We start from the raw sequence: 57,671 nt of genomic DNA on the forward strand, positions 1-57,671 counted from the left end.
ATTGGAGAGTTAAAATATAATATTAATAAATATAAATTTTATTAAATATTTCAATTTAAAAATTAAAATAAATAAAGTTTAACATGTTGATAATTTTCTACCTTTTTAGACCAACTCATATTAGAATTCCGCAACCTTACTTGTCTCCCACGTCTCTATGAAAAAGTTTTTAGGCAATTCTATCTTCAAAGCAGTTGGTTGGACCTATGATGTAGATCCTACAATTCTTGAGAAAAAACAAGTTATTATTGGGTTCGAGCATACTTCTAACCTAGATGCGATCTTATCAATCGCTATGTTTCAAATATTAGATTTAAAAATTCATACGCTAATTAAAAAAGAGCTTTTTAAAGGGCCAATGAAGCCCATACTTGAAAAACTAGGTGGCATTCCTGTAGACCGTAAAGCAAGCAAAGATATTGTGTCTCAAATGGTCGAAAAATTTCAAAGTAATGATACTTTCAATCTAGTCATTGCCCCCGAAGCAACTCGTGCAAAAGATGGATCTGAGCGTAAACCTATTCGTACAGGTTTCTGGCATATTGCAAAAGCTGCGAATGTTCCAATTGTACTGATGTATGCAAATGCAAGAACAAAGAAAGGTGGTATTTTAGGTAAGATTTACCCTACTGATTTGCAAAAAGATCTTGAAACCATTAAAGAACTTTACGCGCAATATGATATTGATGTGAAGATTAACTAATTTGTTCTGTAACAACTTTAGGGACTATTTTTTTACTTAAATTTAGGGCCTCTAAGCTTACTTAATTGGTTAACAAAACATAGGACAACAGTTTTCAAGAAAACCATGCCTATGATAATATTCTGGCACTTTTGCATTTTTTAATTTTTGGAGTTCACTTCCATGGCGGGTCATTCTAAATGGGCCAATATTAAGCATCGTAAAGCTAAACAAGATGCAAGTCGCGGTAAAGTTTTTACTAAATATATTCGTGAAATTGTGACTGCTGCCAGACTTGGTGGTGGAGATGCTGCTAGCAACCCTCGCCTTCGTGCTGTTGTCGAAAAAGCACTTTCTGTCAACATGACACGTGACACCATTAACCGTGCAATCCAACGCGGTGTTGGTGGTGAAGACAATGACGATTTAAAAGAAGTAACTTACGAAGGTTATGGTGTTGGTGGTGTTGCTGTCCTTATTGAAACAATGACAGATAATCTTAACCGTACAGTTCCAGATGTACGTCACTGCTTTAGTAAAACCAATGGTAACTTGGGAACTGCGGGTTCTGTATCTTACCTATTTACTAAACGTGGCGAAATTACTTTTGAAGATGTGTCTTTAGAAGACAAAATCATGGAAGTTGCTTTGGAAGCAGGTGCAGAAGATATTGAAGTTTCAGAAGATGAAATTTTAGTTATCACCTCACCAGAAACTTTTGGTGAAGTTCAAGATGCTCTTGCTGCTGCAGGCTTAAAATCTGATAACGCAGAAGTTGTGATGAGCCCATCAACAAAAGCTGAAATTACAGATATTGACCAAGCAAAACAAATTCTTAAAATGATCGATATGTTTGAAGATCTTGATGATGTTCAAAACGTTTATACAAACGTTGAATTCTCAGATGAAGTTTTAGCTCAATTAGATGCTTAAACCAAACATTGAAATTAAAAAACGCACCAATCGGTGCGTTTTTTTATAGTTTATTTAATAAGTTATAACAGTTAAACACATTGTACTCTTTAATGACAAAACTCGAATGTAGAGCAACCACATTGTCAATTTTACCAATACGTCTTAATAAAATTTCGCTGTAGTCATCCATATTACGTGCCACTAATTCAAGAATAAAATCGGCACTTTGACCAGTAACCAAAAATGCATTTGTAACTTCAGGAATCGCTTCAATTTCAGAAAGAAATTTATCGAAGGTCTCACTATCATGTTTACTTAAAGAGACTTGTAGCAAAATATGCAAGGTAAAACCCAATTTGCTAAAGTTAATTTCTCTTTTAAGCTGCCCCATGACATTGGCTTCAATCAAATGCTTAATACGGCGATGAACAGAGCTAACTGAAAGATTAATCCGTTCTGAGAGCTCATTCAAATTCAGGTCTTCATGAGACAAAATTTCCAGAATTTGTTTATCAAAACGGTCTAACTCCATTCTTTTCTCCAATCGGCTCTTTTTAGGTTAACAGTATATCCTAAAGCTAAGTCTACTTTAAAAAATCAAACTCAATTAAAAAAAGAATTAAGCTTTACTTCAATATCTTGAGTCAACACTGTGCCTGTTAACTGTGCAGTGGTATGACGTTTATAGCGCATTTGCAATCGTTTATCGCCTTATATCTCTTCAACATTTCTCTTAAGGCATCAACGAAAGACTATCTCATTTCCCATATTCCAGATTTTCCTTAATAAAATCAACAACTTTTTATAATTTTAAAAAGTTGGCACTGTTTTTGTTATGCACATACGGGAAAACTTTATCCGATGTGGGGAATGCTTGTGAAAAAAATCAAAACTTTAGTTCTTGCAATGAGTACTGTCAGCCTAACAGGTATAGTTATGCCTGCTCATGCTGCTACTGATGCAGAAGTTAATGCTTTACGTGATGAAGTGAAGGAGTTGAAACAACTCGTCCAGAAACTATCTGATCAACAAAAAACAGTTTTATCTGTTAGTGCTCCAGCAACAACTCCCGTAGCACCAGCTACTCCTCCTGTATCAAAACCAGGTTGGATGGCAATGACGGATGGGCAAACCCAAGTTAAGCTTTATGGTAGTGTCCGTGCAGATGCAACCTATGACTTTAAAGGTTCAAATGGCAGCATTTCAAATGGTGCCAACTACCCTTTAAATAAAGATGATCCGAAACAAGATTCACTAAATGTATCTGCTGCAACTTCAAGAATTGGTCTAGATATTACTCGACCTACCCAATACGGAGATTTAATCGGTAAAATTGAAGCCGATTTCATGGGTGGAAATGGCGATAATGGTAATGGTACCTTCCGCGTTCGCCATGCTTATATGTCTTTAGGAAAGTGGTTAGCCGGTCAAACGACTTCACCTTTTGTAAATACAGATACATCACCAGAAACAGTAGATTTTAATGGCGCTATTGGTACAGGAACAACGCGTACTGTACAAGTCCGTTATACTCAGCCGATTGATGCACAACAAAAAATATTAGTTGCCTTAGAAGGCGGCGATGTTGAAAAAGCTGGTAACGCTGCTGGTGGAAGCCGCTTTCCTGCTTTAACAGCACGATATGATTTTAAAACTACAGATAATAAAGGCCTATTACAGTTACATGGTCTTGCTCATGAAAACCGTGTAGCTCCCAAAGATAGCACTTCTGAAGAAAAATTTGGTTGGGGTGTCGGCATAGGTGGTAAATATGATTTAACACCTCAAGATAGCTTGGTTGCTAATTACTATCATGTTAAAGGAGATGGCCGCTATTTACTTTATAGCAACTCAGCTTATGCCTATGACACAACAACTCAGGATATTAATTTAGCTGAATTTGATAGTGCAGTTATCGGCTATCAACGTAAATGGAGCCCTATCCTCCGCTCTACCTTTGCAATAGGCGGTATTCAATATAAAAATGATAGCATCTATGCAAATAGCAATTTAACCAACACCAGCTATAACAAAGAAATTTATAATGCACTGGTTAACCTAATTTGGAACCCTGTTAAGAACATTGACTTAGGTGCAGAATATACTTATGGCCAGCGCAAAACATTTGCAGATGATAAAGGTGATTACTCCCGCATAAATTTATTAGCAAAATATAGTTTCTAAAATTTGGATGTAAAAAAGAGCCTTTCAAAAGGCTCTTTTTTTATTAATGGTATTAGTGCATTGCTTGAATTTTCTGCAAGAAAAGTTTAGCGCGCTCATGACGAGCCTCTAAATTATCAAAAAATTCATTGGTTGGACAGTCTTCAAGAATTTTCCCTTCATCCATGAAAATTAAGCGGTTAGATACGCGTTTAGCAAAGCCCATTTCATGGGTCACACACATCATGGTCATACCTTCATGAGCAAGTTGCACCATAACTTCAAGAACTTCACCTACCATTTCAGGGTCGAGTGCCGAAGTAGGTTCATCAAACAACATACAGACTGGGTCCATCGATAATCCGCGAGCAATTGCAACGCGTTGCTGCTGCCCACCAGAGAGTTGACCTGGGAATTTATCTTTATGAGCAAGTAACCCAACGCGTTCTAAATACTTAAGCCCCTTTTCACGCGCTTCAGCAACTGAACGTTTTAACACCTTCACTTGAGCAATGGTTAAATTTTCCAAAACAGTCATGTGCGGAAAAAGTTCAAAATGCTGGAACACCATTCCTACACGAGAACGGAATTTTGCCAGATCAGTTTTTGGATCTTTTAATGAAACCCCATCAACAATAATGTCACCTTGCTGAAATGGTTCTAAAGCATTTACAGTTTTAATGAGCGTTGATTTTCCTGAACCAGATGGTCCACAAACAACAACGACATCACCTTTTTCAATACTCGTCGTGCAATCTGTTAAAACCTGAAAATCACCATACCATTTAGAGATATGTTGGATGTCTATCATTGGCATTTAAAATCTCCAATTAGCGAATGATGGCAATTTTTTTCTGTAAGCGTTTGACTAATTGCGATAGCACAAACGAGCTACAGAAATACACCACAGCGACGATTAAGTAGAATGTTGCTTTCGTTTCAGGACCATAGGTATTAGCCAATGTATCTGCACGACCTAAGAAATCTGGTGCACTAATCACATAAACTAATGACACATCCTGAAAGAGAATAATGGTTTGAGTGAGTAATACTGGGAGCATATTACGGAAGGCCTGCGGTAACACCACATAACGCATAGATTGCCCATAGGTAAACCCTAAAGCGTAGCCTGCATTGACCTGACCTTTTGAAATAGACTGAATACCGGAACGTACAATTTCCGAGAAAAATGCAGCTTCAAAAATAGCAAAGGTCACTACACTCGAAAATAATGGCCCCCAATAAGTATCAGATTGAAACTCAAATATTTTCGGCAACAAAAAATAGAAAATAAAGATGACCTGAATTAATGGAATACCACGAAACAGATCGACATAAAACTTCGCAAAGTTACTTGCAATGGTACTGTTAGATAAACGCATCATTGCTAATGGAGTTCCAATCAGGATCCCCCCCATCATCGCAAGCACCGTTACTGTAAGCGTGAAGATAAAACCTTCTTTTAATGCAGCAATAACATCAGGGTTATGTAATAGAGAAAAATCCATATTTATTTTCCTCCCGAACCTAAACCTGGTACAGCCATGCGTTTTTCAATCCATGCCATCACAAATTTAATTGTGTAGGTAATGATTAAATAAACCGGCGTAGACAGAATAAGAATGATAATGTCCTGAGAAGTTTCTTCTCGCATGGTTTTGGTATAAGCAAAGAAGTTCAAAACGCTTAGTGCATATAGAACTGCCGAGTTCTTGAAGACGTTCATTGCTTCTGAAGTAATGGTTGGCCATACCGTACGGTATGCAACTGGTAAAATCACATAACGATAACTTTGCGCTGTTGTAAAACCCATTGCAGAAGCTGCAAATTTTTGTCCTCGAGAAACAGTGTTAATCCCCGCTCTTACATGCTCAGAAACACGTGCTGCGGTATATAGACCCAAAGCAAAAACACCAATAACAGCAGGATGATGATTTAAAATATTTTTCCACCAACCACCTGCTACGACATCTCCACTTCCGGCACTTAAACTATCTGGTAAGAACTCTGGGAATACAAAAGCCCAGAAGAATAACTGTACAATTAAAGGAATATTACGGAATATTTCGACATAACAGTTGCCGATAAAAGCAAGCGGTTTATTGGGTAAAGTACGAATTACCCCAAGGAGAGAACCTAATAAAAATGCGATAAGAAAGGCTACAACGGCTGTCCATACCATAGTAAAGACACCAGAACCTAACATTTGTAACCATGTGGGCGCCTCAGAATAGGCATTGTAGCTAGAGCTACCAATGACTTTACAAACTGATTCTGCCCATGCGGCTTTATCGACACCATATTCATTAGACTCCGCACAGAATATAGTCCAGTTTAGCGAGCCGACTGACATGTTTGCCCCTTAAATGAATATCTTAGAAAATAGACCACTTGTGCAAATGAAGTTTTACACTTGCACAAGTAAATTTAGGACAAAAGGATCTGGTTAGATTCCTGCATCTGTTGGGTGAGCTTTAAGTTTTTTGTAAGATGAACTTGGTTGCATGTTCAAATTAGTATTTTTTGGTGGGATTGGTGATAAGAACCATTTCTTATATAAAGCGTCCATTTGACCAGTTTTCCATAAATTATTTACGGTACGGTCAGCAATTGCTTTAAATTTTGGATCATCTTTTGCAATCATGATGCCATAAGGTTCTGATGAAAGTACTGGCCCTACAATTGCGAATGCTTTTGGTGTAGATGACTTGGCAATTAGACCAGCTAAGATATTGTCATCCATTACAAATGCTGCGGCACGGCCAGATGCCATCATGGCAAATGAGTCAGAATGGTCTTTACCATAAATGTTTTGTACATTAAGTGACTGACCTTTTTCATTCATTTTAATGTACTTGTCTGATGTTGTACCTTGAGTCGTTACAACTGCTTTACCATTTAAATCAGCTAGACTCTTAATACCAGAGTTTGCTTTAACAGCCATACGCACTTCTGTTGCATAGTAGTTCGTTGAAAAACCAACTTGCTGCTGACGCTGTTTAGAGTTTGTAGTGGTACCACATTCCATATCAATATTGCCGGCTAAAAGCTCAGGAATACGTGTTGATGAAGTAACTGCCTTGTATTCAACTTTTAAACCAGGCATTTTCAATTCTTTTTTAATATCATTTGCGAACTGGTTACAAATGTCGACTGCATAACCTACCGGTTTACCTCCAACAACGTATGAAATTGGGTCGGATGATTCTCGGTGACCAATAACGATTTTTCCAGTACTTTTAATTTTAGCTAATGTATCTGCTGCCTGAATTTGAGAAGTAGCACCAACCGTACAAAGCATAACTGTTGAAACAATGAGAGAGGTTGCAGAACGTTTCATAAGAACTCCTTGATGATCATTCTCTCTATTTGTCTACAGAATCATTCTTATAGAGAAATAGAGCGATTTATTATTAAATTGCAATTATCGAGCCAACTTTTCCAAGCAGGACTCCATCCATTTGCTTCACTTATTATTCATCTGTTTCGCAGAATTAATACCTTTAAAACTGCTCACATGTTTCTACTTTAATCTAAGTTTTAATCTTCTGTCTATTATTAAGCTCATCTATTTACACTTAAATGTGGCAATTATTGATTACAATGTAAACACATGCACAATAAAGTGGCTTAAATTTTTCTAAAAACTGTTTTTAGAAAAAGATTACTATTTTGATAAAAAGAAAAATTAAAATTATTAAACAGTTAGACCGAAGCAGATTATTTTTCTAAAAAAGAAGATAAAGCATCAAAATAATATTTATAAATGTTTTAATAAAATCCATTTATAAAATTGATAGTAATATTTTTACAATTAAAATATTTTTAGAAATATGACAAAAAGGCCCGATTTATTTCGAGCCTTTTTATAAAATCTATAGATTAAATGCCTCGCCAATCAACGCGTGCATTTCTTTCAGTTTGATAAATTCTTAAAACATATTGTCCAAGCGGCAAATCAAGTAAAGCTTTCTGATAATTGCTCCACTCTGGCGACACCTCTTCATCCTCTTCGGGTTCCCATGGCGTACCTTTTATTTCTAATAAAGGTGCAAGCATAGAACACACCGAAATATCAGCGAGACTTAAGCGGTCTCCAACCATATAACGTGCTTGGTTTTCAATGAGGTACTGATTCAACTCACTGATGAGTTCATCCATACGCTCTTTTGACTGGCTCACCACTTCCCCTTCAAGCTTATAGTTCTTCTTTACTAAAGTCTTGAGGAAAGGTTTTGATATTTTTTCAAACTGGCGCAAGTAACCCTGTTCACCCATCATAATCTCTAGAGCATGGTCGCCGTGGGCTAAAGTATGGGCAAGTGCCCAACGACGTACATGTACACCCAGTTCATCTGCCAAACTATCAATCTTAAGTGTTTGCTGTCTAAGTTGCTCATCTCGGCGTAAAAGTGCATGTTCTGGATAGGTATCATCCAGATAAAGCGCAATTTTAGTTGATTCAGCAATCCAGCGATGGTCATCTTTCAAAATTGGCAATAAATTTTGCCCTGTTTTGAGTTGTGCAAAAGCACGATGAAAGCCAGGAATCAAATTATGTGCAACGTAATCAAGTTCTTTATGGTCTAACAACCAGCGAGCTTTTTCACAATAATGAGATAAAGGAAACTGATACAAAACCCGCATAAAATCTCCACGTTTATTTTTATTTGACTATTCGTACAAAAATCGTCTTCGGTAAATAGATACTTTAGAAGCTATTTTTAATGAAAACAATGGATATTGTGCTCATTTTTCACTGACAGTTAGGTCTATATTTTTTATATCTTTTTTTACCGTACTTATAGCTCTTTTTCATATTAAAACTACTTTAGTAATTCATTTTGCAAACAAAAAGCATAATTATTTGATTTTTAATATATTTCTATATCTATATTTATCTATTAAAAATCAAAAAAAGTGCTTTGCATTTTTATTCATAAGCTGAGCATAAGTCCTCGTTTAGTGGAAAAATATTTCTTTTGTAAGGTAATGACAGCAATACAAGGTGTCATTATGTCTAATTCTCTATCTAAAACGACGGGATACGTCCAAGTCATTCAAAATGATCAACAAGCGATTAATGCCGCTTATCAAGTGGCTGATTTTGCTTTAGAGGGTCGTAATACACGTGATCAACAACGCTTATTACCGCATGAGCAAATCGAAAGCTTTAGCCAAAAAGGTTTAGGCGGAATTCGCATCGCAAAAAAATATGGCGGTGCATTTGTTTCCAATAAAACTTTGGCTCAAGTTTTCCGTATTTTAAGTAAAGGCGATGCCAATGTTGGTCAAATTCCACAAAATCAGATTAGCCTGTTAAACCTCATCGAAATCTTGGGTACAGAACAACAAAAACAATTTATCTTTTCAGAAATATTAGCAGGCAAACGTCTTGCTAACGGCGGTCCAGAGCGTAATACACATGACTCAAAAACACTAAAAACAACGCTTACCATTGAAAACGGTAAATACATTTTAAACGGTGAAAAATTTTATTCGACTGGAACAAGTTTTGCGCATTGGCTCGCAATTAAAGCAGTTCATCCCGAAGGTCATGTAGTTTTAGTCATAGTTAACCGAGAGGCTCAAGGTATTGAAGTCATTAATGACTGGAATGGATTTGGTCAGCGTACTACAGCGAGTGGTACAGTTAAATTAAATCAAGTTGAAGTTAATCCAGAACTTATTTTTGATGAACGCTTATTAACTAAAGCCCCTACTTATCGCGGTGCTTATTCTCAGTTATTACAAGTTGCCATTGATGTGGGGATTGCAGAAGCTGCATTTGACGATACTTTATCGACTATTCATAAAGCACGTCCAATTATTGATGCAAATGTTGAAAAAGCCAGCTTTGAACATTACACCCTGCAAGAAGTGGGTAAGTTAAATATTTTGCTCGATGCTGCAATTTTACTGCTTGATGAAGCTGCTGAATATTTAGATGAACTTGACCAACTTGAAACCATGACTGATGAACAAGTTGCTAAAGCTTCAATTTTAGTTGCCGAAGCGAAAGTCTATGCGAATGATGCTGCTCTACAAATTTCTGAAAAACTACTAGAGCTGGGCGGTAGTCGTTCAAGCTTAAGCCAACACAATTTAGATCAACATTGGCGAAATGCCCGTGTACATACCTTACACGACCCTGTTCGCTGGAAAATACATGCCATTGGCAATTATTACCTTAATGGTCATTTCCCTGCCCGCCATGCCTGGATTTAAGGAGAAATTGTCATGACTTCATATCAATCGGTTCAAACTAAACAAACATCAGCATCTGGCCAAGCACATATTATCCAAAATGATGCAGAAGCATTAGAAGTTGCCAAACAGTTTGCTGAGCAATTTAAAAAAACCGCAGTTGAGCGAGACTCTAAACGAATTTTACCGTATACCGAAATTGATGCTTTGAGCCAATCTGGTCTTTGGGCAATTACAGTGCCAAAGCAATATGGCGGTGCCGAAGTTTCAAGCCATACCGTTGCCAAAGTAATTGCGCTTTTAAGTGGTGCAGATGGTTCAATCGGACAAATTCCACAAAACCATTTCTATGCCTTAGAAGTGTTACGCAATACAGGCACAGAAGCTCAAAAACAACGTTTATACGGCGAAGTTTTAAATGGCACTCGCTTTGGTAATGCACTTGCTGAGTTTAAAACCAAAACTTCAACCCATAAACAAACTAATATCCGTCCTCACGAAAATGGATATCTCATTCAAGGTGAAAAGTTTTACTGCACAGGAAGTTTATTTGCTCACCGTATTCCAACCTTAGTTTTAGATGATGCAGGCCGAGAGTATTTAGCCTTTGTAAAAAGTGGTTCACAAGGATTAAAACTTGTTGATGACTGGTCTGGCTTTGGGCAGAAAACCACAGGTAGCGGTACGGTTAAATTTGATCAGGTTTTTGTAGATGCAGATGATGTTATTCCTTTTGATACTGCATTTTTACAACCAACCTTAGTAGGCCCTTTTGCCCAAATTATGCATGCATCAATTGAAGTAGGCATTGCACGTGCAGCCTTTGAAGAAAGCTTGCAAAGAGTGCATCAGGCCCGCCCATGGATTGATTCAAATGTAGAAACAGCCAACCAAGATCCTTTAACAATTTATGAATTAGGACGTATTGCTGTCGATGTACGGGCAAGTGAAGTGTTATTAAAACAAGCTGCTCAATCAATTGATGCCGCAAAAATTGAAACCACACCTGAAAGCATTGCAAAAGCTTCGATTGATGTGGCCAAAGTACGTGCTCATAGTAGCGATATCGCACTCAAAGCATCGTCTAAGCTGATTGAACTTGCAGGAAGCCGTGGTAGTCAGTCACAAGATGGTCTAGACCGTTTCTGGCGCAATGCCCGTGTACATACGTTACATGATGCCGCACGATGGAAATATTACTTTATTGGGAACTATGTTCTTAACGGTGTTCTACCACCTCGTCGGGGGACATTGTAATGGCAGATTTCAAAGCAAAAGAAATTTTATTAAACGCCTTTGACATGAACTGTGTTGGTCATATCAATCATGGCTTATGGACACATCCACGTGATGAATCACACCGCTTTAATGAACTGAGCTATTGGACAGAACAAGCCAAAATCTTAGAAAGTGGTTTATTTGATGGTTTGTTTATTGCGGACATTACAGGTGTCTATGACGTCTATCAAAACGGTATTGATCTGACTTTAAAAGAGTCCATTCAGCTTCCGAGCCATGATCCATCTACACTTATTTCAGCTATGGCAGCAGTCACTCAAAACTTAAGTTTTGGAGTCACTGTAAATTTGAGCTATGAACATCCTTATCAATTTGCCCGTCGCTTTGCGAGTCTCGACCATTTAACTCAAGGTCGTATTGGCTGGAATATTGTGACAGGTTATCTAGATAGTGCGGAACGCTTAATTGGTCAAAAAGGTTTAAAAGATCATGATGCTCGCTATGAACAAGCCGAAGAATTTTTAGAGCTTTGTTATAAATACTGGGAAGGTTCATGGGAAAACGACGCCGTTAAAAAAGATAAAGTACAGCGCATTTTTACAGATCCATCCAAAGTTCACACCATTCATCATCACGGCAAATATTACCAAAGTGAAGGTGTGTTTCAGGTGTCTCCTTCTGTGCAACGCACCCCGACACTATTTCAAGCAGGTGCTTCACCTAAAGGCATGCAGTTTGCGACTCGTCATGCTGAGTGTGTATTTATTGGCGGCGACAAACCCGAAAAAATACGAGAACAAGTGAAAAAGATTCGTGCTCTTGCAGAACAGCAAGGCCGTTCAGCGGATGACATTAAAGTGTTTGTCGGCATAACTGTTGTTGTGGCCGAAACACATGATCTGGCTGTACAAAAACTTAATGAATATCGTCAGTATGCAAGTCCTGAAGCAGGCTTAGCGCATTATGCAAGCTCAACTGGTATCGACTTAAGTAAATTTGCCGACGATGAAGCGATTCCTTACCAAAAAAGTAACAGTATTGTTTCGATTACTGAAAAATTTAAAGAGCAACAAATCACGAAAAATGACTTAAAAGCTCAACATGTTTTAGGTGGTCGTTATCCCCTTATCGTGGGTAGTGGCGAAGAAGTTGCTGAATACTTAATTCATCTTTTAGATGAGACTGATATTGATGGCTTTAATTTGACACGTACAGTTGCGCCTGAGTCTCACCACGACTTTATTCGCTTGGTCATTCCTGAGCTACAACAACGTGGTCGCTATAAAACTGCATATAAAACGGGTTCACTACGGAACAAAATTTTTAATCGGGGTGATCAATTACCAGAACAGCACCCTGTTCAAGCGTTCCGATGTAGTCCCTATAACAACAGTAAAAACCTAACAAAAATTGAAGAAATAACCGCTTAAATTTGGAGATAGACATGGCTCAAACAGCCTCTAAAAAATGGCTAGGCGTAGGCTTAGTCGTTGTAGTCCTTTTTATTGCTTTATTCTTATGGAATAAACATCGTCAAAGTGGCTCAAATGAACTTGTGATTGGTATTAGTCCACCATTTGCAAAACCTTTACAAGCTGCTGCCGATGAAGCAAAGAAACAAGGTTTAAATGTAAAACTGGTTGAGTTTTCTGACTGGAACACCCCAAACATTACCTTAAATCATGGGGATATTGATGCGAACTTTTTCCAGCATCAACCTTTCTTAGACAATGCAATTAAAGAAACAGGCTTTAAATTAAAGGCATTTGCAGTGGGTGCAGCCTCACATGTGGGACTGTATTCAAAAAAGTATAAAAGCTTAGATGAATTGCCACAAAACGCACGTGTAGTCATTCCAAATGATCCAGTGAATCAAGGTCGTGCCCTACTACTTTTACAACAAGCTAAATTAATTACGCTTAAAGATTCAAACAATCATTTATCTGCACTTAAAGATGTTGTTTCAAACCCTAAAAACTTGCAATTCATTGAGGTTGAAGGACCACAGACTGCCCGTGCAATTGATGATGTTGACTTGGCTTTTGGCTATCCACATTACTTACGCTTAGCAAAAACAGCTGACCCTAATAGTGCGCTTTTACTGGATGACAATACCAATAAACGTTATGCCATTTTGTTTGTAGTACGTGACGACTATCAGGACAAGGGCGACAAATTGAAGAAATTTGTTGAGATCTATCAAAACTCGCCAAAAGTTAAAGCTGTTTTAGACGCTGAGATTGGGCCAAAACTTTGGTTCCCTGGCTGGAAGTAATAACGGAAATATTATGGCGATTCAGTTCAAACAGCATAAGCCTTGGTTACTCGGAATTACGATTTTAATCGTAGTTCTGGGCCTCGTCGGTTACCGTTATATTAAAAATAAACAAGCCGATGATGTTTTAACGATTGGCATTAGCCCGCCTTATGCTGAGCTATTACAAAGCGTTGCCAATGAAGTAAAAAAGCAAGGCGTTCATGTCAAACTCGTTGAATTTTCTGACTGGCGAGCACCAAATGTTGCCGTACAAAACGGCGATATTGATGCAAACTTTTTCCAGCAAAGCGTATTTCTACGTAATGCTGTTAAAGAAACGGGTTATGATTTACATGCATTTGCCGTGGGCTCAGGAAGTCATGTGGGTTTATATTCAAAAAAATATAAATCACTTAAAGACTTACCTACAAATGCACGTGTTGCTATTCCAAACGATCCGGTCAATTTAGCCCGTGCTTTAATTTTATTGCACCGTGCAGGTTTAATTCAGCTTAAAGACATTAATAATGAACTTTCAACTACTCAAGACATTATTACTAATCCTAAACAGCTGAGCTTTGTTGAAGTTGAAGGTCCTCAAACCGCACATGCATATAACGATGTCGATTTAATTTTCGGCTTCCCTCACTACTTAAAAATGGCAAAGGTAACCGACCCACATAGCGCATTATTTTTAGATCCAATCGATAAAAAATATGCAATTTTGTTTGTGACCCGTCGCGATTACCAAGATAAAAACCAAAAACTTGCAACCTTTGTTAAAGCATTCCAGAACTCAAAACAAGCACGAGATATTCTGGATAAAGACTTTGGCCAAGGTATGTGGTTTCAAGGCTGGAAATAAGGAGAATGACAATGGTGAGTTTTGGATCACAAGTTGATTTTTCTCTACCTCATATCAAAATTCGTGGTTTGAATAAATTTTACCAATCGCAGGGTCAAAAGCTGCATGCTTTAAAAGAGATTAACCTTGATATTCCTCAAGGTAAGATTTTAGGGATTATTGGTAAAAGTGGTGCGGGAAAATCATCCCTACTCCGCACGTTAAATGGCTTAGAACAAGTGAATAGCGGCAGCATTCATATACATCAACAAAACATTGCTGAATTGAGCCATGCCGAGCTCATCCAAACCCGTCAACGGATTGGAATGATTTTCCAACATTTCAATTTAATGTCTGCAAAAACGGTTTGGGAAAATGTGGCATTGCCCTTAAAAGTTTCCAATTACAACAAAGCAGATATCGACCAACGTGTAAATGAAGTTTTGGCACTCGTAGGTCTTGCAGATAAGTCTGGCTACTACCCATCGCAACTTTCAGGCGGACAAAAGCAACGTGTCGGTATTGCACGTGCACTTGTTCACCACCCAGAAATTTTACTTTGTGATGAAGCCACCTCGGCACTTGACCCTGAAAGTACCGCCACTATTTTGGCTTTACTTAAAAAGATTAATCAGGAGCTGGGTCTTACTATTGTACTCATCACTCACGAAATGCAGGTTATTCGAGAAATTTGTGATCAAGTGGTGGTGATTGATCAAGGTGAAATTGTAGAGGCTGGGCAAGTCTGGTCTGTATTTTCACGACCAGAGCAACAAATTACCCAAGAGTTGTTAAACCTAGAGCAGATCACTCTGCCTTTTAAAATCAGTCCTCTACCCGATGAAGATTCGACTCATATTATTGTAAAACTGAAATATGAAGCTGAAGCACATCAGGTTCCAGATATTCAAGAACTACTTGCCAAATTCAAAGCACCCGTCAATTTATATCAAAGTCAGGTCGATACCATTCAAGGGCACATTATTGGTTCACTTTTAGTCGGTATTCCTAACGTAGAAATTGATCTTTCATCTATACGACAAGATGCATCAACTGCAATTGCACAATTTGAGGTACTTGGCTATGCACGACCAGCTCATTGATTTATTAATTACTGGAACTGTAGATACCTTACTCATGGTAGGTGCATCTGCATTTATTGCTTTTTTAATTGGCTTACCTATTGCTGTTGTTTTAGTCAGTACTTCTGAGCACGGCATTCACCCCTCGCAAAAGATTAATCAGGCTTTGGGTTGGGTCATTAACATTACTCGCTCTGTGCCCTTTCTTATTTTAATGGTTGCACTTATTCCGCTTACTCGCTGGATTGTGGGTACAAGTTATGGCGTTTGGGCAGCCGTTGTTCCCTTAACGATTGCTGCAATTCCCTTTTTTGCGCGTATTGCAGAAGTCAGCTTACGCGAAGTCGATCAAGGCTTAATTGAAGCTGCACAAGCCATGGGTTGTAACCGTAAACAAATTATTTGGCACGTGCTTTTACCAGAGGCTTTGCCGGGTATTGTGGCAGGCTTTACCGTGACTATTGTGACTATGATTAACTCATCTGCGATTGCTGGTGCTATTGGTGCAGGTGGCTTAGGAGACATCGCATATCGTTATGGCTATCAACGTTTTGATATGCAAATTATGTTGGCTGTCATTTTTGTGCTCATTGTTTTAGTCATGTTAGTACAAGCGACTGGTGATGCATTAGCCCAGCAACTTGATAAACGTAAAGTTTAAAAGCAATACAACCCCGCTCTAGCCATGACTTTGTCATGGCTTTCATGTAAAATCAGCGACAATTTTTAATTTACACATTTGTGAGTGGTTTTCATGGGTTTTAATTGCGGTATTGTTGGTCTGCCAAACGTAGGGAAATCTACCCTTTTCAATGCATTAACGAAAGCAGCGATTGCAGCGGAAAACTTCCCTTTCTGTACCATTGAACCAAACACAGGTATTGTTCCTGTACCAGATCCACGTTTAGACAAACTTGCTGCAATTGTTAAGCCGCAACGTATTTTGCCAACTACAATGGAATTTGTGGACATTGCAGGTCTTGTTGCTGGTGCATCAAAAGGTGAAGGTTTGGGTAACCAGTTCCTTGCTAACATCCGTGAAACTGATGCAATTGCGCACGTTGTCCGTTGTTTCGAAGACGAAAACGTGATTCACGTAAATGGTAAAATTGATCCATTAGACGACATTGCAACGATTAATACTGAACTTGCGCTTGCCGATCTTGAAACTGTTGCCAAAGCAATTTTACGTTTAACTAAAGTTGCTAAAGGCGGTGACAAAGAAGCTGTAGCAACTAAAGCAGTTTTAGAAAAAATCCAACCTTTACTTGACGAAGGTAAACCAGCTCGTGCAGCTGATTTATCTGATGACGAGCGTAAATTAGTTCGTGGTTTTGGCTTAATGACTTTAAAACCAACCATGTATATTGCAAACGTTGCAGAAGATGGTTTTGAAAACAACCCACACTTAGACGCAGTTAAAAAACTTGCTGCTGAGGAAAATGCGATTGTTGTTCCTCTTTGCAACCAGATTGAAGCTGAAATTTCATTATTAGAAGATGAAGATCGTGCTGAATTCTTAGAAGCAATGGGTATGGAAGAACCAGGCTTAAACGTGGTTATTCGTGCCGGTTATGCGCTTTTAGGTTTACAAACTTATTTCACTGCTGGTGTCCAAGAAGTACGTGCTTGGACAGTAAAAGTTGGTGCAACTGCTCCTCAAGCGGCTGGTGTGATTCATACCGACTTCGAAAAAGGCTTTATCCGTGCTGAAGTTGTTGCGTACGATGACTTTGTACAATACAACGGTGAAAACGGCGCTAAAGAAGCTGGTAAATGGCGTTTAGAAGGTAAAACTTACGTTGTTCAAGACGGCGATGTAATGCACTTCCGTTTTAACGTATAAGTTAAAGCTTAAGAAAAAAAGCCCCAATGTGTTGGGGCTTTTTTTATTGTTAATGACTTAAATCCATCGCCTCTCGTTTACTACGCGCCTCTTGTAAAATACGCGCATGCAAAGGCTTTCTAAAACCTAGCATAAATATAAATTCTGCCAATACAAATAATGGCCCTATCGCAAGTCCTATTACATCATCAACAAAGGCAGGTTTTTTCTTTTCAAAATAATGCCCAACAAACTGAAATACCCAACCCACCACAAAGAATCCAATACTTGCAGCTAACCATTGCCCTAAGGATAACTGAGCAATTTGGCTCGCCAGTGGATACACAGCGGCTAAAAGAATCAGCATAATTACGCCAAAAACTTTATCTAAAATAAAATAATAGATCGTACTAGCTGCAATCAACACTATAGCTAAAGTCAGTTTAAAACTGCCAATATCGACTCCGGCTCTCGCAGTTAAACATAAAATTGAAAACACGATGAGCGGAATACCGATAAAATGCGTCAAAATATTTTGATGGTTTAAATGATAAGCCGCATATTTGCTAAGCTGTTGCTCCAGATTTGACATGAGTTGTTCCCTATTCATCTATCTATAGTCATACTGTACAAATAAGGAAAACTTAAAGTTGTCAGCTATTTGACAAAGTAATGATTTTTTCATGGATGGGCTGATATTGGATCTTATTTATATTAATCGACTAAGAGAGAACACGTGGTTTAGTTTGCTTCCAGAAGCATTCCAAAACTTTATTCTAGAGCATGGTAAGCAAAGAACCTTTGAAAAAAACAATTATGTGTTCCGTGCCCAAGATGTGTTTGATGGCATTTATACTGTGCTTGAAGGCTCAATTAGCTTAGGTTATGTCGACGTAAATGGTAACGAAGCTCTTTCTGCAATTGCTGAGCCAATTATGTGGTTTGGTGAAATATCCCTGATTGATCATGAACCACGTTCGCACGATGCGATTGCTTTGAAAAAAAGTACCGTTCTGCATATTCCTGCCAAACCATTAAATGAATTACTCAAAGACAATCCATATTACTGGTATTACTTTGCTCGTTTAACCAGCCAAAAACTCAGATACGTTTTCTTAGAACAGATTGCTATCCAAACACGCAGTATTTCTCAAAGGCTTGCTCAACGTCTTCTATTCATTTTAGAAGGATATGGGAATCATATTCTTATTCAAGATCATCACATCCATATTTCTCAAGAACAATTGGCAAATATGCTAACTACTTCAAGACAGACCATTAACCACGAATTAAACTTGTTAGAAAAACAAAATATTATTAAAATTGCCTTTAGAAAAATTGAAATTTTAGATATCGAAAAATTAAGTTTAATTGCAAAATCTAATACTTAAAGGCGCTATATAATAAAAACTTAAAATTAAATTAAAAAATCAGATAACACTGCAAAATAAAACATTGTTCAAACTCTATTTCACAAAATAAGTATTCCAAAACAGAATTTTTCATTTTACACTCAGACTGAGCAATAATACTCAAAAACTCAACAAGGCGCTGATTAACATGAAAAAATTATCAACAATTCTTACAGCTGGCGTATTGGCAATGTTAAGTGTTTCGGCATTTGCATGTCCAAAGGGAACTCAACTCCAAGGAGGAACTGGACCACATCATAAAGGCGGTAAATGTGTTGCTGTAAGCGGCAAAACTACTGCTCAAAAAGCAAAAAAAGAAGCTGAAAAAACAAAACAAGATGTTAAAAAAGATATGAATGAGCAGAAACATGCTGCAATGACTAGCGCAACTCACGCTAAACAAGAAGCAAATCAAGCTACTCACCAAATGAAACAAGATGCTGTAAAAACTGCGAACACTGCTAAAACTGCGACAAAACCATAATTAGTATTGATTAATTTATGAGTTAAAAAAAGCGAGATTCAAAATCTCGCTTTTTTATATGCAGTGACTTTACTTCGGAGATGTATTTCCTAAATTTGGATTTGCAATTGCATCCTTACACTGCTGTTTATCTCGCTCGTAATCAACCTGTTTTTGAGTAACAGAATTTGAATTTTCCACAGTTTCTCTTGCCCACACATCTAGACTTGTTAAGGCTTTGCGGCAAAGTGCATATTTTCCTTCAGTTACCGAATCTGTCATTTTTACATTAATACGCCAATCCGTACTGAGCTGACGTAGCGGTTTACGAACCTTATCATTTATCTGACTAAGCTGTTTCCCATAGACTAAAGGATCAACCGTGTTAATTAATGTCCATGCCTTATTTGCATAGACCGTTGCATCATTGGTTAATTTCGGCGCTGGTTTAATTTCAACTTTTTTATCCGTGCTCTGATTCCCATTATCACAGCCTTGCAATATAAATACGCTCGCACTCAGGATGGCGATATAAACTAAACGAGTCTTTGACTTGAACATATCAAACTGCCGAATTAAACATTTCGGCACTATGCTATTAAATTCGGCTACAATACTCAATCTTTCAAGTTTTTATAATTGTTTTCCTGCCAAGGTGCATTGTGTCAAATCAACAACAGATGGCTGCTCAAACAGCAACTTTTTGGCAAGGTGCCAAAGATAGTCAAGCCATCGTACTTACCTATTTACCCGTTTCTTTTGCTTTTGGCGTTTCAGCATCTCAATTTGGTTTTAGCCCGTGGGAAGCATTTTTTCTTTCTTGCTCCATGTATGCCGGTGCTAGCCAATTTCTAGTGGTGGCTCTTTTAGCAAGTGGTTCATCTATTTGGTTAACTACCCTAACGGTTATTGCACTTGATATTCGCCATGTCCTTTATGGTCCAGCGCTCTATAACCTAATTCCGAATAAACTGAACTTAAAAAAGACGGCTGTTTGGGCTTGGGGTCTTACAGATGAAGTTTTTGCGAGTGGAATGATTCAGCTTTCACAGCGCAAGCAGCAATGGTCTGAATCTTGGATGTTAGGTTTAAGTCTGTTCAGCTGGATGTCTTGGGCAAGTGGTTCGTTGTTAGGTGGACTATTTGCAGATCAAGTCGCTCATCTTCCAAAATTTTTACAAGCAGCTCTAGACTTTTTACTACCAGCTTTATTTTTAAGTTTTTTACTCGCGGCTTTTGAGCGCAAACATACTTTAGTCGTTGCAGTATCTTTAGTCGTTTCAGCCTTGGCTTGTTATTGGATTAACTTATCGGCAGCTATTTTTATTGGTATTTTTTCAGGCATTTTAGCGGGTCTATTTAAACATTATGTGCTGAAACAGTTTGATGAGGTTGAAGCCTAATATGAACTTAGAAATTATTTTGGTGGGTATTATTGTTGGTATTGCCAATTTTGCTTCACGCTTCGGACCATTTTTCGTTATACAAAAACTACAAGGTTCTCATCAAAAACGTGGTTCTGTATGGATAAAAATTGCATTGGGAAGTATTGGTATATCTGCAATTAGCGCCATGCTTGTGGTAGCAACCCTTCCACCACTTCTTAAAAATCCAGATAAAAGTTTAGCTATGCTCATCGGCTTTCTGGTTTTAGCAGGTCTTTATTTTAAATTTAAGAAAATTGTTCCAGCAACGTTAACTGCTGCGCTCGTTTATGGCTTGATCTACACTTATTTACTTTTATAAATAGATAAACTTATCAACCTTATATAATATATAAATACTAGAAGTGATTAAGAATAATAACTTCTAGTATGAAAACTCGTTTTTGAAATTTATTAAAAGATAACACCATCTAGCGATTAGAGATAAAAATGTCACAAGTTAAAATTTATGCAAATGAACAAACCATCATGCAGTATCGAGAAATGCTTTCTCATGCAGTTCATCAGGCCCTCATTGAAGAGTTGAAATACCCAATAGAGAAAAAATTTCAAAGGTTTATTAGCCTTAAACCGGAAAACTTTATCTATCCATCAGATCGAAGCCAGCACTACGTTATTATTGAACTTTCAATGTTTACTGGCCGAAGTACCGAAGCCAAGAAAAGACTCATTCAAACTTTATTTCGTAATATTGAACAGTACTGCCGAATTGCCCCACAAGACATTGAAATCACTATTTTTGAAACCCCTAAAGAAAATTGGGGCATCCGTGGTCAAAACGCAGATGAATTACGTTTAAATTATCAAGTTAACGTTTAAAAACGACTTACGCATTGTCTGACAAAATTCATCTTTTTATGCGTTATAAGGCTTAACTCCACCATAAGTTCTGCTATGCTTAAAAAAATAATTTTGTCAGGATGATTCGCATGAGCGTGACACTCGGTACCCCCCTTCAATCTTCTGCATTTAAAGTTTTATTGTTAGGTTCAGGAGAGCTTGGCAAAGAAGTTGTAATTTCCCTACAACGCCTTGGTGTCGAAGTACATGCAGCCGACCGTTATGATCACGCACCAGCCATGCAAGTTGCACACTTTTCTTATGTGTTAAACATGGCTGATCCTGCTCAATTAAAACAGCTCATTGAAAAAGTTAAACCGAATTTAATTGTTCCAGAAATTGAAGCAATTGCGACAGAAGTTTTGCTTGAGATTGAAGCTAACCAAACAGCAACTGTCATTCCTTCTGCTAAAGCTGTAAACCTCACCATGAACCGTGAAGGTATTCGTCGCCTTGCGGCTGAAGAGCTTGGTTTACCTACTTCTGCTTATCGTTTTGCTGACTCTTTAGAAAGTTTCCGTGCTGCTTGTGATGACATTGGTTATCCAAACTTTGTAAAGCCAGTCATGTCATCTTCAGGTAAAGGTCAGTCTCGTGTAAAAAGTTTCGATGAAGTCGATGCGGCTTGGGAATATGCAATGCAACGTGGCCGTGTTAATCAAGGCACTGTCATTATTGAATCTCAAATTGATTTTGATTTTGAAATTACCTTACTTACCGTTCGTGCTAAAAACCCTGAAACCGGTGAAATTGAAACTTACTACTGTGACCCAATTGGCCACCGCCAAGATGCAGGCGATTATGTAGAAAGCTGGCAACCTCAACCTATGACCCCTGCTGCACTTGAAGAAGCAAAACGTATTGCAAATAAAGTGACAACAGCACTTGGTGGCTGTGGTATTTTTGGTGTAGAACTGTTTATTAAGGGCGATAAAGTTTGGTTCAGTGAAGTTTCCCCTCGTCCACACGACACAGGACTTGTAACTTTAGCGTCTCAGTATCAAAGTGAATTTGAACTGCATGCACGTGCCATTTTAGGTTTACCTGTAAACACAGCACGCCACAGTGTGGCCGCAAGTGCCGTAATTTATGCGGGTGTAGATGCTAACAATTTAAGTTATAGCAATCTGAATATAGCTTTAGCTCATCCAGATACCGACTTACGTTTGTTTGGTAAACCGGAAGGTTTCAAACGTCGTCGTATGGGTGTTGCAACTGCTCGTGCTGAAAATACTGATCTTGCTCGTACTTTAGCGAAAGAAACCGCTGATCAAGTAAGCGTTCAAACAAACTCTTAATTTTTACTTATTGGTAGACCCATTTTCATGATCAATACATCGCCATTGTTGAACTATGTCTCAAGTCATCATGATATTAAAGCCATTAATCAGTGGCGAACGGATGTAGAAAAGCAATTGCAAGATTCATATGAAAATGGGCAATCTATTCGTGAAGTTATTAAAGCCCGTTCAGATCTAGTTGATGAGGCACTGATCTTTTTATGGAAACATGCTGAACTTGATCAGACTGAATTGGGTCTTTTTGCTGTAGGTGGTTACGGGCGCCGTGAAATGCTGCCCTACTCTGACGTCGATATCATGATTTTGTCAGAACATGAAATCAGTGAGGAAAATGAAAAACGTATCTCTACATTCATTTCCTCTTTATGGGATGTTGGCAATTTCAAGCCCGGCATTAGCGTTCGCACCATTCAAAGTTGTGTTGAGCAGGCTGCTACCGATTTAACCGTTGCAACTACACTCATTGAAGCGCGTTTAATTACAGGTAATACTCAACTTGCGAGATGGCCTCGCCGTATTGTTTCGCAGACGTGGACAGATAAAACCTTTTATGATGCAAAAATGGCAGAACAAGCCAAGCGTTACCACCAACACAATAATACTGAGAGCAATTTAGAACCTGACATTAAAAATGCTCCAGGTGGTATTCGTGATATTAACCAGATTGGTTGGATTGCCAAACGCCACTTCCGTGTAAACCGTATTTATGACTTAGTACATTTAGGCTTTATCTCAGAATTTGAGTTGGGCGTTTTGGAAGAAGCAGAAAGTTTTCTTTGGGAAATTCGTCACCACTTACACCGTTTAGCGAAACGTGACGAAAACCGTTTGCTTTTTGACCATCAAAGAGAAATCGCCGCAAAATTTGGCTATGTTCGTCAAGAAGGTCAACCTGTAAATTACGGCGTTGAGCAGTTCATGAAACGCTACTACCGTACGGCGCAGCAAGTTTCGACACTGAATGAAATGCTACTGGCGTATTTTAGCGAATCGGTGATTACCCCTCGACTCCCCAACTACGAACGCAAAATTGAAGTTGTTAATGATCACTTTAAGATTGTCGATAATAAACTTGCAGTACAGCATCATAAAATATTTGCAGAACATCCAAGTGCGATTTTAGAGTTATTCTATATTTTAGCGAATAGACCAGATATTGAAGGTATTCGCGCTCGTACTTTGCGCTTACTGATTCTTGCAGCGAAAAGAATTAACCAAAGTTACCGTAATAACCCAGAAAACCAAGCATTGTTTATGTCGATTATTCGCTCACCATATCGTCTATACGATACCTTGGTTGCGATGAAGCGTTATGGTGTTTTGGGAAACTATATTCCTGCTTTTGGGCAAATTATGGGTCTTATGCAATATGACCTATTCCATATCTATACAGTCGATGCTCACACATTACTATTGCTGCGCAATTTAAACCGTTTTAGAGAGCCTGAATTTGCCAAAGAATTCCCTGTTGTAAGTTCGGTTTTCCAACGTCTTGCCCGTCAAGATATTGTGTTTATTGCTGCTTTATTCCATGACATCGCAAAAGGTCGTGGTGGTGACCATAGCGAACTCGGTGCCGAAGATGCGATTGAGTTTGGGCGTGCACATGGCTTTACAGAGCGCGAATGCAAATTAATTGCATGGCTGATTCAAAACCATTTGCTCATGTCACTCACTGCTCAGAAAAAAGATATTTCTGATCCAGACGTCGTAAAAGATTTTGCAGAAAAACTTGGCGATATGGAGCATCTCGATTATCTATACACCTTAACGGTTGCCGATATTAATGCGACAAATCCAAAACTTTGGAACACATGGCGTGCATCACTGATGCGTCAGCTTTATACGCATGCCCGTGATGTAATCCGTACTGGTTTAGGCCGTCCTGTTGACTATCAAATGCTGATTGAAGACACCAAATTTGCAGCAAGTGAATTACTGGTAAATAACTTTGCATTGGCTGATGTCGAAAAAGTATGGCAAGAACTTGGTGATGAATACTTCATTAAAGAATCGGCCGATGAAATTGCATGGCACACACAAGCTATTTTAAAACACGGCGATAACCCTGAGCCATTAGTCCTCTTGCGTGCTCACCGTAAAGCAGCTCAAGATGCGGTGCAAATCTTTATCTATACACGTGACCAACCTAACCTGTTTGCCACAACCGTTGCCGTTTTAGACCGAATGAATCTAGACGTTCAGGACGCAAAAATTATTACGGCAAGTACAGCATTTAGCTTAGACACCTATGTTGTACTCGATCGTTTCGGTACATTGCTTACCGACCCAGAACGCGAAGAAACTGTTAAAAATGCATTAGTGAAGGCACTTAGCCAACCAGAACAATACCCGGGACTTATGCAACGCCGTATCCCGCGTCAATTACGTCACTTCGATATTGAAAATACAGTCGACGTTACATTGAATGAAGCTTTACAGCAAAACATGGTCGAAATTTCAACACTTGACCATCCTGGCCTACTTGCACGTGTAGGTGGTTTATTTATGATGCAAGGTTTAGACATCCATTCAGCTCGAATTGCAACTTTAGGTGAACGTGCCGAAGATATTTTCTTTGTCACCAAAAAAGATGGAAAACCACTGAATCACGAAGAGGTTAAACTCTTCTCGGAAAAACTGAAAGCTGCATTAGATGAAGCATCTAATCAAATTTGTCAGCACTGAAACTCAACTACTTGGTAACTGTTTAATGAACTCTAGCTTGTCGTTATTACATCCGTATCCATTTGAAAAGTTAAATCAACTTTTTAAGGATATTACCCCAGCTAACCTTCCCTTGATTCCTCTATCAATTGGCGAACCGAAGCACCCAGCACCAGAGTTTGTTAAACAGGCTATTATTGATAACTTTAACCATCTATCCACTTATCCAAACAGTAAAGGCTTACCTGAGCTTCGCCAAAGTATCGCAGACTGGTTAACTAAGCGCTTCAAACTTAACAGTATTAGCGCTGAAAACCACATTTTGCCAGTGTCTGGTACGCGTGAAGGCATTTTCTCTTTTGTTCAGGCATTAATTAACCGTGAAGATGCACCATATGTGGTAATGCCGAATCCGTTTTATCAAATTTATGAAGGTGCAGCATTACTTGCAGGCGCAAAGCCATACTTCATTAATTGCACAGAAGAAAACGGTTACTTAGGTGATTTTGATGCCGTACCAGCAGAAGTTTGGGAAAAAACAGCCCTTCTTTTTGTATGTACACCGGGGAACCCAACAGGTACTGTGCTTTCTAAAGAACAATTTAAAAAACTGATTGCCTTATCTGATCAATATAATTTTGTTATTGCTTCTGATGAATGCTATTCAGAACTTTGGTTTGACCAAGCCCCTGCAGGTTTATTAGAAGTTTGTGCTGAACTTGGACGTGATGACTACAAAAACTGTATCGTCTTCCATTCACTTTCAAAACGTTCAAACTTACCGGGTATGCGCTCAGGTTTTGTAGCAGGTGATGCTGATTTATTAAAACCATATTTGCAATACCGTACCTATCACGGTGCAGCAATGCCTGTTCAACATCAACTTGCATCAATTACAGCATGGAATGATGAAGATCATGTTGAAGAAAACCGTAAGCAATATCGTGCAAAATTTGACTTATTCCAATCTGAGCTAGGCCATTTGCTTCCATTACAAAAACCTGATGCTGGTTTTTACTATTGGTTAAAAGTGGATAATGATGAAATTTTTGCCAAAATGCTGATGGAAAAAGCACATATTAAAGTCTTACCGGGCCGTTATTTATCTCGTGATACCGAACAAGGTAACCCTGGAGCTAACCATGTACGTATGGCGTTAGTGGCAGATTTAGCTCAATGTGAAGAAGTAGTTAAGCGTTTAAAAGCGATTCTGTAAGCCTCTTCTTAGCAGTTGTACAGCCTTTTACTCAGGTTGTACAACTGGGGGCTATAACACTATTTATATGTAATCAAAAGCACAGCAAAAAGAATAAAAGCTACCGCAGAACAATAATATAAACCTGTTGCAGAGCGCTTAATTTTGACTAAGATTCGTTCATGGGCCAGCAGTTTAACCAATAAGATATTCCAGATTAAAACCACACCGACCATCCATACACTCATAAGCAGTTTTTGAAATAAACTAAATTTATGTTGTATAAGCAGCATTAAGCTACTATAAAACATAATATTTTTTGGATTTAGAAGACTAGACTGCACACCTAACATTAAACTTTTAATTTTGTTTTGCTTAAGGTTGGCTTGATCACTTAAATTATTATCTTCAGTTGAAAAAGATAAAACACTAGATCTGGCTGCCTTAAAGCAAAGAACACTCAAATAAACTAAATAAGCTGCACCAAGCCATTTCAATAATGTAAGAATGCTACTGCTCAAATCTCCAAGCAGCATAAAACCAAACAAACATGCAGCTAAAATTAAAGCATTTCCGAAAGTAATGCCCAAAACAACACCATAGGTATAACCGCGTCCTTTTTGCAGAAGACTAGTGAGAATTAAAAAGAAATCTGGACCCGGAGATAACAATGCTAAGAAATGAGTAAATGCGATAACTAAAAAAACTTCCATAACAGCTTCATCTATAAAACAGTCTGGAAAATCTTAAAAATAGAAGCGAATTATTTCTTGTAAATTATTGCGCGGCTGCAAGTTGGAACTGTCGAGGAGTAACACCCGTATGAGCTTTAAATGCTTTATGAAAATGACTTTGATCACTAAAGCCTAAATTGGCAGCCAGCTCTGCGAGTGAAATTCCTTGTTTAAGGAGTTCTCGAGCTTGGTTAATCTTTAAATTTATTTGAAAGGCATGTGGTGTTAAACCAACATTGGCTTTAAATAGCCGTATGATTGCGTATCTACTCAAACCAACCTGCTGGGCAAGCTCCTCTAAAGAAATAAAATTCTCAGAAGAATTAATCACATCGACCAAATTTAGAAAATCTTTATATAAATACTGAGGTTTTTGTATGTCTTCTAAAATAAAATGAGGCAATAACAAATGTATAAGACAATGAAGAAGCGATTGTTCTTTTTCAAGAATTAACTTTTGCGAATCAAATAGTGTCTCATTCATTTCAGTGAAAGCTTCATATAAAGAGTCGTCCTTTATAATGAGCGGCTTATGCTGAGGTAGATGCAAATCAAAACCTTGCTCTTGAAATTCTGAATATAACTGGCTTAACCAAGCTATATCCAAATGCAGCATTTGGTAACTCCAAGCCTCATTTGGCTTCGGGTTACAAGAATGCTCAATATGTGCGGGCACAATAACTAAAGTACCCGCAGAGATCTCTTGTGCAGTGCCAAAAGAACTTTGAAAAACACTATTCCCTTCATCTATAGCCCCAATAGAAAATGTTGGATGGCTATGAGACTTATAACATGTTCGGCTAAAGCACGACCTTCGAGTTTCAACATATGGTATTCGCCGATCTTGCCAAAACTCGAAAGTTTGAGGAATAGCGTTCATTGAATTGATTAGCCCGCTAATGCTTTTTCAATATCAGCTTCTAATGCTTCTGGTTTGGTTGTAGGTGCATAACGATTCAAAACTGAGCCATCTTTACCAACTAAAAACTTGGTAAAGTTCCATTTAATGCTACTGCTTCCCAAAATTCCTTTTGCTTCACGTGTTAAATATCTAAAAATCACATGAGCTTCAGGCCCTTTTACATCTACTTTGGCAAACATAGGGAACTTCACCCCATAATTTCGCTGGCAGAATGCTCCGATTTCTTTATTATTTCCTGGATCTTGCCCACCAAACTGATTGCAGGGAAAACCTAAAACTTCTAAACCTTGATCTTTATATTTTTCATAAAGTTTTTCGAGACCCGCAAACTGTGGAGTAAAACCACATTTACTGGCAGTATTTACAATTAATAAAACTTTACCTTTGTAATCAGCAAATTGCTTAATATCACCTTCTAACAATTCAGCTTCAAACTGATAAATGTTACTCATGGATAAGTTTCCTCGTCATTTTTTTCTTGTGTTTTAAGTTGTAATGATGCCGAGTTCACACAGTAGCGCAAACCAGTCGGCTGTGGTCCATCTTCAAAAACATGCCCAAGATGAGCTTCGCAATCATGACAAACAATTTCTGTTCTGACCATACCATGCGTTAAATCTTCATGTTCTTCAATGACCGTTCCATTTACTGGACGAAAGAAACTTGGCCAGCCGCAACCGCTATCGTATTTTGCATCTGATGAGAACAATTCCGCGCCGCAACAACGACAAACATAAGTACCATGTTGCTTAGTGTTCCAGTATTGCCCCGTAAAAGCTGGTTCAGTGCCCTTTTGTCGCGTTATCCGATATTCTTCTGGTGATAACTCTCTTTGCCATTCCCGGTCTGTTTTATTAACTTTTCCCATGAGCTGCACCTTTTATTCTGATGTAAACATAAATTGATAATCGTATTTTATATTTACGCCATTCATCAAAAAAACACTAGTCTCTGAACGTAAAATTTGTTGGAATTTAATCATCTAAGTAATAGAAAGCAAAAGGTAAGCAAATTATAAAAACAAAAGTAAGCAGATTTATGTTTTATTTTCTTTCAAGGAAGCAAAGATGGTGCTATTCTTGTTTGGCACGGTTGTATAGGACAAAACATGTCTCAGAAAAAAAGTGTGCTTTTCCAGCAACTATTACCAGTTATCAAACAGTATCAGCAATCGGGCTTTACCCATGAAAAAATTGTTGAATTACTAAAAGATCAACACGATCTGAATTTGGTGACAGTTAAAACATTTAAAAGTTATTTATACCGATATGCAAAAGTGAATCCAGCTATGTCTAAAAATACTGCTACTCTCCAATCCATGCCAACTTCTCGTGAAATTAAGAAATCATCGAAGCTTGAGCATGTTTGCTATGACATTCGCGGACCTGTATTACGAGCCGCCAATGAAATGGAAGAGCAAGGACATAAAATCATTAAGCTAAATATCGGCAACCCTGCTCCATTTGGTTTTGAAGCACCACAAGAAATTATTAATGACGTTGCTTTAAACCTGCCAAATGCAATTGGCTATGTTGATTCGAAAGGTATCTTTCCAGCACGTAAAGCGATCTGCCAATATTACCAGCAAAAAGGCATCCTAAATATGCACGTGAATGACGTGTATATTGGTAACGGTGTGTCTGAACTTATTGTAATGGCTATGCAAGGTCTACTTGACGATGGCGATGAAATGCTCATTCCAATGCCGGACTATCCGCTTTGGACAGCAGCCGTTAACCTTTCAGGTGGTACAGCCATTCACTATAAATGTGATGAAGAAAACAGTTGGTATCCAGATATTGCCGATATTGAAAGTAAAATTACTTCAAATACGCGCGGTATTGTGATCATTAACCCGAACAATCCAACTGGTTCGGTATATCCACGCCATGTGCTTGAACAAATTGTGGCACTTGCCAAGAAATACGACCTCATTCTATTTGCTGACGAAATTTACGACAAAATTGTTTATGACGGAATTGAGCACGTTTCAGTTGCCTCTTTAGCCGGCGACCAACTATGTATTTCGTTCAATGGTTTATCAAAAGCTTATCGTATTGCAGGTTTCCGTTCAGGTTGGATGGCAATCACAGGCGATAGAAGTCGTGCATTAGATTATATTGAAGGCCTAGACATGTTGGCTTCTATGCGTTTATGTGCAAACGTACAAGCTCAATATGCAATTCAAACTGCACTTGGAGGCTATCAATCTATTAATGACTTAATCCGCCCTGGTGGTCGTTTATATGAACAGCGCAATATTGCATGGGAAATGTTAAATGAGATTCCTGGGGTAAGCTGCGTTAAACCAGAAGGTGCAATGTATTGTTTCCCACGACTTGATCCTAATATTTATCCAATCGAAGATGATGAAAAGTTAATGTTAGATTTACTTCGTGCAGAAAAAGTACTTTTGGTACAAGGAACGGGATTTAACTGGCCAACACCAGATCACTTCCGAGTTGTTTTCTTACCTGCAGAAAATGAATTACGCGAAGCAATTGGTCGTTTAGGTCGTTTCTTAGCAAATCGCCGTTAAAAATTGCATAATAAAAAAGGCATCTTAAATTAGATGCCTTTTTTGTTTTTTATATCATCTATATATGCATTTAAAATTTATTCACTTCTATTTAAAAAATTAATAAATTAAATTAATATATTGATTAATATATATTTTTAATAAATTTAATTTACCACCCTCGCTCCCTAAAAAGAAACCTAGATTTTTTACCATTCGATTAAATTATTATATTTTTCCTCTATTTGATTTTTAGCTATTATGCAAAAAATGCATGAGTTGATATTTTTTTGCATTTCACACTGCTTCAAAATCGAGCAACAATCCCTTTCCATAACAACATCACCATATTCGATTCGGTTAATACTGATGCAGATTTAGGAAGATGAAATCAGTTAAAGGATCGAACTGAAGTTACAAGGAAAGCTTTTCAATCATCTCTAGCCCATCTAAAAGATGATTGAACCCAAAGGATAGAGGTTCCTATGAAGCAAAAGAAATTGCTCAAGTATATTGTGGTTGCTATTTTATTAGGCGTATTGACAGGTTGGATTTGTCACCACTTCTTTAACGAAGGTGAGCAACTGAAGCAAATCGCTTCTTATTTTAATATTGTCACAGATATCTTTTTACGTCTCATCAAAATGATTATTGCACCATTGGTATTTGCCACAATTGTGTCTGGCATTGTATCTATGGGTAAATCAACTTCTATTGGTAGTATCACGCTTAAGTCAATGACTTGGTTTATTACTGCTTCGTTTGTATCGCTTGCAATCGGTATGGGCTTAGTCAACTTTTTCCAGCCTGGCGCAGCATTAAATTTAGTATTACCAACAGCTCAAGAACTCAGTAGCGCCACTCTCCCAGCGACTACTGGCTTTACACTACAGTCATTCTTAAGCCATGTATTCCCGCGCAGTATTGCAGAAGCCATGGCGAATAATGATATTTTACAAGTGCTTGTATTTGCTATTTTCTTTGGTTCAGCACTTGCTTATGTCAATCAGGGTAAAGAAAAAGACTCCGTTATTATTCGTCTAACGGATGAACTCAGTAAAATCATGTTCCGTATTACTGATTACGTCATGAAATTTGCACCTGTAGCAGTGTTTGCAGCGATTGCATCTGCAATTACTGTACAAGGCCTAGGCTTAATTGTTGACTACGGTATTTTAATTGCAGAGTTCTACTTCGGTCTTTTATTACTTTGGATCATTTTGTTCTCTGTTGGTGCAATCGTACTTAAAAAAGATATCTTCCGTTTAGGTAAGTTAATTCGTGAACCTGTAACACTTGCTTTTGCTACAGCTTCGAGCGAATCGGCTTATCCTAAAGTTATGGATGCCCTGAATAAGTTCGGTGTGCCTAAAAAAGTGACCAGTTTCGTTTTACCTTTGGGTTATTCATTTAACCTAGATGGTTCAATGATGTACACCACATTTGCAGTACTCTTTATTGCTCAGGCTTACCATATTGATTTGAGCTTCACCCAACAAATCTTAATTTTGTTAACTCTTATGGTGACAAGTAAAGGTATTGCAGGTGTTTCGAGAGCTTCTATTGTGGTGATTTCAGCAACCCTGACGATGTTCCATTTACCTGAAGCTGGCATTTTATTATTGCTCGGAATTGACCAATTCCTAGATATGGGTCGCACCGCTACAAATGTGGTGGGTAATAGTATTGCTACCGCAGTCGTCGCAAAACTTGAAGGTGACAAAGTTGCTGATATTGAAGAGTCACCTGAACCTGTATTAATTAAAACAACACAAGAACAAACGATCGCTTAAGTTTCTCTTTTCTCCCACTCTCCCAACTAAAGAGCAATTTTATATGACCAATAAAATTGCTCTTTTTTTTATTCTAAATTAAACAATCAAAATTTACGGACATTTTTATATTAAATAATAGTCTCAAAAATAGATTTTAACTCCTATTAAATTTCACAAATCCAAACCTTAAAAAAAGAATAAAAACCAAACAATCAAAATTTATATTTTTAAAAATATAGATCAAATGCTTACTTTTTAATTCAATTTATTTCTTATTATTTATATTAAATAACTGAAATTATTATTGAGTTTAACTATATGAATTTTAATATTATTTATAATTTCAACTATAACATTAAAAATCAACAATATAAAATTATCACATGGTAAATAAAACTTCAAAACCACCTATTATTTTCTATTTTTATAATAATAAAAAAGTCATTTGCAATCTTTATATAAAAAAGTAAAAAAGAGAGATAAATTAGAAAACCTTAATAGATTTTTTATTTTTTTCATGATATTTATTAGCGCTGAATAAGAGCAATGACTAAATGATTGTTGTCGAAACAAAATGATATTCAGGGATGCTTCTTATTCAGACAAGTTGCGAATATGTTTTATATGGTATGTATTTTGCTTAGGAAAAGCAGGCGTATTCAGCAAACTTCTACTTCGTCACTTCATAAGGATATTTTCGATGTTGACTAAAACTGTTAAATCTTTCGGTTTAGCTATGGGCTTATTGGCCTGCTCTCTCCCACTTTACGCAAAAAACAATGTTGTTGTCGTTGCTACTGGCGGTACAATCGCTGGTGCTGGCGCAAGCTCAGCAAATAGTGCAACTTACACAGCAGCAAAAGTTCCAGTTGATGCTTTAATCAATGCAGTGCCACAAATCAAAGATTTGGCAAATGTAAGCGGTATTCAAGCATTACAGGTTGCTTCTGAAAGTATTACTGACAAGGAATTATTACAAATTGCTCGTCAAGTAAACGACCTTGTTAAGAAGCCATCTGTGAATGGTGTCGTAATTACTCATGGTACAGACACTTTAGAAGAAACAGCATTTTTCTTAAATCTTGTTGTTCATACTGACAAACCAATTGTTGTTGTTGGTTCAATGCGTCCTTCAACTGCACTGTCAGCAGATGGACCACTTAACCTTTATAGCGCAGTTGCTTTAGCAGCTTCTGATGAAGCAAAAAATAAAGGCGTTATGGTTCTCATGAACGACTCTATTTTTGCTGCACGTGATGTAACTAAAGGCATTAACATTCATACAAATGCTTTTGTTAGCCAATGGGGTGCTTTAGGTACATTAGTTGAAGGTAAACCATACTGGTTCAGACAGTCTGTTAAACGTTTTGCAAATGCTTCAGAATTTAATATTGAAAATATTAAAGGTGATGCACTTCCACTCGTACAAATCGTTTACGGTTCAGACTCTATGCTTCCTGATGCTTATGAAGCATATGCAAAAGCTGGCGCTAAAGCGATTATCCATGCGGGTACAGGTAACGGTTCTGTTGCGAACTATATCGTTCCAACTTTACAAAAACTTCATGATAAAGACGGTATTCAAATTATCCGTTCATCACGTGTACCACAAGGTTTCGTATTACGTAATGCTGAACAACCTGACGATAAATATGGTTGGGTAGCTGCTCATGACTTAAACCCACAAAAAGCACGTCTTCTTGCAGCTTTAGCTCTTACTAAGACGAATGATGCTAAAGAAATTCAACGCATGTTCTGGCAGTACTAAGTTTTTCAACCAGCCCAAATCAGTTTGGGCTGGTTCTTTTCTCCTTAATTCTCTCCTTGAAAATACGCACCATCTTTGGTCAATCCTCCACTTTCGTGTTCTCAACATTCTGTTTAAATACTAAAATCCATAACAGTTGCCAAAATATTAAGCATTTCGTTTGAACTTTGCGTGTTAAACTATGCTTCGGTCGCATTAAGGATTGGTTTATGCAGTTTGTTCATCTCGGTATTTACACAGAATTTTCGATTACAGAGTCGATTGTTCGCATACCCGACTTGGTCAAGGCTGCTGTAAAGGATGAAATGCCTGCGCTGGCACTTACCGACTTATCCAACCTGCATGCTGCTGTAAAGTTTTATAACTCTTGTCTAAAAAAAGGTATTAAACCTATTTTAGGTAGCACCATCCGTCTTAACGATGCCCAGCATCGTGCAACGTTACTTGCAATGAGTGAGGTTGGATGGAAAGGTATGACTGAAATTGTTTCGCGTGGCTTCATTGAAGGTCAGCAACTCAGTATCCCTTGCGTACAAAAAGAATGGGTTCTAGAACAACACCAAGATATTATTGTTTTACTAGGTCAGCACAGCGATGTTGGGCAAATGCTTTGCTCATCTAACCCACAAAAAGCTGAACCTTTACTCGAAGAGTGGATCGAGAAGTTTGGTGATCGTGTTTATCTTGCTTTAACACGTACTGATCGTCCGGGCGAAGAAGACTTTATTCAAGAAGCTGCCAAACTTGCAGCTAAATACAAAATTGGCGTAGTTGCACATAACGATGTGCACTTTGTTGAAAAAGAAGACTTCGAAGCACATGAAGCCCGTGTATGTATTGCTGATGGTTATGTTTTAGCAGATGACCGACGTCCACGTTTATATAGCCCGGAACAGCATTTCAAAACCTCAGATGAAATGATCGAGCTGTTTTCAGACATCCCGAGTGCTATTGAAAACACCTATCATATTGCTAAACGCTGTAATGTCAGCTTAAAACTCGGCACTTACTTCTTACCTGAGTACCCAATTCCTGATGGTTTTACCATCGACAGCTATTTTGAGCACTTATCAAAAGAAGGTTTGGAAGAGCGTTTAAACTATCTTTACCCAGTTGAAAAACGTGGTGAAGACTGGCCAGAAATTCGTAAGCCATATGATGAGCGAATTGATTATGAAGTCGGAATCATTCTTAAAATGGGATTCCCCGGCTACTTCCTTATCGTCATGGACTTCATTCAATGGGCAAAAAATAATGGCGTCCCTGTAGGACCAGGCCGTGGTTCTGGTGCTGGTTCATTGGTTGCATATAGCTTAAAAATTACCGACCTTGACCCACTTCGTTATGACCTACTCTTCGAACGTTTCTTAAACCCAGAACGTGTATCGATGCCCGACTTTGACGTCGATTTCTGTATCGCAGGTCGTGACCGTGTTATTGACTATGTATCACGTACTTATGGCCGTGAAGCGGTTTCCCAGATTGCTACGTTCGGTACCATGGCTGCAAAAGGTGCAATTCGTGACGTTGCCCGTGTTTTAGGTAAATCTTATGGTCTAGCTGACCGTATTTCAAAAATGGTTCCAACCAAACCACTCGGTGTAGATTTGGCAACTGCGATTGAGATGGAACCTCAGCTTAAAGATATCGTAACTAACCCTTCAAACCCAGATAATGATGATGCCAGCGAAATTTGGGAAATGGCATTAAAGTTAGAGGGTATTACCCGAAATACTGGTAAACATGCCGGTGGTGTTGTTATTGCACCCGGTAAAATTACCGATTTCTCTGCGGTACTTTGTGACGCCGACGGTACTAACCGTGTAGCTCAATACGATAAAGATGACGTAGAAGCTGCAGGTCTCGTAAAATTCGACTTTTTGGGCTTACGTAACTTAACGGTTATTGAAGACGCGATTCAAAATATTAATAAAAATCGTGGCAATGACCCATTAAACATTTCTCACGTCCCTCTTGACGATCCTAAAGCTTATTCTGTCTTTGCCGATGCAAATACAACCGCGGTATTCCAGTTTGAATCCGTCGGTATGAAACGAATGCTGAAAGAAGCACGTCCAAGTAAATTCGAAGAAATTATTGCGTTCGTGTCTTTGTATCGTCCGGGCCCGATGGACCTAATTCCTGACTTTATTCACCGTATGCATGGTGGAGATTTTGAATATCTTCATCCTTTGCTTGAAGGCGTATTAGAGCCAACCTACGGGATTATGGTTTACCAAGAACAGGTAATGCAAACTGCACAGATTTGTGCGGGTTATACGCTCGGCGGCGCTGACTTACTTCGCCGTGCAATGGGTAAAAAGAAACCTGAAGAAATGGTGAAACAACGCCAAATCTTCCTGGAAGGTGCTGGACAAAAAGGCATTGACGAAAGCACAGCCAACCATATCTTCGACTATATGGAAAAGTTCGCAGGCTATGGTTTCAACAAATCTCACGCAGCTGCTTATGCCCTTGTTGCATACCATACGGCATGGTTAAAAGCTCATTATCCTGCCGAATTTATGGCAGCGGTAATGTCATCGGAAATGCAGAATACTGACAGTGTCGTATTTTTGATTGATGACTGTCGAAATAACGGACTCGAGGTCTTACCTCCATCGGTTAACATGTCGACTTATCATTTCCATGCCAGTGATGATAAAACCATTGTTTATGGTTTAGGTGCAATTAAAGGTGTTGGTGAACAGGCAATGCAGTCTGTTATTGACTCACGTCGTCAACAAGGTCCTTATACCGACCTATTCGACTTCTGCCACCGTATTGATTTGAAGAAAATCAATAAACGAACTTTAGAGGCACTTATCCGTGCTGGTGCGTTAGACTGTTTAGGTATTGAACGTTCTAGTTTAATGGCTCAATTGCCAGAAGCCGTACAAGCTGCTGAACAAGCCCGCAGTAACCGTGAAAGCGGCATTATGGACTTATTTGGTGAAGTTGAAGAAGTTCAACGTAAACCCGCTAAGCCAGTTAAGCCGTGGAGCGATGAAGTTCGTCTTAAGGGTGAAAAAGACACTCTTGGTTTGTATTTAACAGGTCACCCTATTGATGTTTACCGTCAAGAACTCAAAGCCTTTATTCCTGCAAAACTTAATGAAATTACAGCAACTCGACGTGGCGTAACGACTGTTTATGCAGGTCTTGTTCTTGATGTAGCCAACTTCCCAAACCGTGTTGTTATCGTACTTGACGATGGAACAGCACGTATTGAAGTCAGCTGTAACCATGAGCGCTTCCAACGCTTTAAAGATATCATTCAAGTTGAACGTGTAGTCGTCTTTGAAGGCGAAATTTATGAGCGTGAAGGCTTTGATCGTCCGATGGGGCGATTAAACAAAGCATTTAACTTAAATGAAATCAGACAAAAACGTGCCAACAGTATTCAAATCAAATTAACCCATGATTTAATGCAACCAAGTTTGGCTAAAGATCTACAAAATATATTATTGCCTTATTGTAACGTCGATATGCATCAGCATATTGCAATACAACTACAGATTGACCAACCATATGCTCAAGCTGAACTTCAGCTTGGTCCGCAATGGAAAGTCGCTCCTTTAGATGAACTTCTTGCCAAACTGAGAGATTACTTTGGTAAAGATAATATTCATATTGAATATCAGGTAAAATCTAAGGCAGCTAAAGCAGCAGAACCTGTTCGTCCACAACCTGTTGCCTCACCTCCTGTGGACATGACTATTGATGATGCGTTGGATTCATACCAAAGCGAAGTTTCTCAATATTCGTAATTTCTGGAAATCTTATGAGTTTGTTTGACGACACCGCCGTGTCAAAACAATTAGCACAAGTGCGTATTGTGATGGTCAATACCACTTTGCCTGCTAATATTGGCAGTGCTTTACGCGCAATGAAAACAATGGGCTTGAGTAAATTGGTTCTGGTTTCACCAAAGACCTATCCACATCCAGATATTCAGGCGCTTGCTGCTGGTGCACAAGATTTATTAGAACAAGTTGAAATTGTTGAAACACTCGAAGACGCGATTAAAGATTGCCATTTAGTTTTTGGAACGAGTGCGCGTAGCCGTACTATTCCATGGCCTTTGCTCGATGTGCGCCCTGCTTCCAAAGAAGCAATTAAGGCAGCTTCACAAGGTCAACAGATTGCGATCGTTTTCGGACGTGAAGACCGGGGCTTAACCAACGAAGAATTAGCTTTAGCAAACTATCACCTTACTATTCCTGTAAACTCGGACTATGGTGTACTTAACGTTGCTCAAGCAATTCAAGTCGTATGTTACGAACTTCGTATGTCGGTATTAGAGCAAAAAGGGTCTGTTTCTGATGATGGACAAATGCCACTTGCCCAAGGTCAAAGCATGCAATGGGATGAGCCTTTAGTCACTCAGCAACAAATGGAAGAGTTTTATCCTCATTTGGAAAAAATGCTGACCGAAATTGAATTTTTAGATCCAGAAAATCCACGTTTATTACCTTTACGCTTGCGTCGTTTATTTGGTCGTATACAATTAGATCGTATGGAATATCATTTACTTCGCGGTATTTTTAGTCGAGTTCAAGCTCTGACCAGCGGCAAATGGAAAAAAGCATCATCGGACAAGGAGGATTAATCCAATGCTTAAACAGCTTAAAGAAGATATACAGGCTGTATTCGCGCGAGATCCTGCTGCACGAAATACATTTGAAGTACTCACCACTTATCCTGGTATTCATGCCTTGCTCTTGCACAGACTTGCACATGAGCTTTGGAAAAAAGATTGCAAAGGGACTGCCCGCTTTGTTTCATCATTTAGCCGTTTTGCAACGGGTATTGAAATCCATCCTGGTGCCAAAATTGGTAAACGCTTCTTTATCGATCATGGTATGGGTGTTGTGATTGGTGAAACCGCTGAAATTGGTGACGATGTAACGCTTTATCATGGTGTTACCTTAGGTGGTACCACATGGAAAACTGGCAAACGCCATCCAACGCTAGAAGATGGTGTGGTTGTAGGAGCTGGTGCAAAAATCTTAGGCCCATTTACAGTAGGTAAAGGTGCTAAAGTTGGTTCAAATGCTGTGGTGACAAAAGCGGTTCCTGCTGGTGTAACAGCAGTTGGAAACCCTGCTCGCTATATTTATAAAGATGCCGACAAAACTAAAGATAAAGATGAAGAACGTCGCCGTGATTATGCACAGAGTATTGGTTTTGCTCCGTATGCGACTACTGCTGATCAATCTGACCCAATTTTAGAAGGAATGCGAGTTTTACTTGACCGTATTCAACATAATGAAACACGTATGAATAGTTTGTGCCAACGCTTATCTGAACTTGACCCAACTTTCAAAAAAGAAAGCCAAGATGAACAGCCTTTTAGTGATGAAGAGCTAAAAATTCTTGAAGAAGTTCGTCGTGAATGCGGTGCACAAAACAAGACATCAAAAACGTAATATTCTTGATTCATAATGTAACACGCTTACCCTTGCAAGTGGGTTTAGCTTTTCCTAGACTTAGCTGTACCAAATCTGACTTTACTAAAATGAACGGAAGATCCTATGAATTTTAAGCCATTGGCGTATTTAATCCTTGCAACTTCTAGTTTAACAGCGTGTACAATGGCACCTGTAAAAGAACAAAAAATTGAACCTTTTGTTTTCAAGGAACCAGAGCTTACTCCTCCATTTTATGCGTTAAATCCATTTAATTATGATGCTCCACCTGCGTTTGAAGTCGCTTTAAAAGAAGCTGCAGCACAGCCTGTAACTAAAATGGTGGTAACTCGTCAGGACGATCCAACTAAATCACTTACATTAGATACAAATAAATTAATTGTACCTACTATCAATAATTCACAACGTTCAATGAAATACGCAGTTTTAGCGGGCGATAATGAAATTGATGTGACTGAAATTGATGACTTCTTACAACTTGTTGAAGGTAAAGCTCGTCACTACCCGCCTCGCTTTACTGACCGTCAAGAACGTAAAGGTTTTGAAAGCAAACTTAAAGAAGTCACTCAGCGCTTAGATACATTAGCTGCTAATCCAAATGCGTCATTTGATATTCTTATTCGTGCTTTTAAAGCAAGCGTACTTGCCCGTAACCTTGATTTAGGTACTGCGCATACAACTAGATCTTTAGAATATGCTCAAAGACTTTTAAAAATTAACCCAGACGATGCAGAAGCGAATTTCTGGTTTGGTTTTGGTTTGTCTGAAGGTGGTGGTCAACGTGAAGCTATTCCATACTTAGACAAAGCCATTAAAGGCAATGTTCAAGAAGCATATTTAGCCGCTGCAAATAACTATATTGCAATGGAACAAAAGAAAAATGCGATTCAGACTTTGAAAAATTACAAGGTTAAATACCCTGACGAAGCTGAAGTTGCAGATCGTTTAATTCAAGAAATTGAAAAACAAGGTCGTTGGAATGTATGGCAAGTATTAACAAACCCTGCTATGGCACCAGCTACCCCAACTGCACCTGCAAAGAAGTAAGAATGTAAGCTTATTAAAAAGGGCTGATTTGACAGCCCTTTTTTTATATTTGATCAATTGAAAAATACTTTAAAATTTGTATGATCAGCATATTACTGATCCACATATTTGACCATAATGTTTGTTAGAAAAAGAAACTCAGCGCTCTTCACGGTCATACTCCTCGGTTCAATTCTGAGCGGATGTCAGGTGGTCAATGTTAAGCAACAAGCTCTCAACGTTACTATTGCAAATGAACGTAATAGTATTCTTACCCAAGATAAACTGAGTGAAGCAAGTCTTAACGTTTTGTCTATGTCAGGACAAGAGGCCAAAACCTGTACAGACTCCCCTGACACCTGTGTTAATCAGCTTAAAAGTCTTCCCCAAATTTTAGACGAACAGCTTTTATCTGCTGCGAGCGAAATGTATCTGGCAAAAGCGATGGCTTTATCAGATTCTTCCGAGTGTAAAATTAGTCGATTCACTAAACACAAAGCGGCTGATGAACAAAAAGCGATTCAGAATAAATATGACGATTGCTTAGACCAGCAATTGAACTTACTCGACAAGAGCATCCGTTATAGTTATGCCTATTTGTTCTCAACAAAACGTCAGCCGACCGACCGTATTTTTGATAACAGACAAGTTCAAATACGCGACTTTTATAATCAAGCCATTGCCAAAATGGTGAGTGTTTATGATTTAAGATACCCGAAAAAAAATGTGGTAGAGCCACAAATCCATATTGGTAAGAGTGTTTATTCAATAGACTTTGAGTTTCATAGACAATTAACTGGCCAAAAGTTAGAGAAATTAATTTCGAGCTATAACTTAAATTTCTCTGGTTTAAGAACAATCAACCGTCGTGATGGTTTCGGTTCTGAATTTGTGGCTGTTTTTCCGAGTTCAGGAAAAGAAGACATTAATGAATATATTTTAGATCCACTCAATTACAGTTATAAAAATGGTGTGAATCCTAATATTCACCATGCCCGTTATTTAGCAGCAACGATTGTGGCTGAGCCTAAAAATGCTAAAACTGTTCAAGACATTCTAAATAACCCAGAATTTGTAATTCGAGTTTATGACCCTTATCGCACCGACAATATTAATGTAGCAGGCAAGCAATATCCGCTAGCTGCGAACTTCTCTGCACCTTATGGTTTATGGCTAGCTGAAAATAACTTAGGTGTAGCGGCTTATTTAAGCCTGATTGATCGTGATCAGCATTTAACTATGCCGCACCTCTATATGCTTGAACCTTATAATCCCAACAAAAAAATTATTGTGTTGGTACATGGTTTGGCAAGTAGCCCCGAGGCATGGATTGCTCTCACCAACGATGTTATGGGCGATACTGTTTTAAGAGATAACTATCAGGTTTGGCAAGTTTTCTACTCGACCAACATGCCAATTTTGGAAAGTCGCTTCCAAATTTATGCACTGCTTAAACAAGCGTTTGGTTCGCTAAACCCAAGTGACCCTGCTGCACATGATGCTGTTCTTGTAGGTCATAGTATGGGCGGTATTATTAGCCGTTTACTGGTCAGTGATGGTGATATTACCAAACCTGCCTTAAAACTGATGACTGTACGTCAACAGAACCGTTTCAAGAAACATCCTATGGTAACTGAGCGATTGCAAATGCATTCAATTGCTAACTTTGATCGTGCAATTTTCTTGGCATCGCCTCACAGAGGTACAGATTATGCAGATCGTTGGTTTACGTTAGCTGCACGTAAAATTATTCGTTTACCGGGTGCATTTTTATCGGCTGTTGCCACTTCACTCACCACTGAAAATTTAGATGTTAAAGATTTCTTGAATAACATTGATAATGGTCTAATTCAAAATGGACCAAGTGACTTAAGCCATCAATCTAAATTTATGGAACTTACAGAAAATATTAATCCGCACCAAGGGTTAGTCTTCCACTCTATTATGGGTAACATTACCAAAAGTGATGATCCAAATGTGATTACTGATGGTATTGTTCCCTATAAGAGCGCTCACCTAGAAGGCGCAAAATCTGAGAAAGTTCTTCCGGGTGGTCATTCAATTCAGCTCACACCACAAGCGGTATTAGAGCTACGTCGTATTTTACGAGAGCATTTAGTCGAACACGGTTTATATAAACCATAAAAAATAAAAAGAGCCAAAGGATATCCTTTGGCTCTTTTGTTTTAGACTAGATTTTACTGCCCAGAACGAATGATGTAATCAAACGCAGAAAGGGATGCTTTAGCACCTTCACCTGTAGCAATAATGATTTGCTTGTACGGTACAGTAGTACAGTCACCCGCAGCAAATACACCTTGAACATTGGTTTCGTTGCGGTCATTCACAATGATCTCACCGCGGTTGGTTAACTCAACTTCACTGTCTTTTAAAAAGTCAGTATTTGGCAGTAAACCAATCTGTACAAAGATCGCTGCAAGCTCGACCACATGCTCTTCATCAGTCGCACGGTCTTTATATTTAAGACCAGTCACTTGTGAACCATCACCTAACACTTCTGTACTTAAGGCATTCATAATCACAGTTGTGTTTGGCAAGCTATGCAGTTTGTTTTGCAACACTTGGTCAGCACGAAGTTTTGTATCAAACTCAACCAAAGTTACATGCTCAACAATTCCTGCAAGGTCAATTGCAGCTTCAACACCTGAGTTACCACCACCAATCACGGCAACACGTTTGCCTTTGAATAATGGGCCATCACAGTGTGGGCAGTACGCAACGCCACGGGTACGATATTCTTGCTCACCCGGTACATTCATTTCTCTCCAACGTGCACCTGTTGAAAGGATCACGGTTTTCGATTCAAGTTTGGCACCGTTTTCAAGTTCTACCGCAACCAGACCATTTTCAGTTTGGTTTGCACCTGTGATTTTGCTGACACGTTGCAGATTCATGATATCGACATCGTATTCACGAACATGTGCTTCCATTTCGGCAGCAAACTTAGGACCTTGAGTCTTTTGCACTGAAGTGAAGTTTTCAATGTCCATAGTATCCATCACCTGACCACCAAAGCGTTCAGCTACGATACCCGTGTTAATACCTTTACGTGCTGCATAAATTGCTGCTGTTGCACCCGCAGGTCCACCACCAATCACCAATACATCAAAGGCATCTTTAGCATTGAGTGCTGCTGCATCTTTTTCAGCTGAGTTGGTGTCAAGTTTTGCCACAATCTCTTCAAGGGTCATACGACCTTGACCAATGTGCTCGTTGTCTTGGAACACCATTGGTACGGCCATGATTTTGCGTTGTTCCACTTCGTCTTGGAAGAATGAACCATCAATCATGGTTGCTGTGGTGTTCGGGTTGTAAATCGCGATCAGATTCAGCGCCTGTACCACGTCCGGACAGTTATGACAGCTAAGTGATACGAATACATCAAAATTGGCTTTAAGGTTTAAACCTTTAATCTGGTTCAGCACTTCATCAGAAACCTTCGGTGCATAACCAGACACCTGTAACAGTGCCAAGATCAAAGACGTAAACTCATGACCCATAGGTAAGCCAGCAAAGAACACACGAGGTTGTTCACCTGCCTTAGCCACACCAAAGCTTGGACGACGTGTATTGTTACCATCAAAACGGGCAGTCACCTTGTCAGAAAGCTCAGCGATTTCAGCCACTAGTTCTTTAATTTGAGCAGCTTTATCTGATTCATCTAAAGCAGCAACTAATTCGATTGGACTTTCTAAACGTTCTAAGTAAGCTTTTAATTGAGTTTTAATGTTTTGATCTAACATCTGTTTTTACTCCAATGCATCCAAATTCTTTCAATAGATGCATAGTACGTTAAAACACAGAATAGGTAAAACAGTATGTTTTTATATATTTGATCGGTTTTTTAGATTTTATTCTTTTCATTCAAAAAAAGCCAACCTGAACTTATCCCAGTGCAGGTCGGCAAACTGGTTAAACTAGAGTAAGGCCACACCAAATACCGCCCCAGCAATCAGGACATGCAAAGGGTGAACCTTTTTAATTAAAGATAATAAAGTTGCAATGACGACCATAATAATAAGTAAAGTATTTATTGCAGCTGCCTCAGAAATAATCCATGCACTGGCAAGCACAGTTCCCACAGTGACAGGTTGTAAAGCAAGCTGTAAAACACGGCGCCATTTTTTGTCTTTGAACTTAGACCAACCTCTCATTACAAACACAGTAATAAGAGATGAAGGTAAAAATTTAGCGGTAGAGGCCACAAGTAGACCCGACAGCCCTGCTACATGCCACCCTACCAACGGCACAATCATCATGTTCGGACCAGGGGCAGCTTGAGCCATGGCGAACAATGCACTGAATTCTTGTGCCGTCATCCAATGATGAATATCAACGACTTGGCGTTGCATTTCAGGCAAAATTGTATTGCCACCACCAAATGCGATAAGAGACAACTGAGTAAAAATGATCGCTAAAGTAAGTAAAACTGCGCCCATTACACACGTCTCCAAATGATAGCTGAGTAAAGTGCCAATAAAATCAGCATCGTCACTAGTAAAGAGATTTTTAGAAAAGCAATACTGATAATTGCAGCCACGACAACACACATCGCTACTGGGTTACGTAATAATGGTTTCAACATTTTTAAGCCAGTTGCTACCAGAAGCCCTGCTGCTGCTGCTCCCAGCCCTTCAAAAAGATGCTTAACCATAAGGTTGTCTTGGAACTGCTCATAGACATAATGTAAAAGTACAACAATAACAGTAGGTGCAAGGATCAGACCAATGAGCGAGCTCACTGCCCCACGAACACCGCGAAACTCCATGCCAATGGCAACAGATAAATTAATAATATTGCCACCCGGTAAAAATTGACACAGACCCAGTAACTCAGTGAATTTTTCAGGGCTTAACCACTGTCTCTGCTCTACAATAACTTTACGGGCTAATGGCAGCACACCGCCAAATCCAATTAAACCTAATGTTAAAAAACCTAAAAATAACTCTGTGCAAGTCGGTACTGTCTCCTTCTGCACGGCAATCTCAACATGGTTCATTTTCGTTACTTTTCACTTTATCTGACCAAGATAGAATGATACTTTTGTGATATATCTACAAATGCTTTTATTTTCATTAACCATACCATAAAGGTATTCCTATGCTCGATTTACATAAGCTTCATGCCTTTGTTGTGGTAATTGAAGAAAGGAATATTACGCATGCCGCAAACCGATTGTTTATTCAACAGCCGCCTCTAACGCGTTTACTTAAAAAACTCGAAGAAGAACTTGGTACACAATTACTTATTCGCCAGCCTCGAGGAATTGAACCCACAGAAGCGGGTTTAGCTTTATTTAAAGAAGCACAACTTTTATTAGAACATGCGCGCCATATTCCAAAATTAGTCCAAGATGTTAGCCAAGGTAAAACTGGACAACTCAATATTGGTTTTACAAGTTCCGCAGGTTTGCATCCGCTTATTTCACTAGTATTGCGCTCATATCGAGAAATATATCCAAAGGTACAAACCAAACTTGAAGAAGCAGGCAGCCAAAAACAATTAGATCGATTAATCTCCGAGAAACTTGATATTGCTTTTTTGAGAGCACCGATCAGTCGTGATATCGGGTTAAAACATCTTCATATATTAGATGAGCCAATGATGGTGGCATTGCCTATGGGCCATCCACTTACACAAAAAGAAAAAATTAGTTCAAATGACTTATCAAATGAAAATTTTGTTTTATACCGTCGTTCTTCAGGACAAGGTTTATATGACAATATTTTATATAGTTGCTACCAAGCAGGCTTTAGTCCACGCATTATTCAAGAAGCGCCTCGACCTACCGCTACATTAAATTTAGTCGCTGCTGGAATTGGTATAACGATTGTGCCGGCCTCAATGCATAATTTTTGGGAACATGAAATTGTATATCGCGAGTTTGATGATTCAATGAAACTAAATGCGCCTCTTTACTTGATTACACGAGAAAATGAGGGTTCTGCCAAAGTTTCAAACTTTATTGAACTATTGCAAAAACTTTTGCCCACAATGATTTGAACGGAAAAACTGGCAATAAAAAGTGCCTATATAAAGGCACTTTTTTAAAGTCATTTTTAGCAAAAAATAGTTTAAATTTTGCTACGTTTTCAAGAGTAATACTTTTTCTTCAGCCAAAGCGAAACCGAAACCAGTGAGATCAACACTGGTACTTCAACCAATGGCCCAATCACTGTGGTAAATGCTACAGGTGATGCCAAACCAAATGTTGCAATGGCAACCGCTAAAGCTAACTCAAAATTGTTACCTGCCGCCGTAAATGAAATTGCCGCTGTACGCGGGTAATTATTCCCCATACGTTTACTCATAAAGAAGCTAATAAAGAACATCACCACAAAGTAAATCGTCAGTGGAATCGCAATACGTAATACATCTAAAGGTAAGCTCACCACATCGCCACCTTTTAGGCTAAACATCGCCACGATGGTAAAAAGTAAAGCAATTAAACTAATTGGGCTGATTTTTGGTAAAAATTTAGTTTGATACCATTCCAACCCTTTCGACTTGACTAAAATCAAACGCGTCAAGAACCCCATTAAGAATGGAATACCTAAGTACACCAAAACCGCGTGTGTGATGGTCCAAAAATTCACATCAATGACTTGCCCTGCTACACCAAAATACGGAGGTAAGAAAGTTAAGAAAAGCCATGCGTAGGTACTAAAGAACAAAATTTGGAAAATACTGTTAAAGGCAACCAAAGCTGCAACGTATTGGTTATCACCACAAGCAAGACCATTCCAAACCAAAACCATTGCGATACAACGTGCCAAACCAATCAAAATCAGGCCTGTCATGTATTCCGGATAACTATGCAAGAAAACTATCGCAAGTACGAACATTAAAACTGGAGCAATAATCCAGTTCTGTACCAACGATAAAGTTAAGGTTTTCTTATCTTTAAATACTTCTGGTAACGTAGCATAATCAACCTTTGCTAAAGGTGGATACATCATCAAAATTAGGCCGATTGCAATTGGAATATTAACGTTATCTACACTTAATTCATTTAAAGACACAGATACCTGAGGAAAGAAAATTCCAATAGCTAAACCTAAAGCCATCGCAATAAAAATCCATAGCGTCAGGTTTCGATCTAAAAAGGAAAGCCCTTGTTTGGTCATGTTCTACTCGAAGAAGAAATTAGTTGCGTTCAATACACAAGTGGCTCATACACTTATGCTAAATAAATCTGCATTTTCTAAGACAAAATTTAGGAAGATTAATCACAACACGTTGTCGTGATGAAAGACTGATCTTGTTGTTTTACTTTTGTCCCACTCTCGTCATTTTCTATCACATTTAAAATATCTAAAGCCCAGACAGGCAAATCAGGATTTAAGCTGTAATAGACCCACTGTCCTTTTCTTTCATCCAGTAATACGCCATGAGTTCTTAATAAGGCTAAATGTCTAGAGATTTTCGGTTGGCTCAACTCAAGCTGTTCTGTTAGCTCACAAACACAAATATTTTGTTTATTTAGAACTAATTTAAGAATATTTAACCGAGTTTGGTCAGATAGACATTTAAAGAAATCGACTTGGTTGATCATATCTTCAACAGTATATATTCGTTATTGCAAATATACGGATATCCATATATAAATGCAATATCTTAATTTATCGATAAATTTGTCATGACTGAATTAGTGAAGATCTACCATAACCCTGCATGTGGCACGTCACGCAATACTTTGGCACTCATTCGTCATGCCGGGCTTGAACCTCTCGTTATTGAATATTTAAAAACACCACCAAGTAAAGATGAGCTAATCCAACTCATTAAGGATTCAAACCTAACTGTACGTGAAGCAATTCGTAAAAATGTTGATCCATATAAAGATTTAGAGTTGGAACAAGATCATTGGACCGATGAGCAGTTAATTGATTTTATGGTTCAGTACCCAATTTTAATTAATCGCCCATTTGTGGTTACACCAAAAGGCACACGACTTTGCCGCCCCTCTGAAGTAGTGCTCGACATTTTAGATTCAAAAAACTTAGGCTATTTTGCAAAAGAAGATGGCGAAGTGATTATTGACGAACAAGGCCGTCGTATAAAGTAATTGAAGATATTTATTAATATAAAAAGCTAAATGGCATGACACCATTTAGCTTTTTTTGAATGAAACGGATTAAAAATAGGATTTGATAAAAGGAAGCAATTGCTCTCCTATTACCATGCCTAATAATCCGACTAACGCAACAAGAGGTGGAGCTGGTGACTTCACATTTAAAACGTAATATAAGACACCAACGAGCAACCCTACAGCCAAAGATAACAAGTACATTTTCATCGTACATACCTTAGAGAATCAAGCCATTTAATCAGCAGGTTCCCATACTGTTTTATTTAAAATGCAAAACACGAGCACCCAAGTGCGCCCCAGAAAGATTTTTTGTCCTTATCATTTACAGGTACATCAAGCATCCAAGCGTGGCTGTGTCCATGCATTCCACAGCTGCTAGCACATGCACACAATGCACTTTGCGACTGTAATGATTGATTCGAAGGTGCATTACGGTTTTCAGATAAACGCCACTGACCACCGAAGCGTTTTACCGGCGACCATGTTGGAGATGCTGGCGGTAACGGCGGATCGTCTTGCTTAAACTCTGCCCCTGCGTACACCACTTTGCCGCCTAAAACAGTGAGTACAGACTCAATCCACTGGATATCTTCTGCTTCAACTTTGAAGTAGTCATCTGACAGCACAACTAAGTCGGCAAGTTCCCCTGCTGTGAGTGAACCTTTGACATCTTTTTCACCTGAGAACCAAGCTGAACCTTTGGTCCAGAGTTTGAGTGCTGTTTGACGGTCTAATAGATTTTTTTCATCATAGAGAGGTAAACCACCGACTGTTTTACCCGTACTTAGCCAATACAAACACACCCAGGGGTTATAAGAGGCAACACGAGTCGCATCTGTCCCGGCACCCACAGGAACACCGAGTTCTAACATTTTCTTGACTGGTGGCGTTGCCTGAGCGGCTTCGGCACCATAGCGTTTTACGAAAATCTCACCTTGATATGCCATACGGTGTTGAATGGCAATACCACCGCCCAACGCACCAATACGTTCAATATTACGCTCAGATACGGTTTCGGCGTGGTCAATAATAAATCGAGTTGCGAATGGCTGTTTTGAATTGACGCGCTCAAATACATTGAGCAAACGATTAATGCTTTCATCGTAAGTTGCATGAATACGGAATGGCCATTTCTTTTCAGCCAAGTGTTCTACGATGGCTTCGAGTTCACCTTCCATTTTTTCTGGTAAATCTGGACGTGGTTCATAGAAATCTTCAAAGTCACCGGCCGACCACGTCAGGTTCTCACCAGCTCCATTCATTCTAAATAATTCATCACCATCGCCCGGAAATGTCATTTCTGTCCAGCGGCGATAATCATCAAGCTCTTGGCCTGCCTTCTGAGCAAATAGGTTATAAGCAATTCGAACCGTCATTTGATTTTGATCGTGCAATTGCTTAATTACATCATAATCTTCAGGGTAGTTTTGACCACCACCACCTGCATCAATTGCTGAAGTAATACCTAATCGGTTCAACTCACGCATGAAATGACGAGTTGAATTGACTTGATCTTCAACTGGCAATTTCGGCGCTTTACCTAAGGTCGAATATAAAATCATAGCGGATGGAGTTGCGAGCAACAGACCTGTTGGTTCACCCTTTTCATCTCGTACAATCTTGCCACCCGGTGGGTCTGGCGTGTCTTTGTTAAAGCCTAATACATCAAGCGCAGCTCGGTTCAACAAGGCACTGGCATATAAATGTAAAACGAAGACAGGAGTATCTGGCGCAGCTTTATTAATTTCTTCTAAAGTCGGTAAACGCTTTTCGGCAAACTGGAACTCAGTCCAACCACCTACTACACGGACCCATTGTGGAGCTGGCGTATTGTCTGCTTGCTCTTTAAGTAAGCGTAGTGCATCTGCAACGGATGGCACACCTTCCCAGCGCAATTCCATATTGTAATTTAGGCCACCACGAATAATATGTAGATGACTGTCATTTAGACCCGGTATAACGCGACGACCATTTAAGTCTACGACTTTGCTTGTAGGTATTGCGAGCTTCATAACCTCATCATTTGTACCCGTACGTACGACTTTACCGTCTGCAATCGCAATTGCTTGTACTTCGGGTTTCTGAGGATCTAGTGTTGTGATTTTACCGTTTATGAGGATGAGGTTTATTTCGGTCATTCTGAACTCCATTCTTGTGAATTATCGTTCTAAAAAATAAAGGTATAGCAACATATATATTTCATTATTATTTTTGATTTTACACGACGGAGTCTGACCGTTTTACATCCAATAAGAGGAGTTAATTCTGTTACTTTTCTTTCGGGAAAAGTAACAAAACCTGAGCTGCCATAAGGCAGCGCAAGATCTGCAAAACTCGTTCAATTACAATCTTTTCAGATTTTGTCCTGCCTCGAACAGTTGCAGATGGCTTTTCCACTTATCAAATATAATCAAAAATCGAATAAATCAACTTAAATATCGAAATACCCTTAACTCAACTATTTCTTATTTTGCAGGAACTGGTGCAAGTACTTCGTGTTTTGATGTTGTACGTTCAGGCGCCTTATGTACCATCGTATAGGCATAATCAACACCCATACCATAAGCACCAGAATGCTCGCGTACAATTGCCATAACTGCATCATACGTATCACGATGTGCCCAATCACGTTGCCATTCAAGTAAGACTTGTTGCCAAGTTACTGGAACAACACCTGCCTGAATCATACGTTGCATGGCATAGTCATGTGCTTCTTTCGAGGTACCACCCGAAGCATCCGCAACCATATAAATTTCATAATCACCTTCAAGCATGGCGCCAAAAGCAAAGGTGTTATTACACACTTCAGTCCACAAACCTGAAACAATCACTTTTTTACGATTATTTTTTGCAAGCGAATCACGTACTTTTTGGTCATCCCATGAATTCATTGAAGTACGTTCTAGTAATGGAGCATCTGGAAATACATCTAAAAGTTCTGGATAGGTATGGCCAGAAAAGCTTTCAGTTTCAACCGTGGTAATGGTGACAGGAATATTGAATGTTTTAGCTGCTTTTGCTAAGCCTACAGTATTATTCTTTAATACTTGGCGGTCTATTGACTGTACCCCAAAAGCCATTTGTGGCTGATGATCAATAAAAATAACCTGACAATTTGTTGGTGAAAGTTGTTCTAAAAGTGACTTATTCATGGGTAAACTCCATTATTCCTTATGAGTAATGCATTAAAATTGCTTACTGGTCATTATCAAAACAGATAAAAATGTAAAAGCATAGACAGCAAATCAGCACGAATCTGTATGCTGTACGAATACAATAAAATCAATGATTGCTTTTTAATTTTTATAGTTTAATCATTGATATATATTTTTTTAACTTTTGCTTATCCATGGATCGATTAGACTGTATTTCCACTTTTGTAAGTGTCGTAGAACATGGGAATTTTAGTAGCGCAGCCAGAGCACTCGACATCTCTCGTGACTTAGTGGCCAAACGTGTTTGCTACCTCGAAAATGACCTGAAAACCACACTGTTAACCCGAACCACAAGACAGATGAACCTCACCTCTTGTGGAGAAAAGTTTTATCAGCATAGCAAAGTCATTTTAAGTGAGTTTGAATGGGCTGCCTACGAAATTAGCTATAACCAGCAGTACCCAGAAGGCGAACTCAAACTCAATACGCCAATGTCTTTTAGCAATATTTTTCTTCAAAATATCATTTCAGACTTTATTGAGAAATATCCCAGCATCAAAATTGATTTATTCATGACTGATCAACTACTAGACATGAATAATAATAAATTTGATTTAACCATTCGTGTAGATGGTTCACCTCCAAATTTGGCAAATAGTAAAATATTAAATACCTATCAACGATATTTATATGCAACACCAGAGTATTTTAATCAGCATGGCCTTCCAACCTCTTTAGAAGAACTGAAAGAACATAAATTTCTGATTTACTATCAAGATAGCCGACATAAAAAATTGATTTTCCAAAAAGATCAAAAAGAAGTGTCCTTTAATTGCTTCCCTGTGATGACCTGTAATAATGGGGAATTATTATTAGATATGTGCTTGAAAGATCACGGTATCGTTTTTCTTCCAGAGTTTATTGCAGAGCCTTATTACAAAGAAGGCAAATTACAGAAATGTTTGGAGGACTACACCAGTCAGCCGCTTCACTTATATGTCACATGGCCAAACCGTAAGATTTTATCGAAGAAGGTCAAACTATTTATTGATTTTCTAACGCGTCAAATCGTTCCTATAAAATAACCAATCTGGGCCTTTTCCATAGGAATTGGCCCATTATTTTTTAGTTAGTTTAAATAGTTTCAATTTTTTTATTTTTAAATAAATTTAATAAATTTTGATCTGCTGTTGCTGTGTGGTCTTCTTCAACAAATGTCGTCGCGTAGTGTTCTAAATGCTCTTCCATCAATTGAGTTGCTCGCTTTTCATCGCCTTGTTCAATCGCATCTAAAATTGCACGATGTTCATCTGCTGAACAATTATTATATTTGGGAATTTCATATAACCCTATTAATAACGAAGTCCTTGCAATAAGTGTCTGCAAATAACTGGTCATAATCGTATTTTGATTTGCTTCAATCAGCTTTAAATGAAATTGCCCTGATAGCTTAATCCACTCGGCCCAATTGCCAGCTAAACGCTCATGAGACTCTTGATCTACTAAACCTCGAAGCTCACTAAAATCTAGGTTATGTGACTTTTGAGCTAGCTTTTTTACAGTAGCGATTTCAAGCATGCTGCGTGCTTCAAAGACCTCTTTTGTTTCATGAGCACTATGTTTTGCGATGAGTGCTCCACGATTGGGCTGAATTTCGATGACCTTATCATGTGCAAGCTTGACGAAAACACGTCTTAAGACTCCTCGCGTTACGCCGAATGCTTCACACAAAGGTGCTTCAACTAAACGTGCGCCAGGGGCAAGTTGTCGATTTAAAATAGCATCTACAATAGCGTTATATATATGGTCATCAATTTCATCATTGCTCATTTCTACGGCTTTTTTTGGTGCATTCGATGGCATTGATTTCTCCATTTTTATTGATGCCCCCTCTTTTTAAAACTTTATCTAATGACAATAGTGTAAGTTTAACTTAAGCGTTTTGGAATATTGCTCTCATTCCCACAACAAATATACTGAACTAAATAATTCAATATTAAATCTCTAAAGACTCACTTATACACCTAAATTTACTTACTTTTTATAAAAAATTAAGCACTTCCCGTTTTATAAATCTGTCTCTGCATATCCAAAATCTATACCAGTTTAAATGACTCATAAGCACTACTTTTTAAATTTGGCATAACTTTTGCTCAATTTAAATTGTGCACAATTTAGATATCACATTGTACACAATTTTAATTTCATTCTTTTAGACAGAAAAACAATGCTGCTGAAAGTGCCTCCATCTTAAGGAAGTGAGTGTTCAAGATGAATAATACCGAAGCAATAATTAAACCTTCTTATGATGCAAAACTGACAAATCAAGACTTGGCTCCTTTAAAAAAGCAAACATGGGGCGCTTATAATATTTTTGCTTTCTGGATGTCTGATGTTCATAGTGTCGGCGGTTATGTCATGGCTGGGAGCCTTTTTGCACTAGGACTCAATAGCTGGCAGGTACTTTTATCTTTACTCATCGGCATTGCAATTGTTCAGTTTTTTACAAACCTCATTGCCAAGTCTAGCCAACAAACTGGTACGCCCTATCCTGTTATTTGCCGCGCAACCTTTGGTGTTCTTGGTGCTAATATTCCTGCAGTTATCCGTGGGCTTATTGCTGTCGCATGGTATGGCATTCAAACCTATTTGGCCTCCAGTGCCTTTTTATTGGTCATTATAAAGTTCTTTCCAGAATGGTCGGTCTATGCCGATGTTTCAACTTACGGCTTTCTTGGACTTTCCTATTTAGGATGGGTTGGCTTTATGCTGCTTTGGCTACTTCAAGCGATTGTTTTTTGGTCTGGCATGGACAGCATTCGTAAGTTTATTGACTGGGCAGGTCCGGCTGTCTACGTAGTGATGTTTGCGATGGCAGTATGGCTCATCTGGAAAGCTGGCTGGCAAAATATTGATTTAAACTTGAGCGGTGTTCAATACGACGGTTTTGCGGTTGTACCAGTCATGATTGGTGCTATTGCGCTTGTTGTTTCATATTTTTCAGGGCCGATGCTGAACTTTGGTGACTTCTCTCGTTATGGCAAAAGTTTTAATGCCATTAAAATGGGAAACTTTCTTGGACTACCAATTAATTTCTTAGGCTTTTCTTTGCTTACTGTGGTGTGTATTGCGGCAACACTTCCAGTCTACGGCAAGCTCATTACAGACCCTGTCGAGATGGTTGGAAAACTGGATAACACCTTTGTGGTGATTTTAGGCAGCTTGACCTTAATGATTGCCACGATTGGGATTAATATTGTCGCTAACTTTGTTTCACCTGCCTTTGATTTTTCCAACGTTTCACCGAGCAAAATTAGTTGGCGCATGGGTGGAATGATTGCAGCAGTTGGTTCGATTTTCATTACCCCATGGAATTTGTTTAATAATCCTCAAGTGATCCATTACACCATTGATATTTTAGGTGCATTTATTGGCCCACTTTTTGGTGTATTGTTAGCCGATTTTTACCTTGTTAAAAAACAAAAAATCGAAGTAGATGATTTATATACCTTAGATACCAAAGGTTTGTATTGGTACAAAAATGGTTATAACCACTCTGCCTTTTATGCCTTAATTCCAGCTTCATTAATTCCTATTCTCTGTGTGCTTTTACCACAATTATCTGCACTTGCTAATTTCACATGGTTTATTGGGATGGGATTCGGTTTTGTCATTTACCGATTTCTTAATCAACCGCTTGTCCATGCTAAATCGGCAATGACTAAGGTAAAAGTACAATGAAAATTAAAATTATTAATCCCAATACTACTCAAAGCATGACTAATAAAATTGCTACATCAGCAAAGATAGTCGCGAATTCTGGTACTCAAATTATTGCAGTGAGTCCTCAAATGGGTCCTGCAACAATTGAAAGTTATTATGATGAAGCATTAAGTGCAGTAGGTGTGCTGGAGGAAATTTGCCAAGGTGAACTTCTAGGTGTAGACGCTTATGTTATTGCCTGTTTTGGCGACCCTGCGCTTTATGCTGCCCGTGAAATGACTTCAGCGCCTGTGATTGGGATTGCCGAAGCAGCTATGCGAACTGCAAGTTATGTCAGTAATGGTTTTAGTGTGGTCACAACCTTACAACGCACAGTGAATATGAGTTGGCATCTGGCTCATCGCTATGGGGCTACACCATTTTGCAAAAATGTTCGAGCTTGTGACATTGCAGTTGAAGAATTGGAGCTTCCTGACTCAGATGCTTATCGAACCATACGAGATGAGTGCAAAAAAGCACTAGTAGAAGATAAAAGCGATGCGATTGTTTTGGGCTGTGCAGGTATGAGTGATTTGTGCCTAAAACTACAAAACGAGTTGGGAGTGATTGTTATTGACGGCGTTGCAGCAGCAGTTAAACAAGCTGAAATGTTAGTCCAGTTAAATTTAAAAACCAGCAAAGTTGGTGATTGGGCCTTACCTCCTGTAAAGAGTTACACAGGCATATTGTCAGGATTTGGAGCACATTAGAAATAAATTACTGTTTCAATTCCAACTCAAAACGCTGCGTTGGAATTGAAACGGCCGAAAACAAAAGAATTAAACTTCGGCTAACTCTGGCTGTTGTTCATTTTTATAAAATGGAACATCACCGTTAATGGTTGCACGGTGCATGATGCGATGAGCATCGCCATAATCAAATAATGCTTTATGTTGTGTGCAACGGTTATCCCAAATCGCGACGTCACCATCTTGCCATTTCCAGCGTAAATGAAATTGCTCTTGGGTCGCATGTTCAAACAAGAAATTAAGTAATTGCTCACTTTCTTGTTCGGGTAACTCATTAATGTGTGTGGTAAAACCCTCGCTTACAAATAACAAAGGCTCACTTGTAACCGGATGAGTACGCACCACTGGGTGAACCACTGGTGGGTTACGCTTAAAGGTTTGCAAAAGCTTTTCACGCTCTTCTTCGTTATGGGCAAAACGCTCAAGCGGAAAAGACTTACGTATATCGTGCGTTGCAGTTAAGCCACGCAATTTTTGCTGCAACTCAAGTGGAAGCCCTTTAAAAGCTGCTGTGTTGCTCGACCACAAGGTGTCACCGCCTACAGGTGGAATTTTAATGGCTTGCAACACACAACCTAAAGGTGGATTTTTACTAAAAGTCACATCTGTGTGCCAAAGTTCATTGTCACGCAAGTCTTGTTTCCAACTGTCGAGCACCATCACTTCAGGTACATCTTCAATTGAAGGATAAATCGGGTGCACATGTAAGCTACCAAAACTACGTGCCAAGTCTGCTTGTGCTTGCGGTGCTAATTGTTGCTTTCGAAAAAAAATGACCTGATGATCAAGCAAAGCCTGCTGGATTTGTTGCGTTGTCTGTTCATTTAACGCATTCAAATCAATATCGTGAATAATTGCGCCAATGGTAGGCTTGATCACTTCAATATTTAAGTTTGCTACTACTGTATTCATCTTCTTTACTACAACTGCTGACCATACCAAGGAGAAAACTGTTTTTGCAACCAACGTAAAAACAGCTCAAAACTAACTGCGACAATCGCAATCACAATAATGCCCAAAATCACCGTATCGGTAATTAAGAACTGTGCTGCCGATTGCACCATAAAACCAATACCACGGTCCGCTGCAACCAATTCTGCTGCAACTAATGTTGACCAGCCCACCCCAAGACCAATACGAATACCGGTAATAATATGAGGTAAAGCTGTTGGTAAAATGA

The 57,671-nt window shown here is 38.7% G+C and carries 55 protein-coding genes (1 of these 55 running past the window's edge); 32 read left to right on the top strand and 23 right to left on the bottom strand.

The annotated features are described in order from the left end of the window. The first annotated feature begins 157 nt into the window (after window positions 1–157). Together ACH63V_RS03950 and ACH63V_RS03955 are read left to right on the top strand one after the other, a co-directional pair. Complete coding sequence (locus tag ACH63V_RS03950; RefSeq protein ID WP_396462810.1) at window positions 158–703, top strand: 1-acyl-sn-glycerol-3-phosphate acyltransferase; 546 nt, start codon at window positions 158–160, stop codon at window positions 701–703. Window positions 704–865: 162 nt separating this feature from the next. Further along, on the top strand, window positions 866–1,615 hold the full coding sequence (locus ACH63V_RS03955) for a YebC/PmpR family DNA-binding transcriptional regulator (RefSeq protein WP_263613538.1): 750 nt from the start codon (window positions 866–868) through the stop codon (window positions 1,613–1,615). 43 nt (window positions 1,616–1,658) lie between these two features. On the opposite strand, the gene ACH63V_RS03960 is transcribed toward ACH63V_RS03955, so the two are convergent. Then, a complete protein-coding gene (locus ACH63V_RS03960; RefSeq protein WP_311071427.1) occupies window positions 1,659–2,129 on the bottom strand; it encodes an Lrp/AsnC family transcriptional regulator in 471 nt (156 codons plus the stop codon). A gap of 344 nt (window positions 2,130–2,473) precedes the next feature. Between ACH63V_RS03960 and ACH63V_RS03965 the strand changes: the two genes are divergently transcribed. Continuing rightward, on the top strand, window positions 2,474–3,781 hold the full coding sequence (locus tag ACH63V_RS03965; protein WP_396462811.1) for a DcaP family trimeric outer membrane transporter: 1,308 nt from the start codon (window positions 2,474–2,476) through the stop codon (window positions 3,779–3,781). Window positions 3,782–3,833: 52 nt separating this feature from the next. Here the strand turns inward: ACH63V_RS03965 and ACH63V_RS03970 are convergent, their stop codons facing one another. From ACH63V_RS03970 to ACH63V_RS03990, 5 genes are all read right to left on the bottom strand, one after another. Then, on the bottom strand, window positions 3,834–4,577 hold the full coding sequence (locus ACH63V_RS03970; protein ID WP_002049786.1) for an amino acid ABC transporter ATP-binding protein: 744 nt from the start codon (window positions 4,575–4,577) through the stop codon (window positions 3,834–3,836). Window positions 4,578–4,590: 13 nt separating this feature from the next. Then, on the bottom strand, window positions 4,591–5,268 hold the full coding sequence (locus tag ACH63V_RS03975) for an amino acid ABC transporter permease (protein WP_002049960.1): 678 nt from the start codon (window positions 5,266–5,268) through the stop codon (window positions 4,591–4,593). Window positions 5,269–5,270: 2 nt separating this feature from the next. Then, window positions 5,271–6,113 (bottom strand): amino acid ABC transporter permease, encoded by an 843-nt coding sequence (locus ACH63V_RS03980; RefSeq protein ID WP_004709206.1) that lies wholly within the window; start codon window positions 6,111–6,113, stop codon window positions 5,271–5,273. Between the two features lie 93 nt (window positions 6,114–6,206). Further along, the gene (locus tag ACH63V_RS03985) at window positions 6,207–7,100 is read right to left on the bottom strand and encodes an amino acid ABC transporter substrate-binding protein (protein WP_002049815.1); all 894 of its coding nucleotides are present in this window, start codon (window positions 7,098–7,100) and stop codon (window positions 6,207–6,209) included. 542 nt (window positions 7,101–7,642) lie between these two features. Continuing rightward, complete coding sequence (locus tag ACH63V_RS03990) at window positions 7,643–8,407, bottom strand: glutathione S-transferase family protein (protein ID WP_304392719.1); 765 nt, start codon at window positions 8,405–8,407, stop codon at window positions 7,643–7,645. Between the two features lie 345 nt (window positions 8,408–8,752). Here ACH63V_RS03990 and ACH63V_RS03995 point away from each other — a divergent pair, with 345 nt between their 5' ends. The 8 genes from ACH63V_RS03995 to ychF all read left to right on the top strand — a co-directional run bounded on the left by ACH63V_RS03995 (window position 8,753) and on the right by ychF (window position 17,235). Further along, a complete protein-coding gene (locus tag ACH63V_RS03995; protein ID WP_396462812.1) occupies window positions 8,753–9,988 on the top strand; it encodes an SfnB family sulfur acquisition oxidoreductase in 1,236 nt (411 codons plus the stop codon). A gap of 12 nt (window positions 9,989–10,000) precedes the next feature. After that, window positions 10,001–11,224 carry an SfnB family sulfur acquisition oxidoreductase gene (locus tag ACH63V_RS04000; protein WP_107972033.1) on the top strand — a complete coding sequence of 408 codons (1,224 nt, stop codon included), beginning with the start codon at window positions 10,001–10,003 and terminating at the stop codon, window positions 11,222–11,224. After that, on the top strand, window positions 11,224–12,636 hold the full coding sequence (locus ACH63V_RS04005) for an LLM class flavin-dependent oxidoreductase (protein ID WP_396462813.1): 1,413 nt from the start codon (window positions 11,224–11,226) through the stop codon (window positions 12,634–12,636). The genes ACH63V_RS04000 and ACH63V_RS04005 overlap by 1 nt, the downstream gene beginning before the upstream one ends. A 14-nt stretch (window positions 12,637–12,650) precedes the next feature. Then, on the top strand, window positions 12,651–13,481 hold the full coding sequence (locus ACH63V_RS04010; RefSeq protein WP_022574700.1) for a MetQ/NlpA family ABC transporter substrate-binding protein: 831 nt from the start codon (window positions 12,651–12,653) through the stop codon (window positions 13,479–13,481). Between the two features lie 13 nt (window positions 13,482–13,494). Continuing rightward, the gene (locus ACH63V_RS04015) at window positions 13,495–14,328 is read left to right on the top strand and encodes a MetQ/NlpA family ABC transporter substrate-binding protein (RefSeq protein ID WP_396462814.1); all 834 of its coding nucleotides are present in this window, start codon (window positions 13,495–13,497) and stop codon (window positions 14,326–14,328) included. A gap of 5 nt (window positions 14,329–14,333) precedes the next feature. Next, entirely contained in the window at window positions 14,334–15,410 is a 1,077-nt protein-coding gene (locus ACH63V_RS04020) for a methionine ABC transporter ATP-binding protein (RefSeq protein WP_396462815.1), read from the top strand. Next, entirely contained in the window at window positions 15,391–16,050 is a 660-nt protein-coding gene (locus ACH63V_RS04025) for a methionine ABC transporter permease (RefSeq protein WP_004792864.1), read from the top strand. The genes ACH63V_RS04020 and ACH63V_RS04025 overlap by 20 nt, the downstream gene beginning before the upstream one ends. A gap of 93 nt (window positions 16,051–16,143) precedes the next feature. Continuing rightward, complete coding sequence (gene ychF, locus ACH63V_RS04030; protein WP_004642544.1) at window positions 16,144–17,235, top strand: redox-regulated ATPase YchF; 1,092 nt, start codon at window positions 16,144–16,146, stop codon at window positions 17,233–17,235. Window positions 17,236–17,284: 49 nt separating this feature from the next. On the opposite strand, the gene ACH63V_RS04035 is transcribed toward ychF, so the two are convergent. After that, entirely contained in the window at window positions 17,285–17,806 is a 522-nt protein-coding gene (locus ACH63V_RS04035; protein ID WP_396462816.1) for a DUF962 domain-containing protein, read from the bottom strand. A 91-nt stretch (window positions 17,807–17,897) separates the two neighbouring features. Here ACH63V_RS04035 and ACH63V_RS04040 point away from each other — a divergent pair, with 91 nt between their 5' ends. Both ACH63V_RS04040 and ACH63V_RS04045 read left to right on the top strand, forming a co-directional pair. Continuing rightward, window positions 17,898–18,605, top strand: a complete 708-nt coding sequence (locus ACH63V_RS04040) for a Crp/Fnr family transcriptional regulator (RefSeq protein ID WP_311087796.1) — start codon at window positions 17,898–17,900, stop codon at window positions 18,603–18,605. A 169-nt stretch (window positions 18,606–18,774) separates the two neighbouring features. Next, window positions 18,775–19,110: a hypothetical protein gene (locus tag ACH63V_RS04045; RefSeq protein ID WP_396462817.1), complete on the top strand. Its 336-nt coding sequence runs from the start codon at window positions 18,775–18,777 to the stop codon at window positions 19,108–19,110. 69 nt (window positions 19,111–19,179) lie between these two features. Here the strand turns inward: ACH63V_RS04045 and ACH63V_RS04050 are convergent, their stop codons facing one another. Beyond that, window positions 19,180–19,650 (bottom strand): hypothetical protein, encoded by a 471-nt coding sequence (locus tag ACH63V_RS04050; RefSeq protein WP_396462818.1) that lies wholly within the window; start codon window positions 19,648–19,650, stop codon window positions 19,180–19,182. Window positions 19,651–19,769: 119 nt separating this feature from the next. On the opposite strand from ACH63V_RS04050, the gene ACH63V_RS04055 reads away from it, so the two are divergent. The 6 genes from ACH63V_RS04055 to dapC all read left to right on the top strand — a co-directional run bounded on the left by ACH63V_RS04055 (window position 19,770) and on the right by dapC (window position 26,558). Next, entirely contained in the window at window positions 19,770–20,492 is a 723-nt protein-coding gene (locus ACH63V_RS04055; protein ID WP_396462861.1) for an AzlC family ABC transporter permease, read from the top strand. Window position 20,493: 1 nt separating this feature from the next. Continuing rightward, complete coding sequence (gene ygaH, locus ACH63V_RS04060; RefSeq protein WP_396462819.1) at window positions 20,494–20,835, top strand: L-valine transporter subunit YgaH; 342 nt, start codon at window positions 20,494–20,496, stop codon at window positions 20,833–20,835. Between the two features lie 128 nt (window positions 20,836–20,963). Then, complete coding sequence (locus ACH63V_RS04065; RefSeq protein ID WP_263613526.1) at window positions 20,964–21,353, top strand: tautomerase family protein; 390 nt, start codon at window positions 20,964–20,966, stop codon at window positions 21,351–21,353. Window positions 21,354–21,454: 101 nt separating this feature from the next. Continuing rightward, on the top strand, window positions 21,455–22,672 hold the full coding sequence (gene purT / locus ACH63V_RS04070; RefSeq protein WP_396462820.1) for a formate-dependent phosphoribosylglycinamide formyltransferase: 1,218 nt from the start codon (window positions 21,455–21,457) through the stop codon (window positions 22,670–22,672). Window positions 22,673–22,699: 27 nt separating this feature from the next. Then, complete coding sequence (gene glnD / locus ACH63V_RS04075) at window positions 22,700–25,363, top strand: [protein-PII] uridylyltransferase (RefSeq protein WP_396462821.1); 2,664 nt, start codon at window positions 22,700–22,702, stop codon at window positions 25,361–25,363. 25 nt (window positions 25,364–25,388) lie between these two features. Then, window positions 25,389–26,558, top strand: a complete 1,170-nt coding sequence (gene dapC, locus ACH63V_RS04080) for a succinyldiaminopimelate transaminase (protein WP_396462862.1) — start codon at window positions 25,389–25,391, stop codon at window positions 26,556–26,558. A gap of 59 nt (window positions 26,559–26,617) precedes the next feature. Here the strand turns inward: dapC and ACH63V_RS04085 are convergent, their stop codons facing one another. The 4 genes from ACH63V_RS04085 to msrB form a co-directional block, all read right to left on the bottom strand. Beyond that, a complete protein-coding gene (locus ACH63V_RS04085; protein ID WP_396462822.1) occupies window positions 26,618–27,250 on the bottom strand; it encodes a LysE family translocator in 633 nt (210 codons plus the stop codon). Window positions 27,251–27,314: 64 nt separating this feature from the next. Continuing rightward, window positions 27,315–28,160, bottom strand: a complete 846-nt coding sequence (locus ACH63V_RS04090) for an AraC family transcriptional regulator (RefSeq protein WP_396462863.1) — start codon at window positions 28,158–28,160, stop codon at window positions 27,315–27,317. After that, entirely contained in the window at window positions 28,160–28,645 is a 486-nt protein-coding gene (locus tag ACH63V_RS04095) for a glutathione peroxidase (protein ID WP_002050111.1), read from the bottom strand. The genes ACH63V_RS04090 and ACH63V_RS04095 overlap by 1 nt, the downstream gene beginning before the upstream one ends. Next, window positions 28,642–29,061 (bottom strand): peptide-methionine (R)-S-oxide reductase MsrB, encoded by a 420-nt coding sequence (gene msrB, locus ACH63V_RS04100; RefSeq protein ID WP_004702186.1) that lies wholly within the window; start codon window positions 29,059–29,061, stop codon window positions 28,642–28,644. Before msrB ends, ACH63V_RS04095 begins: the two co-directional genes overlap by 4 nt. Before the next feature lie 240 nt (window positions 29,062–29,301). On the opposite strand from msrB, the gene ACH63V_RS04105 reads away from it, so the two are divergent. From ACH63V_RS04105 to ACH63V_RS04140, 8 genes are all read left to right on the top strand, one after another. Next, window positions 29,302–30,732 carry a pyridoxal phosphate-dependent aminotransferase gene (locus tag ACH63V_RS04105; RefSeq protein WP_263613522.1) on the top strand — a complete coding sequence of 477 codons (1,431 nt, stop codon included), beginning with the start codon at window positions 29,302–29,304 and terminating at the stop codon, window positions 30,730–30,732. 464 nt (window positions 30,733–31,196) lie between these two features. Then, window positions 31,197–32,504, top strand: coding sequence for a dicarboxylate/amino acid:cation symporter (locus ACH63V_RS04110; RefSeq protein WP_263613521.1), 1,308 nt, complete (start codon window positions 31,197–31,199; stop codon window positions 32,502–32,504). A gap of 682 nt (window positions 32,505–33,186) precedes the next feature. Beyond that, a complete protein-coding gene (locus ACH63V_RS04115) occupies window positions 33,187–34,254 on the top strand; it encodes a type II asparaginase (RefSeq protein ID WP_022574713.1) in 1,068 nt (355 codons plus the stop codon). 209 nt (window positions 34,255–34,463) lie between these two features. Next, window positions 34,464–38,024, top strand: coding sequence for a DNA polymerase III subunit alpha (gene dnaE, locus ACH63V_RS04120; RefSeq protein WP_311087800.1), 3,561 nt, complete (start codon window positions 34,464–34,466; stop codon window positions 38,022–38,024). A 14-nt stretch (window positions 38,025–38,038) separates the two neighbouring features. Continuing rightward, window positions 38,039–38,866 (top strand): RNA methyltransferase, encoded by an 828-nt coding sequence (locus tag ACH63V_RS04125; protein WP_396462823.1) that lies wholly within the window; start codon window positions 38,039–38,041, stop codon window positions 38,864–38,866. A 4-nt stretch (window positions 38,867–38,870) separates the two neighbouring features. Further along, window positions 38,871–39,686, top strand: coding sequence for a serine O-acetyltransferase (gene cysE, locus ACH63V_RS04130; RefSeq protein WP_311071465.1), 816 nt, complete (start codon window positions 38,871–38,873; stop codon window positions 39,684–39,686). A gap of 105 nt (window positions 39,687–39,791) precedes the next feature. Continuing rightward, the gene (locus ACH63V_RS04135) at window positions 39,792–40,733 is read left to right on the top strand and encodes an ABUW_2363 family tetratricopeptide repeat lipoprotein (protein ID WP_263613517.1); all 942 of its coding nucleotides are present in this window, start codon (window positions 39,792–39,794) and stop codon (window positions 40,731–40,733) included. Between the two features lie 117 nt (window positions 40,734–40,850). Beyond that, window positions 40,851–42,857 carry an esterase/lipase family protein gene (locus tag ACH63V_RS04140; RefSeq protein WP_396462824.1) on the top strand — a complete coding sequence of 669 codons (2,007 nt, stop codon included), beginning with the start codon at window positions 40,851–40,853 and terminating at the stop codon, window positions 42,855–42,857. 53 nt (window positions 42,858–42,910) lie between these two features. On the opposite strand, the gene ahpF is transcribed toward ACH63V_RS04140, so the two are convergent. The 3 genes from ahpF to ACH63V_RS04155 all read right to left on the bottom strand — a co-directional run bounded on the left by ahpF (window position 42,911) and on the right by ACH63V_RS04155 (window position 45,732). Continuing rightward, complete coding sequence (gene ahpF, locus ACH63V_RS04145; RefSeq protein WP_396462825.1) at window positions 42,911–44,476, bottom strand: alkyl hydroperoxide reductase subunit F; 1,566 nt, start codon at window positions 44,474–44,476, stop codon at window positions 42,911–42,913. A 174-nt stretch (window positions 44,477–44,650) separates the two neighbouring features. Then, window positions 44,651–45,172 (bottom strand): chromate transporter, encoded by a 522-nt coding sequence (locus tag ACH63V_RS04150; protein ID WP_396462826.1) that lies wholly within the window; start codon window positions 45,170–45,172, stop codon window positions 44,651–44,653. Then, a complete protein-coding gene (locus ACH63V_RS04155; protein ID WP_396462827.1) occupies window positions 45,172–45,732 on the bottom strand; it encodes a chromate transporter in 561 nt (186 codons plus the stop codon). The genes ACH63V_RS04150 and ACH63V_RS04155 overlap by 1 nt, the downstream gene beginning before the upstream one ends. 101 nt (window positions 45,733–45,833) lie before the next feature. On the opposite strand from ACH63V_RS04155, the gene ACH63V_RS04160 reads away from it, so the two are divergent. Beyond that, window positions 45,834–46,736, top strand: a complete 903-nt coding sequence (locus ACH63V_RS04160) for a LysR substrate-binding domain-containing protein (protein ID WP_396462828.1) — start codon at window positions 45,834–45,836, stop codon at window positions 46,734–46,736. A gap of 89 nt (window positions 46,737–46,825) precedes the next feature. Here ACH63V_RS04160 and arsB read toward each other — a convergent pair whose 3' ends face one another. Then, on the bottom strand, window positions 46,826–47,860 hold the full coding sequence (gene arsB, locus ACH63V_RS04165; protein WP_272299504.1) for an ACR3 family arsenite efflux transporter: 1,035 nt from the start codon (window positions 47,858–47,860) through the stop codon (window positions 46,826–46,828). A 98-nt stretch (window positions 47,861–47,958) separates the two neighbouring features. Then, entirely contained in the window at window positions 47,959–48,288 is a 330-nt protein-coding gene (locus tag ACH63V_RS04170; protein ID WP_396462829.1) for an ArsR/SmtB family transcription factor, read from the bottom strand. Window positions 48,289–48,372: 84 nt separating this feature from the next. Here ACH63V_RS04170 and arsC point away from each other — a divergent pair, with 84 nt between their 5' ends. After that, complete coding sequence (gene arsC / locus ACH63V_RS04175; protein ID WP_396462830.1) at window positions 48,373–48,801, top strand: arsenate reductase (glutaredoxin); 429 nt, start codon at window positions 48,373–48,375, stop codon at window positions 48,799–48,801. A 69-nt stretch (window positions 48,802–48,870) separates the two neighbouring features. On the opposite strand, the gene ACH63V_RS04180 is transcribed toward arsC, so the two are convergent. The 3 genes from ACH63V_RS04180 to ACH63V_RS04190 form a co-directional block, all read right to left on the bottom strand. Next, window positions 48,871–49,032 carry a DUF1427 family protein gene (locus ACH63V_RS04180; protein WP_000784879.1) on the bottom strand — a complete coding sequence of 54 codons (162 nt, stop codon included), beginning with the start codon at window positions 49,030–49,032 and terminating at the stop codon, window positions 48,871–48,873. A gap of 56 nt (window positions 49,033–49,088) precedes the next feature. Continuing rightward, window positions 49,089–50,963 carry an amidohydrolase gene (locus ACH63V_RS04185; RefSeq protein WP_396462831.1) on the bottom strand — a complete coding sequence of 625 codons (1,875 nt, stop codon included), beginning with the start codon at window positions 50,961–50,963 and terminating at the stop codon, window positions 49,089–49,091. A 327-nt stretch (window positions 50,964–51,290) separates the two neighbouring features. Then, the gene (locus tag ACH63V_RS04190; RefSeq protein ID WP_001043290.1) at window positions 51,291–51,977 is read right to left on the bottom strand and encodes a hydrolase; all 687 of its coding nucleotides are present in this window, start codon (window positions 51,975–51,977) and stop codon (window positions 51,291–51,293) included. A 197-nt stretch (window positions 51,978–52,174) separates the two neighbouring features. Here ACH63V_RS04190 and ACH63V_RS04195 point away from each other — a divergent pair, with 197 nt between their 5' ends. Beyond that, the gene (locus tag ACH63V_RS04195) at window positions 52,175–53,065 is read left to right on the top strand and encodes a LysR substrate-binding domain-containing protein (RefSeq protein WP_396462832.1); all 891 of its coding nucleotides are present in this window, start codon (window positions 52,175–52,177) and stop codon (window positions 53,063–53,065) included. Window positions 53,066–53,114: 49 nt separating this feature from the next. Here ACH63V_RS04195 and ACH63V_RS04200 read toward each other — a convergent pair whose 3' ends face one another. After that, complete coding sequence (locus tag ACH63V_RS04200) at window positions 53,115–53,855, bottom strand: GntR family transcriptional regulator (protein ID WP_396462833.1); 741 nt, start codon at window positions 53,853–53,855, stop codon at window positions 53,115–53,117. Between the two features lie 396 nt (window positions 53,856–54,251). On the opposite strand from ACH63V_RS04200, the gene ACH63V_RS04205 reads away from it, so the two are divergent. Next, entirely contained in the window at window positions 54,252–55,721 is a 1,470-nt protein-coding gene (locus tag ACH63V_RS04205) for an NCS1 family nucleobase:cation symporter-1 (protein WP_396462834.1), read from the top strand. Continuing rightward, window positions 55,718–56,452 (top strand): aspartate/glutamate racemase family protein, encoded by a 735-nt coding sequence (locus ACH63V_RS04210; RefSeq protein ID WP_396462835.1) that lies wholly within the window; start codon window positions 55,718–55,720, stop codon window positions 56,450–56,452. The genes ACH63V_RS04205 and ACH63V_RS04210 overlap by 4 nt, the downstream gene beginning before the upstream one ends. Window positions 56,453–56,521: 69 nt before the next feature. On the opposite strand, the gene tauD is transcribed toward ACH63V_RS04210, so the two are convergent. Together tauD and tauC are read right to left on the bottom strand one after the other, a co-directional pair. Beyond that, on the bottom strand, window positions 56,522–57,403 hold the full coding sequence (gene tauD / locus ACH63V_RS04215; protein ID WP_396462836.1) for a taurine dioxygenase: 882 nt from the start codon (window positions 57,401–57,403) through the stop codon (window positions 56,522–56,524). Between the two features lie 8 nt (window positions 57,404–57,411). Then, window positions 57,412–57,671, bottom strand: the end of a protein-coding gene (gene tauC, locus ACH63V_RS04220) for a taurine ABC transporter permease TauC (RefSeq protein WP_044102059.1). Its footprint extends 610 nt past the window's final position; only the last 260 of its 870 coding nucleotides appear in the window; its start codon lies off the right edge, out of view — the gene reads right to left on this strand; it ends in the stop codon at window positions 57,412–57,414.

This window comes from Acinetobacter sp. ABJ-A23_2 (assembly GCF_044538765.1).
Classification (GTDB): Bacteria; Pseudomonadota; Gammaproteobacteria; order Pseudomonadales; family Moraxellaceae; genus Acinetobacter; species Acinetobacter nosocomialis_A.

Coding starts and splice junctions, on each gene's coding strand:
- ACH63V_RS04105 (WP_263613522.1), top strand. CDS start 29,302: ATGTCTCAGAAAAAAAGTGTGCTTTTCCAGCAACTATTACCAGTTATC.
- ACH63V_RS04085 (WP_396462822.1), bottom strand. CDS start 27,250: ATGGAAGTTTTTTTAGTTATCGCATTTACTCATTTCTTAGCATTGTTA.
- ACH63V_RS04035 (WP_396462816.1), bottom strand. CDS start 17,806: ATGTCAAATCTGGAGCAACAGCTTAGCAAATATGCGGCTTATCATTTA.
- ACH63V_RS04140 (WP_396462824.1), top strand. CDS start 40,851: ATGTTTGTTAGAAAAAGAAACTCAGCGCTCTTCACGGTCATACTCCTC.
- glnD (WP_396462821.1), top strand. CDS start 22,700: ATGATCAATACATCGCCATTGTTGAACTATGTCTCAAGTCATCATGAT.
- ACH63V_RS04005 (WP_396462813.1), top strand. CDS start 11,224: ATGGCAGATTTCAAAGCAAAAGAAATTTTATTAAACGCCTTTGACATG.
- ACH63V_RS04200 (WP_396462833.1), bottom strand. CDS start 53,855: ATGGAGAAATCAATGCCATCGAATGCACCAAAAAAAGCCGTAGAAATG.
- msrB (WP_004702186.1), bottom strand. CDS start 29,061: ATGGGAAAAGTTAATAAAACAGACCGGGAATGGCAAAGAGAGTTATCA.
- ACH63V_RS04000 (WP_107972033.1), top strand. CDS start 10,001: ATGACTTCATATCAATCGGTTCAAACTAAACAAACATCAGCATCTGGC.
- ACH63V_RS04160 (WP_396462828.1), top strand. CDS start 45,834: ATGCTCGATTTACATAAGCTTCATGCCTTTGTTGTGGTAATTGAAGAA.
- ACH63V_RS03960 (WP_311071427.1), bottom strand. CDS start 2,129: ATGGAGTTAGACCGTTTTGATAAACAAATTCTGGAAATTTTGTCTCAT.
- ACH63V_RS04155 (WP_396462827.1), bottom strand. CDS start 45,732: ATGAACCATGTTGAGATTGCCGTGCAGAAGGAGACAGTACCGACTTGC.
- ACH63V_RS04115 (WP_022574713.1), top strand. CDS start 33,187: ATGTTGACTAAAACTGTTAAATCTTTCGGTTTAGCTATGGGCTTATTG.
- ACH63V_RS03990 (WP_304392719.1), bottom strand. CDS start 8,407: ATGCGGGTTTTGTATCAGTTTCCTTTATCTCATTATTGTGAAAAAGCT.
- ygaH (WP_396462819.1), top strand. CDS start 20,494: ATGAACTTAGAAATTATTTTGGTGGGTATTATTGTTGGTATTGCCAAT.
- ACH63V_RS04055 (WP_396462861.1), top strand. CDS start 19,770: ATGGCTGCTCAAACAGCAACTTTTTGGCAAGGTGCCAAAGATAGTCAA.
- ACH63V_RS03970 (WP_002049786.1), bottom strand. CDS start 4,577: ATGCCAATGATAGACATCCAACATATCTCTAAATGGTATGGTGATTTT.
- dnaE (WP_311087800.1), top strand. CDS start 34,464: ATGCAGTTTGTTCATCTCGGTATTTACACAGAATTTTCGATTACAGAG.
- ACH63V_RS04180 (WP_000784879.1), bottom strand. CDS start 49,032: ATGAAAATGTACTTGTTATCTTTGGCTGTAGGGTTGCTCGTTGGTGTC.
- ACH63V_RS04050 (WP_396462818.1), bottom strand. CDS start 19,650: ATGTTCAAGTCAAAGACTCGTTTAGTTTATATCGCCATCCTGAGTGCG.
- ahpF (WP_396462825.1), bottom strand. CDS start 44,476: ATGTTAGATCAAAACATTAAAACTCAATTAAAAGCTTACTTAGAACGT.
- arsB (WP_272299504.1), bottom strand. CDS start 47,860: ATGACCAAACAAGGGCTTTCCTTTTTAGATCGAAACCTGACGCTATGG.
- ACH63V_RS03955 (WP_263613538.1), top strand. CDS start 866: ATGGCGGGTCATTCTAAATGGGCCAATATTAAGCATCGTAAAGCTAAA.
- ACH63V_RS04195 (WP_396462832.1), top strand. CDS start 52,175: ATGGATCGATTAGACTGTATTTCCACTTTTGTAAGTGTCGTAGAACAT.
- purT (WP_396462820.1), top strand. CDS start 21,455: ATGATTCGCATGAGCGTGACACTCGGTACCCCCCTTCAATCTTCTGCA.
- ACH63V_RS04185 (WP_396462831.1), bottom strand. CDS start 50,963: ATGACCGAAATAAACCTCATCCTCATAAACGGTAAAATCACAACACTA.
- ACH63V_RS04125 (WP_396462823.1), top strand. CDS start 38,039: ATGAGTTTGTTTGACGACACCGCCGTGTCAAAACAATTAGCACAAGTG.
- ychF (WP_004642544.1), top strand. CDS start 16,144: ATGGGTTTTAATTGCGGTATTGTTGGTCTGCCAAACGTAGGGAAATCT.
- ACH63V_RS04210 (WP_396462835.1), top strand. CDS start 55,718: ATGAAAATTAAAATTATTAATCCCAATACTACTCAAAGCATGACTAAT.
- cysE (WP_311071465.1), top strand. CDS start 38,871: ATGCTTAAACAGCTTAAAGAAGATATACAGGCTGTATTCGCGCGAGAT.
- ACH63V_RS04190 (WP_001043290.1), bottom strand. CDS start 51,977: ATGAATAAGTCACTTTTAGAACAACTTTCACCAACAAATTGTCAGGTT.
- ACH63V_RS03995 (WP_396462812.1), top strand. CDS start 8,753: ATGACAGCAATACAAGGTGTCATTATGTCTAATTCTCTATCTAAAACG.
- ACH63V_RS03975 (WP_002049960.1), bottom strand. CDS start 5,268: ATGGATTTTTCTCTATTACATAACCCTGATGTTATTGCTGCATTAAAA.
- ACH63V_RS04110 (WP_263613521.1), top strand. CDS start 31,197: ATGAAGCAAAAGAAATTGCTCAAGTATATTGTGGTTGCTATTTTATTA.
- ACH63V_RS04040 (WP_311087796.1), top strand. CDS start 17,898: ATGGATGGGCTGATATTGGATCTTATTTATATTAATCGACTAAGAGAG.
- ACH63V_RS04045 (WP_396462817.1), top strand. CDS start 18,775: ATGAAAAAATTATCAACAATTCTTACAGCTGGCGTATTGGCAATGTTA.
- ACH63V_RS03950 (WP_396462810.1), top strand. CDS start 158: ATGAAAAAGTTTTTAGGCAATTCTATCTTCAAAGCAGTTGGTTGGACC.
- ACH63V_RS04065 (WP_263613526.1), top strand. CDS start 20,964: ATGTCACAAGTTAAAATTTATGCAAATGAACAAACCATCATGCAGTAT.
- ACH63V_RS04170 (WP_396462829.1), bottom strand. CDS start 48,288: ATGATCAACCAAGTCGATTTCTTTAAATGTCTATCTGACCAAACTCGG.
- ACH63V_RS04095 (WP_002050111.1), bottom strand. CDS start 28,645: ATGAGTAACATTTATCAGTTTGAAGCTGAATTGTTAGAAGGTGATATT.
- dapC (WP_396462862.1), top strand. CDS start 25,389: ATGAACTCTAGCTTGTCGTTATTACATCCGTATCCATTTGAAAAGTTA.
- tauD (WP_396462836.1), bottom strand. CDS start 57,403: ATGAATACAGTAGTAGCAAACTTAAATATTGAAGTGATCAAGCCTACC.
- ACH63V_RS04010 (WP_022574700.1), top strand. CDS start 12,651: ATGGCTCAAACAGCCTCTAAAAAATGGCTAGGCGTAGGCTTAGTCGTT.
- ACH63V_RS04025 (WP_004792864.1), top strand. CDS start 15,391: ATGCACGACCAGCTCATTGATTTATTAATTACTGGAACTGTAGATACC.
- ACH63V_RS04135 (WP_263613517.1), top strand. CDS start 39,792: ATGAATTTTAAGCCATTGGCGTATTTAATCCTTGCAACTTCTAGTTTA.
- ACH63V_RS03980 (WP_004709206.1), bottom strand. CDS start 6,113: ATGTCAGTCGGCTCGCTAAACTGGACTATATTCTGTGCGGAGTCTAAT.
- ACH63V_RS03985 (WP_002049815.1), bottom strand. CDS start 7,100: ATGAAACGTTCTGCAACCTCTCTCATTGTTTCAACAGTTATGCTTTGT.
- ACH63V_RS04020 (WP_396462815.1), top strand. CDS start 14,334: ATGACAATGGTGAGTTTTGGATCACAAGTTGATTTTTCTCTACCTCAT.
- ACH63V_RS04205 (WP_396462834.1), top strand. CDS start 54,252: ATGAATAATACCGAAGCAATAATTAAACCTTCTTATGATGCAAAACTG.
- arsC (WP_396462830.1), top strand. CDS start 48,373: ATGACTGAATTAGTGAAGATCTACCATAACCCTGCATGTGGCACGTCA.
- ACH63V_RS04015 (WP_396462814.1), top strand. CDS start 13,495: ATGGCGATTCAGTTCAAACAGCATAAGCCTTGGTTACTCGGAATTACG.
- ACH63V_RS04150 (WP_396462826.1), bottom strand. CDS start 45,172: ATGGGCGCAGTTTTACTTACTTTAGCGATCATTTTTACTCAGTTGTCT.